Annotated in this window: 52 protein-coding genes and 2 pseudogenes (2 of these 54 running past the window's edge); 41 read left to right on the top strand and 13 right to left on the bottom strand. The window is 65.4% G+C overall.

The features are described from left to right. A protein-coding gene (locus tag HB681_RS25055; protein ID WP_213957579.1) for a dynamin family protein crosses the window boundary here: on the top strand, nt 1-1,590 show its 3' portion. It extends 1,287 nt beyond the left edge of the window; only the last 1,590 of its 2,877 coding nucleotides appear in the window; the start codon falls outside the window, past its left edge; its stop codon occupies nt 1,588-1,590. A 498-nt stretch (nt 1,591-2,088) separates the two neighbouring features. Then, nucleotides 2,089-2,501 (top strand): annotated as a pseudogene (locus tag HB681_RS38335) (IS21 family transposase); the annotation flags it as partial. A 123-nt stretch (nt 2,502-2,624) separates the two neighbouring features. Here HB681_RS38335 and HB681_RS25070 read toward each other — a convergent pair. The 4 genes from HB681_RS25070 to HB681_RS25085 are packed head-to-tail and all read right to left on the bottom strand — an operon-like array spanning nt 2,625 to nt 5,856. Then, on the bottom strand, nt 2,625-3,650 hold the full coding sequence (locus HB681_RS25070) for a hypothetical protein (protein ID WP_256735093.1): 1,026 nt from the start codon (nt 3,648-3,650) through the stop codon (nt 2,625-2,627). Next, nucleotides 3,644-4,225 carry a cyclin-dependent kinase inhibitor 3 family protein gene (locus tag HB681_RS25075; RefSeq protein WP_218628302.1) on the bottom strand — a complete coding sequence of 194 codons (582 nt, stop codon included), beginning with the start codon at nt 4,223-4,225 and terminating at the stop codon, nt 3,644-3,646. The genes HB681_RS25070 and HB681_RS25075 overlap by 7 nt, the downstream gene beginning before the upstream one ends. Before the next feature lie 51 nt (nt 4,226-4,276). Beyond that, nucleotides 4,277-4,891, bottom strand: a complete 615-nt coding sequence (locus HB681_RS25080) for a hypothetical protein (protein WP_213957582.1) — start codon at nt 4,889-4,891, stop codon at nt 4,277-4,279. Continuing rightward, complete coding sequence (locus HB681_RS25085) at nt 4,891-5,856, bottom strand: metallophosphoesterase (RefSeq protein WP_213957583.1); 966 nt, start codon at nt 5,854-5,856, stop codon at nt 4,891-4,893. Before HB681_RS25085 ends, HB681_RS25080 begins: the two co-directional genes overlap by 1 nt. 66 nt (nt 5,857-5,922) lie before the next feature. Between HB681_RS25085 and HB681_RS25090 the strand changes: the two genes are divergently transcribed. Then, the gene (locus HB681_RS25090; RefSeq protein ID WP_213957584.1) at nt 5,923-6,597 is read left to right on the top strand and encodes an NUDIX domain-containing protein; all 675 of its coding nucleotides are present in this window, start codon (nt 5,923-5,925) and stop codon (nt 6,595-6,597) included. Between the two features lie 322 nt (nt 6,598-6,919). Here the strand turns inward: HB681_RS25090 and HB681_RS38820 are convergent, their stop codons facing one another. Next, nucleotides 6,920-9,211, bottom strand: a complete 2,292-nt coding sequence (locus tag HB681_RS38820; RefSeq protein WP_213957585.1) for an ATP-binding protein — start codon at nt 9,209-9,211, stop codon at nt 6,920-6,922. 128 nt (nt 9,212-9,339) lie between these two features. Here HB681_RS38820 and HB681_RS25100 point away from each other — a divergent pair, with 128 nt between their 5' ends. After that, nucleotides 9,340-10,998 carry an ATP-binding domain-containing protein gene (locus tag HB681_RS25100; RefSeq protein ID WP_213957586.1) on the top strand — a complete coding sequence of 553 codons (1,659 nt, stop codon included), beginning with the start codon at nt 9,340-9,342 and terminating at the stop codon, nt 10,996-10,998. 9 nt (nt 10,999-11,007) lie between these two features. Then, nucleotides 11,008-11,976, top strand: a complete 969-nt coding sequence (locus tag HB681_RS25105) for a WYL domain-containing protein (protein WP_213957587.1) — start codon at nt 11,008-11,010, stop codon at nt 11,974-11,976. Nucleotides 11,977-11,982: 6 nt separating this feature from the next. Here HB681_RS25105 and HB681_RS25110 read toward each other — a convergent pair whose 3' ends face one another. After that, a complete protein-coding gene (locus HB681_RS25110) occupies nt 11,983-15,162 on the bottom strand; it encodes a UvrD-helicase domain-containing protein (RefSeq protein WP_213957588.1) in 3,180 nt (1,059 codons plus the stop codon). Then, on the bottom strand, nt 15,159-17,813 hold the full coding sequence (locus HB681_RS25115; RefSeq protein ID WP_213957589.1) for a PD-(D/E)XK nuclease family protein: 2,655 nt from the start codon (nt 17,811-17,813) through the stop codon (nt 15,159-15,161). The genes HB681_RS25110 and HB681_RS25115 overlap by 4 nt, the downstream gene beginning before the upstream one ends. Before the next feature lie 63 nt (nt 17,814-17,876). Here HB681_RS25115 and HB681_RS25120 point away from each other — a divergent pair, with 63 nt between their 5' ends. The 6 genes from HB681_RS25120 to HB681_RS25145 all read left to right on the top strand — a co-directional run bounded on the left by HB681_RS25120 (nt 17,877) and on the right by HB681_RS25145 (nt 24,881). Continuing rightward, the gene (locus HB681_RS25120; RefSeq protein ID WP_256735094.1) at nt 17,877-18,794 is read left to right on the top strand and encodes a WYL domain-containing protein; all 918 of its coding nucleotides are present in this window, start codon (nt 17,877-17,879) and stop codon (nt 18,792-18,794) included. A 33-nt stretch (nt 18,795-18,827) separates the two neighbouring features. Beyond that, nucleotides 18,828-20,801, top strand: a complete 1,974-nt coding sequence (gene rmuC, locus HB681_RS25125) for a DNA recombination protein RmuC (RefSeq protein ID WP_256735095.1) — start codon at nt 18,828-18,830, stop codon at nt 20,799-20,801. Between the two features lie 269 nt (nt 20,802-21,070). Continuing rightward, nucleotides 21,071-22,396: a DUF3375 domain-containing protein gene (locus HB681_RS25130; RefSeq protein ID WP_213957590.1), complete on the top strand. Its 1,326-nt coding sequence runs from the start codon at nt 21,071-21,073 to the stop codon at nt 22,394-22,396. A gap of 127 nt (nt 22,397-22,523) precedes the next feature. Continuing rightward, the gene (locus HB681_RS25135) at nt 22,524-23,489 is read left to right on the top strand and encodes an LLM class flavin-dependent oxidoreductase (protein ID WP_213957591.1); all 966 of its coding nucleotides are present in this window, start codon (nt 22,524-22,526) and stop codon (nt 23,487-23,489) included. Beyond that, entirely contained in the window at nt 23,486-24,040 is a 555-nt protein-coding gene (locus HB681_RS25140) for a flavin reductase family protein (protein WP_213957592.1), read from the top strand. The genes HB681_RS25135 and HB681_RS25140 overlap by 4 nt, the downstream gene beginning before the upstream one ends. A 58-nt stretch (nt 24,041-24,098) precedes the next feature. Beyond that, entirely contained in the window at nt 24,099-24,881 is a 783-nt protein-coding gene (locus HB681_RS25145; protein WP_213957593.1) for a cyclase family protein, read from the top strand. A gap of 174 nt (nt 24,882-25,055) precedes the next feature. Here the strand turns inward: HB681_RS25145 and HB681_RS25150 are convergent, their stop codons facing one another. Then, entirely contained in the window at nt 25,056-25,343 is a 288-nt protein-coding gene (locus tag HB681_RS25150) for a hypothetical protein (protein WP_213957594.1), read from the bottom strand. A gap of 356 nt (nt 25,344-25,699) precedes the next feature. On the opposite strand from HB681_RS25150, the gene HB681_RS25155 reads away from it, so the two are divergent. The 3 genes and pseudogenes from HB681_RS25155 to HB681_RS38345 all read left to right on the top strand — a co-directional run. Next, nucleotides 25,700-25,978, top strand: a complete 279-nt coding sequence (locus HB681_RS25155; RefSeq protein WP_213957595.1) for a hypothetical protein — start codon at nt 25,700-25,702, stop codon at nt 25,976-25,978. A gap of 341 nt (nt 25,979-26,319) precedes the next feature. Next, nucleotides 26,320-26,709 (top strand): hypothetical protein, encoded by a 390-nt coding sequence (locus HB681_RS25160; protein ID WP_213957596.1) that lies wholly within the window; start codon nt 26,320-26,322, stop codon nt 26,707-26,709. A gap of 231 nt (nt 26,710-26,940) precedes the next feature. Then, nucleotides 26,941-27,102, top strand: a pseudogene (locus tag HB681_RS38345) (phosphonoacetaldehyde dehydrogenase); the annotation flags it as partial. 149 nt (nt 27,103-27,251) lie between these two features. On the opposite strand, the gene HB681_RS25170 reads toward HB681_RS38345, so the two are convergent. After that, nucleotides 27,252-27,992, bottom strand: a complete 741-nt coding sequence (locus HB681_RS25170; RefSeq protein ID WP_256735096.1) for an autoinducer binding domain-containing protein — start codon at nt 27,990-27,992, stop codon at nt 27,252-27,254. 247 nt (nt 27,993-28,239) lie between these two features. Between HB681_RS25170 and HB681_RS25175 the strand changes: the two genes are divergently transcribed. After that, entirely contained in the window at nt 28,240-28,632 is a 393-nt protein-coding gene (locus tag HB681_RS25175; RefSeq protein ID WP_213957598.1) for a DUF4902 domain-containing protein, read from the top strand. A 75-nt stretch (nt 28,633-28,707) separates the two neighbouring features. Then, on the top strand, nt 28,708-29,298 hold the full coding sequence (locus tag HB681_RS25180; protein WP_213957599.1) for an acyl-homoserine-lactone synthase: 591 nt from the start codon (nt 28,708-28,710) through the stop codon (nt 29,296-29,298). A 34-nt stretch (nt 29,299-29,332) separates the two neighbouring features. Here HB681_RS25180 and HB681_RS25185 read toward each other — a convergent pair whose 3' ends face one another. Together HB681_RS25185 and HB681_RS25190 are read right to left on the bottom strand one after the other, a co-directional pair. Beyond that, nucleotides 29,333-29,521, bottom strand: a complete 189-nt coding sequence (locus HB681_RS25185) for a hypothetical protein (RefSeq protein ID WP_213957600.1) — start codon at nt 29,519-29,521, stop codon at nt 29,333-29,335. A gap of 9 nt (nt 29,522-29,530) precedes the next feature. Beyond that, entirely contained in the window at nt 29,531-30,373 is an 843-nt protein-coding gene (locus HB681_RS25190; protein ID WP_213957601.1) for a hypothetical protein, read from the bottom strand. Between the two features lie 277 nt (nt 30,374-30,650). On the opposite strand from HB681_RS25190, the gene HB681_RS25195 reads away from it, so the two are divergent. Then, nucleotides 30,651-31,001, top strand: coding sequence for a hypothetical protein (locus HB681_RS25195; protein ID WP_213957602.1), 351 nt, complete (start codon nt 30,651-30,653; stop codon nt 30,999-31,001). Nucleotides 31,002-31,353: 352 nt separating this feature from the next. Next, nucleotides 31,354-31,644 (top strand): hypothetical protein, encoded by a 291-nt coding sequence (locus tag HB681_RS25200; protein WP_213957603.1) that lies wholly within the window; start codon nt 31,354-31,356, stop codon nt 31,642-31,644. A 133-nt stretch (nt 31,645-31,777) separates the two neighbouring features. On the opposite strand, the gene HB681_RS25205 is transcribed toward HB681_RS25200, so the two are convergent. Then, nucleotides 31,778-33,169, bottom strand: a complete 1,392-nt coding sequence (locus HB681_RS25205) for a PLP-dependent aminotransferase family protein (RefSeq protein WP_213957604.1) — start codon at nt 33,167-33,169, stop codon at nt 31,778-31,780. 49 nt (nt 33,170-33,218) lie between these two features. Here HB681_RS25205 and HB681_RS25210 point away from each other — a divergent pair, with 49 nt between their 5' ends. The 22 genes from HB681_RS25210 to HB681_RS25315 all read left to right on the top strand — a co-directional run bounded on the left by HB681_RS25210 (nt 33,219) and on the right by HB681_RS25315 (nt 54,816). Next, complete coding sequence (locus HB681_RS25210) at nt 33,219-33,428, top strand: hypothetical protein (RefSeq protein WP_213957605.1); 210 nt, start codon at nt 33,219-33,221, stop codon at nt 33,426-33,428. Between the two features lie 84 nt (nt 33,429-33,512). Further along, the gene (locus HB681_RS25215) at nt 33,513-33,995 is read left to right on the top strand and encodes an MSMEG_0572/Sll0783 family nitrogen starvation response protein (protein ID WP_213957606.1); all 483 of its coding nucleotides are present in this window, start codon (nt 33,513-33,515) and stop codon (nt 33,993-33,995) included. Nucleotides 33,996-34,008: 13 nt separating this feature from the next. Next, nucleotides 34,009-35,067, top strand: a complete 1,059-nt coding sequence (locus HB681_RS25220) for a Nit6803 family nitrilase (protein WP_213957607.1) — start codon at nt 34,009-34,011, stop codon at nt 35,065-35,067. Next, complete coding sequence (locus tag HB681_RS25225) at nt 35,030-36,100, top strand: MSMEG_0568 family radical SAM protein (RefSeq protein ID WP_213957649.1); 1,071 nt, start codon at nt 35,030-35,032, stop codon at nt 36,098-36,100. Before HB681_RS25220 ends, HB681_RS25225 begins: the two co-directional genes overlap by 38 nt. A gap of 15 nt (nt 36,101-36,115) precedes the next feature. Further along, nucleotides 36,116-36,673 carry an MSMEG_0567/Sll0786 family nitrogen starvation N-acetyltransferase gene (locus HB681_RS25230; protein ID WP_213957608.1) on the top strand — a complete coding sequence of 186 codons (558 nt, stop codon included), beginning with the start codon at nt 36,116-36,118 and terminating at the stop codon, nt 36,671-36,673. Nucleotides 36,674-36,729: 56 nt separating this feature from the next. Beyond that, entirely contained in the window at nt 36,730-37,728 is a 999-nt protein-coding gene (locus tag HB681_RS25235) for a sll0787 family AIR synthase-like protein (RefSeq protein ID WP_213957650.1), read from the top strand. Further along, complete coding sequence (locus HB681_RS25240; RefSeq protein ID WP_213957609.1) at nt 37,721-38,929, top strand: MSMEG_0565 family glycosyltransferase; 1,209 nt, start codon at nt 37,721-37,723, stop codon at nt 38,927-38,929. Before HB681_RS25235 ends, HB681_RS25240 begins: the two co-directional genes overlap by 8 nt. A gap of 11 nt (nt 38,930-38,940) precedes the next feature. Then, entirely contained in the window at nt 38,941-39,225 is a 285-nt protein-coding gene (locus HB681_RS25245) for an MSMEG_0570 family nitrogen starvation response protein (protein WP_213957610.1), read from the top strand. 30 nt (nt 39,226-39,255) lie between these two features. Continuing rightward, nucleotides 39,256-40,575 (top strand): MSMEG_0569 family flavin-dependent oxidoreductase, encoded by a 1,320-nt coding sequence (locus HB681_RS25250; RefSeq protein WP_213957611.1) that lies wholly within the window; start codon nt 39,256-39,258, stop codon nt 40,573-40,575. 875 nt (nt 40,576-41,450) lie between these two features. Further along, complete coding sequence (locus HB681_RS25255; RefSeq protein WP_213957612.1) at nt 41,451-42,221, top strand: PAS domain-containing transcriptional regulator; 771 nt, start codon at nt 41,451-41,453, stop codon at nt 42,219-42,221. Nucleotides 42,222-42,419: 198 nt separating this feature from the next. After that, nucleotides 42,420-43,283, top strand: coding sequence for a xanthine dehydrogenase family protein subunit M (locus tag HB681_RS25260; protein ID WP_213957613.1), 864 nt, complete (start codon nt 42,420-42,422; stop codon nt 43,281-43,283). Nucleotides 43,284-43,309: 26 nt separating this feature from the next. Continuing rightward, complete coding sequence (locus tag HB681_RS25265; protein ID WP_213957614.1) at nt 43,310-43,801, top strand: (2Fe-2S)-binding protein; 492 nt, start codon at nt 43,310-43,312, stop codon at nt 43,799-43,801. Further along, nucleotides 43,798-46,212, top strand: a complete 2,415-nt coding sequence (locus HB681_RS25270) for an aerobic carbon-monoxide dehydrogenase large subunit (RefSeq protein ID WP_213957615.1) — start codon at nt 43,798-43,800, stop codon at nt 46,210-46,212. Before HB681_RS25265 ends, HB681_RS25270 begins: the two co-directional genes overlap by 4 nt. After that, on the top strand, nt 46,212-46,853 hold the full coding sequence (locus tag HB681_RS25275; protein WP_213957616.1) for an SRPBCC family protein: 642 nt from the start codon (nt 46,212-46,214) through the stop codon (nt 46,851-46,853). Before HB681_RS25270 ends, HB681_RS25275 begins: the two co-directional genes overlap by 1 nt. 7 nt (nt 46,854-46,860) lie before the next feature. Continuing rightward, nucleotides 46,861-47,763, top strand: coding sequence for a MoxR family ATPase (locus tag HB681_RS25280; RefSeq protein ID WP_213957617.1), 903 nt, complete (start codon nt 46,861-46,863; stop codon nt 47,761-47,763). Nucleotide 47,764: 1 nt separating this feature from the next. Next, nucleotides 47,765-48,937, top strand: a complete 1,173-nt coding sequence (locus HB681_RS25285) for a VWA domain-containing protein (RefSeq protein WP_213957618.1) — start codon at nt 47,765-47,767, stop codon at nt 48,935-48,937. Between the two features lie 23 nt (nt 48,938-48,960). Further along, nucleotides 48,961-49,905, top strand: a complete 945-nt coding sequence (locus tag HB681_RS25290) for an XdhC family protein (protein ID WP_213957619.1) — start codon at nt 48,961-48,963, stop codon at nt 49,903-49,905. Between the two features lie 2 nt (nt 49,906-49,907). Next, nucleotides 49,908-50,582: a nucleotidyltransferase family protein gene (locus tag HB681_RS25295; RefSeq protein WP_213957620.1), complete on the top strand. Its 675-nt coding sequence runs from the start codon at nt 49,908-49,910 to the stop codon at nt 50,580-50,582. 7 nt (nt 50,583-50,589) lie between these two features. After that, nucleotides 50,590-51,291: a putative 2OG-Fe(II) oxygenase gene (locus HB681_RS25300; protein WP_213957621.1), complete on the top strand. Its 702-nt coding sequence runs from the start codon at nt 50,590-50,592 to the stop codon at nt 51,289-51,291. 10 nt (nt 51,292-51,301) lie between these two features. Next, nucleotides 51,302-52,234 (top strand): hypothetical protein, encoded by a 933-nt coding sequence (locus tag HB681_RS25305; RefSeq protein WP_213957622.1) that lies wholly within the window; start codon nt 51,302-51,304, stop codon nt 52,232-52,234. Then, a complete protein-coding gene (locus HB681_RS25310) occupies nt 52,231-53,235 on the top strand; it encodes an XdhC family protein (RefSeq protein WP_213957623.1) in 1,005 nt (334 codons plus the stop codon). The genes HB681_RS25305 and HB681_RS25310 overlap by 4 nt, the downstream gene beginning before the upstream one ends. Before the next feature lie 147 nt (nt 53,236-53,382). After that, nucleotides 53,383-54,816: an MmgE/PrpD family protein gene (locus tag HB681_RS25315; RefSeq protein WP_213957624.1), complete on the top strand. Its 1,434-nt coding sequence runs from the start codon at nt 53,383-53,385 to the stop codon at nt 54,814-54,816. Here the strand turns inward: HB681_RS25315 and HB681_RS25320 are convergent. Further along, on the bottom strand, nt 54,804-55,727 hold the full coding sequence (locus HB681_RS25320; protein WP_213957625.1) for a LysR family transcriptional regulator: 924 nt from the start codon (nt 55,725-55,727) through the stop codon (nt 54,804-54,806). The genes HB681_RS25315 and HB681_RS25320 overlap by 13 nt on opposite strands. A 121-nt stretch (nt 55,728-55,848) precedes the next feature. Here HB681_RS25320 and HB681_RS25325 point away from each other — a divergent pair, with 121 nt between their 5' ends. After that, nucleotides 55,849-56,293 carry the 5' portion of an FAD-dependent oxidoreductase gene (locus HB681_RS25325; protein ID WP_213957626.1) on the top strand. The gene runs 1,571 nt beyond the window's last position, so 445 of the gene's 2,016 nt are visible here — the first part of the coding sequence; the start codon lies at nt 55,849-55,851; the stop codon falls past the right edge of the window.

Genomic DNA, 56,293 nt, shown 5'->3' on the forward strand with positions numbered 1-56,293 from the left:
GCCCGCCGCGCTGCGGTGCAGAGCGTGAACAACAGGGAGGTGGCCGAGCAGAAGCTCGGGGATTTTCGTCGTCTTTTTGGAGAAGCGGGCGATGCATTTTCGCGAACGGTCAAGGCAGATGCAGAGTTGCTAAAGCGGTCGGTGGATGGCGGTGTGAAGCTGGCCGAAGCGCGCATCGACGCAATCGTGATGTCTGCCGACAAGGTGCTTGGGGATTTCGAGTCCGACGACGCGGGGCGCCACTGGCGCACTCGGCGCAGCGGGACCTGGGGCTACATGCACGGTTTGCAGACCAAGGTAGCGAACTCGATCTTTCCGCGCGTGGCAGGGCTGCTTGGCGAACAACAGGCTGAGTTTGCGAACTTCGTCGAGAAGTTTGACGCTCATCTCGGGGGTCTCGCAGACTCCAGTGCGCGGATCAGCGAACAGCTCGACGTCGGGTCGGAAATCCGGGTCGATGTCGCCGCGCGGCTGCAAGACTTTCTGACTCGCTCGCTCGAAGCGCTGCAGGGGCTGATCGAGGCTGAGGAAGCAAAGATCATTCAATTGCTTGAGGACTTTGTGACCGACGATGTGTCGGAGCGCATCTCCTCCGCCCGCAGTGCCGTGGCAGGCGTCTGGGGTGCGGGAACCACCATCGGGCAGACGCGGGAGGTGAAGGCCTTCTACGCTCAGGTTCGTGCGATTCTGGCAACGGCTCTTGAAGGATATTTGCGTGCTAAGCACCACGAGCATGGGGAAATCCTGATTGGCCGTGCCAACGAGCTGCCGGACAAGGCGCTGAGCGAAGTTAAGGCCGAGCTTGAACGCATCGGCAAGGACATCACAGCCGCTGTCGAAGCGGCTTCAAGTGGCCAGAAGGTCTCATTTGAAAAGTTGGCTGCCGACTTGGCCAACGCGTTGAAGGAGGCATCGGAAAACATTGCGAGACTGTTTGGCGATGAGCCGGAAGTTGTCAGCCAACCCACGCAAATAGCGATGTCTGATTTGGTCACCATGACAACCTCACCTGTCCTCGTTACGGCGGAACGACCGCCAGCGCTTCAGCCCGCGCCAGTCACTACTGTCGGCGCACTGGCAGCGCCTGATTGGGACCGAATTCAGGAAGCTGCATCGCTCGTACTTCAGCAGTTTCGACTGCAGCCGGAGGAGAGCAACTGGGGATGGGGCAAGATCTTCGACGCGAAGCACCTTGGAGGTGCAACGCACGCGCTGTTGATTGACCCGTACATCGACCTCCCTCACCAGAGGCGGAATTTGCAAGAGGTGGTGCAGTGGCTTTGCGACACAGGGCCCGTCAAGACAATCCGGGTCATCACCGGACATCGCGATGAGCTGGAAACCGCCGAGGGCGACCAGCAATTGCGCCTGATCGCCGAACAGCTTTCGGGGCGAGGTGTCGATCTGAACTGGGAGCGTGATCGCAACGAGCACGATCGGTTCCTGATGCTCGACAACGGCATCGTCTTCAGGCTGGGCAAAGGGCTAGATATCTATCGCGCCACGCAAGGGCTCGCCGTTAACAACCCGATCTATCGACGCATCAAGAGCCGGACGACAATTGACGTAATGGGGCCGCGCCCAAGCTGATGCTGCGACTCGGGTCTGAAACAGCGCACTGCAATACTGCAATAGCACCGGGGTAGGTAACGAGATGGTCTGCTCGACCGCTCAGTTGGTTGAGGTGGGGAATCCCCACCTTGGTCAAAGGCGATGGAAATGTCGACAACCCCAGTCCGCCCAGCAGGGTCATTCGCTGCGGCTCAGGAGCGCGTGGAGCGCGCCTCTCTGCATTTGAGGCCGACCGAGTTTCGGCTGCGAGGGGCCACCTGCAGGTATATGCCGGAGAAGTCGACTCCTGCCAAGCCCATATCCCATACGCCCAATAGGTTCCGTCGAGCCGAAAATTTCTTCAATGAGTGCGTCAATCCGCTGACCATTGATGCCGCCGCGCTCATCGTCGTAGGTGACTACCAGGGTGGCGGCTTCTCCACTACCGTCCTCAAGCGGCAAGACACCATTCTCGCGGTACCAGGCAAGCTTTTTCCTCCAACGATTGGCGTAGCCTTTGTCCGCCATCATCCCGCAGTGCTCCCACAAGATGGTGCGCCCCATCAAGTGCAGAAGTACAAGCAACACCACCTGAAGCTCAGTCAGGTCGCCTCAGCCGCCAAGGCCGGCATCAGTGAACGCAGCGCGCGGCGCATCGAACACCGTTAGGCGTTGCCCTCTCAGCGCGAGGAGCGGACATGGCGCACCCGCGCAGATCCGCTGGCGCCGGTATGGGACAGCGAGATCGTCCTGTTCCTGTTGCTCGAGACCGACGGCGCACTCAACGCGGTGACGCTGCTGGAGGAACTGCAGCGCCGCTATCCCGGTGACTACGACACGTCGTCTTCTTCGCACAGGAGCATCCGCCGGGTCGTCTAGGGTTGTCGGACTTCACCGTGTGCGACGAGCTCGAGGTAGTCATCGCTGGGGTGGCTTTCCCGCATCGGATCAGCGACGACGCGCAGGTCGTGAATGGCCTGTGCTGAGAAGTGAAGTGGCCAGCACGTTCTTGATCGGTCCGCCGCAGTTTCCCAACCCTGCGTGTAGCGCGCATACCTGGGAAAGTTGCCCGCTTACTGATCGTCGTTCCATTCGTCAACGATGGCCAGCATGCCGGGATCCGGATCTCCATGACTCACGATTCGCACGTCCAGCCCCGCATCCCTGCACGAGTTCAGCGAGCGCCGGACCGCGGCCGAAATCCATCGTGGATCATTTCCGAAGACGCCTCCGCCCAATCTGGTCAGGAAGACAATGGGGTTCCCATTCATGGCGCGATTCAGCACCGCCGAGAGCAGGGTGGCTTCGTATGCCGCATCGAGCACCAGGCTGGCGAATCGAGCCCAACGCGCGGGATTTCGCACTCGGTTATATGCGACTGGAAGCGCAGAGCAGTACGCTTGCGAAACTCTGTGGCCCGCATCTCGGTCGGTGACCTCGACGTCCCGGTGCAACCCGATGCGCAGACGCAGCATGACCTCGTCGCGCTGCGTTTCACTAAGTAGTTCCAGTTTCGCGTCAACGGATGCTAGCCCTTGCTCGGTAGCGAAGCAGTACCCGTTCTGCATCTTCCACAAAGCGCCCTCGACATTGCCGAGCGCCGCACCGACATCGTGCAGGCAGTCAATCTGGCGGTTGGCGCGCTGCCCTGGATGTCCATGTACCGGAGCGAGATAGTTCCGGTAGATGGTGCCGGCACCAGCCGCGATGGCGCAAGCCGGCCCTTGCGTTGCATCGCCGGCGTAGCAGGTGACGCCGTCCTCCGGGATGACAGCGGGCCCGGTCATCTCCAGCAGGTTGAACTGCGACGCCACCTGAAACAGAGCGCCGGCATTTCGGCTGTCGCGATGTAGCTTGCGAGCATCGCCCTGGATGCACGAGACCCGCGTCGCTCCCTGTTCAGTTGTCCATTGCGCCGCACGTTGACGCAACTCGGAAAGTGTCGGCGTCTCCAGATGCCCCACAGCACAAGTGCGGTCGCTGTGCGTGGAATGCAGCAGGCCGTCCACAACGGAAAGCCTTGCCTGCGTGGTGTCGAAATCCCTTTCGACAAAGCCAGTGATCTGTTCGAACCAGTCCATCTGCATGCGCTTCAGCATTTCAGTTCTTGACGACCCACGGCCGGGCCATAGTCCATGACGTAGCGTGCCTGTGCCGGCGTCTCGATTGCGTGGGGTCGAACCCGTCGAATACGCTCGATGGCCTGGGTGGGCGCTACCCCGTGCTCCACCAGCAGGCAGGCTGCCACCGTCCCGGCCCGTCCCAACCCGCCTCGGCAATGGACCAGGACGCGCTGGCCGGCTGCCATTGTCTGGCGCAGCTGCGCAACTGCCGCAGGCCACTTGGCCTCGAAAACTTCATCGGGAACCTCGAGGTCGCGAATGGGCAAGTGATGCCACTGAATTCCCCGATCCCGAATGCGCGCGCCGAGCTCCGGCACACCCAATGAACGCAACTCGTGGACTTCGACCAGGGTGACGACGGCGGCGGCGCCCCAGTGGACGATCTTGTCGAGGTCTGCTTTCAGATCCCGCTGCCATGGCGCGCCAAACTCACTGGCCCCTTGTTTTCCGGGACACAAGGTCAAGCCTATCGCCCCGCACTCGAGGGGCACGGTGGCGATGTGAAGGGGATGGCTGATGCTCGTTCTGACGGTCGGGATGGTCTGGGTCATTGCGTATGAAATCCTGGTGAGTGTCGAGGACGGATACCAAAGGGCAAGGTCTCATTCGTCCGGGTGGTCGCAGATCGTGACGGTGAGTGCCCCCTCGAAGGAGTCCGGATCGAAGTCGACAGAGACCTCGTCATCGCCATAGTCGAAGGCGATGTCGTTGCTCACCTGCTGGTCCAATGCTTCGATTTCCGCCGCGTCGAGGGCCTGACCATCGATCCGATACACCCAGAAGCTGCTGTAGCCGACCAGTTCCAGGCGCTCCCAGGGCCACCCATAGAGGTCCGCCAGGTCAATGAACCTCAAGTCGGGGGCCGTGAGCAGGCATGCCGCGCCGTGCTGGCAGACGTCGAACACCAGCGAGTAGGTGGTTGCGGTGCATTGCGGGGCGTAGCGCTGCTCTGCCAGAAATGCCACGACGTCGAGATTGTCCAACTCCCTGAGCGCAGCCGTCGCGCGGACGAATTCGATGGTCCCTTCGAGCATGGCCGGCGCGTCAACGTCGAGCCCGAAGCGCTGCAGAATGGTCGCGAACACAGCGCCGTTGTCCTTCTCGAAATCCTGGCGATACGCCTGTTCCCATGCGTGAAGGAGGGCTGCGGGCGATTGCGGCTCGGTGGCGGTTTCTGTTTGCATATCGTGTGTGTCCGGTTCGGTCGTCTGGCCCATCAGTCGCTCGTCACAAAGCTGCAGGCGTCAAGCGGTTTGCCTTCCTCCCAGCGGTAGGCAACCAGCGGCCCTCCCTTGCCGGCGCTGTAGTCCACGCAGACTGCGTGGTCCGATTGCAGGCGCGGCGTCCCCGTCATCCAGTAATGACCAAAGAAGATGGGCTTGCGGCCGAGGTCGGGCAAACGCACCTGCGGCGGTACCGGCAGGTCGGGCAACGCCAATCTTTCGGGCTCGGGCAGCATGGCGATGTCGCGATAGCGCGTCGCGCCTTCGTTCCACCACTGGACCCGCACGCGGTGCCGGCCGATCCCATCCTTGTCCAGAAAGTCGTTGGCTGCAGGCAAAGGGATCTCAAGGCCTTTGATGAGCGCCTCGACCGCCTTGAAGACACTGGGAGTCGATGTGTCCTTCTCCTCGGGATCCACGGGCTCGGTGGTGGCATCGATGAGCAGGTCGCGTGTCAGCAGGTTTCCCCGCGCGAGTCGCGGAGCAAGCCACTCGATGAACGGCGCGTGCCAACAGGCGTGGACCACGCGCAGCCCGTCCAGGTCGAGCCACAAGGGCAGGGTGAGGAACCAGTCGACGAGCTCCGCGTGCAAGGTCGGGTTGTGTTCTACCTGAGCAAGGAACGCCTGGTGCTGGTGGCGGTTTTTCTGGCCCCAGCGTTCACTCAGGTGCGGGCGGAGGTATTCGCCGGGTTGGCGCAAGTCCGGCGTGTGCCAGGCGATTGCGTTCAATTCGTGATTGCCCATCACTGCCAACGCGCTGCCGGCTTCGACCATTGCGCGCACTGCCTGGACAGTTTCTACACCCTGAGGGCCGCGGTCGATGAAGTCGCCGACGAAGATGGCCGCGCGCAGTGGGTGGCGCCAGGCGCCGGAACGCTGCTCGTAGCCCAGCCGACGCAGCAGGCATTCCAGCTTGTCGTATTGGCCGTGGATGTCTCCAATGATGTCAAAGTCCATTCGATCTCCTATTATTGACATAATGTCACTATCATAACCTGTTATTGGCATGTTGTCACTAAGTAAATGGCCAAACTCCTCTTTCCGCTGGTATCCGCCGATGTGGCTATCTTCAGCATCGGTGATGGCGCTCTTCAGGTGCTGCTGGTGCAGCGTGCGCGAGCGCCGGCGGCGGGCGCATGGGCACTGCCGGGCGCGGTACTGAACCCTGAAATCGATAGAGACCTGGAAGCAACTGCTCGCCGTGCATTGCGCGACAAGATCAGCGTCGAGGTGCCTTACTTGTCCCAGCTGCACACCTTTGCCGGCGCCGACCGTGATCCGCGCGGCTGGTCGCTCGGCGTGCTGCACTATGCATTGCTGCCGAGGAACCGGGTGCAGGCCGTGGTCCGCTCCAACGTGGAGGTGGTGCAGTGGGCGGATGCCGACGCTGCCCTGCCGCCACTGGCGTTCGACCATGCCGAGCAGTTGGCCGCTGCACGCTCCGCCCTTCGCGAACGCGTCCGCGAACACGCATTGCCGCTGCACCTGATGCCCGAGCAATTCACGCTCACCCAGTTGCAGAAGGCCTGCGAAATCATCCTGGCGCATGGCCCTGACGACGTCGCAGTGTTGGACAAGGGGGCGTTCCGTCGGCGCTTTGCAAAGAGCGCGGACATCGTCGAGATTCCGGGCGCATTCGAGCGCGGGGCGCAACGGCCAGCGCAGCTTTTTAAGGTGGCGCCGGGCTTCCGCTTCTGATCCTCCAGCCGCCGGACCGCCCGGCGGAGCGCGAGATCCGTACTTTGCCGCGCTGAGAAACAACATACAGGACGGCGCCAATCGTTGACAAAGGCCTCAGCGCCGCCCGAGCGGCTACGCACGCGAACGATGTCATACGTGTGAGGGGAAAGGCATTGCGACCGCCGCGCGCTTTGCCGTGTGTAACGGCCACTGGTGTAGCGACGGTGCGGGCAACATCTGGTCCCAGCGCCAGCGTTGATCGCCCGATTCTCCTGCCCGGATTAATGGCAGCAATAGGCGGTCTAAAGTTGCATCACGGGGGCGCGCAATGGATTTGCACTTACACAAAACCCATGGCTCCACGTGACGACTGGGGCTTCGCATGGTGCTCTGCTTCCAATTCGTCCAGCCAGTTGCTCACGTCCGCACTGACGCCAAGGGCTTCAAAGCGCCTGAACACATTCGCGAAATCGCCCGGCGTGAGTTGATCCAGGCGGCGCAAACGCGCCAGCTGAGTTGCAAGCGGCGGATTCGCTACAACATCTTGTTGGCTGCTTGATCCCCGAAGGCACTCAATGAAAAGTGCTTCGCGCTGATGATGTGCCAAAGGAAGTAGTTCGAGACGGAAGACAAATCGGCGCATCAATGCCGGATCGAATGCGTTGGCATGATTGGTGGCACAGATGAAAACTCCCTCGAAGGCCTCGACCCGCCGCAGGAATTCGGCGGTGACTGCCTGGTCTGCTCGATGTCCAGTCGAGGAACGATCTCCCAGTAGGGTGTCTGCCTCGTCGAGGAAGAGCACCTCACCCTGCGGATCGCATTGCGTGAACAAATCGGCAACGTTGCGCTCGCTCTCGCCATACCATTTCGAGTTGATGTCGGCTGCCGTGCGGTAGATCAAGTCTCTCCCCAGGGCACGCGCGATCTCCGACGCCAGCTGGGTCTTGCCGGTTCCGGGTGCCCCGCACAACAGCACGCTTCCGCGCCCCAGTTTTGCGAGGCCTGCGATCAATGGTGCGGGTTGCGTTTTCCCGTTCACGTTGAGATAGGCCAGGTCAAAGCGCGTCGCCGAGTCGACCACGGCCGCCTTGAATGGCTGTCCCATAGCTTGAAGGTGGTCGGCGAGCATCTGCCCGATTGCGTTGTCGACCTGTGCCGGTGCGGCACCGCTGAGGGTCGCAAACCGGGCGGCCGAGGCGAGCACGGCGGCTGGAAGCGTGGGATGGCCTGCGGCCCGGTCGATGAGCCGGTCGGACGCGCCGACATGCGAAAGATGTTCACGCGCAATCTCGCGCCGCTGCGCGCGCGGAGGCACGAGAAATTCAAGGCAATAGGTAAAGCGTCGCAGATAGGCCGGGTCGATGTGGTCAATCTGGTTGCTGATCCAGATCACGGGAATCCGGTTGGACTCCAGACGCTGGTTCATCCAGGATTTGCTCTCCTCCCGGTGGCCCATGAGGCGTCGCAGTGGGCTCGTGTAGTCGCTCTGAAAGATGTCCTCGGCTTCGTCAAGAACCAGAACGCTGTGGCCCTGCGGCGCGAAGATCTCGCTGAGGCGCAGGCTTCCGAGCCGCTCGTCGCGAGACGCCGGGCGCTGCTGGCTGTCAGTGTCGTCGATGCCAAAGCCTTGCGCCTCGGCCTCTTGAACAAGCTGCCGAGCGTATTCAGTTTTGCCAGTCCCGGGTGCCCCGTAGATCAAGATGTTCACCCCTGGCTCACCGTGGCGCAGTGCGCTGCGCAAGACGCCTTGCAGAAGGGAGGTGCGCTGCCCCAAGTGCGGCCAGGCCAGCTTGCCCCCAGGCATTGGCAAAGGCCTCAATACGCGAGCGGCCATCGCCTCCACCGATTCAAACTCGACCGTGAGCAGCATCGAGCCGAGGCGCGACAGCTGCAAAAGGTCTTCGAGGTCACTGTCGGCACGGTCGGTCATCCGCAGCAGGCCGCTTCGCTGCAGAACGCCCTGACGCCCCACCAACTCTGCGAGAGCGTGCTGATCATTCGATGGGAGTGCGACGCCCAAGGCCCGGGTGCGTCGCACCGAGCTGCCGATATGACTGAAGCTCTCTCGCTCGATGGATCCGAGTTCCAACGCCGCACACAGCGTGAGGAATTGACTTTCCAGCGCGCTCAGGCCAAGCAATTTGGCGAGCCACTGGATGTTTCGGTCGACCGACAGGACCTGCGCAGCCCGACGCTCCAGCCTTTTCTCCACGGCGTCGAAGAGAGGTCGATAGGGCGCCCTGTCATAGACCAGCGCAGAGCCGAGAACTCGCAGGGGCGCGTCATCCGGGGTTTCCATCGGCAACCGCGCGCGGGGCCCAGCCATGCGGGCCAGCCACAAGGGCGGTTCCGCATCTGGTTCATCGAGCAGTGTTGTACGCAGTTCCGAAGACCTCGTTCCCCGGGGGCCAGCGAGTTCGGTCAGTGACGACTTCAAAGCCGCCTGCAACGCGGCAGGCTCGAGCCGGATCGCCGGCCACAACGGCCGGATGATGTCGTCGTGACTGTGCATATTGAGGCCAAGACGCACCTCCCGAAAGATTCGCAGCAACGCCAGACAGACGCGGCTGTTGGCGACGCTTGTGAGGTCGCGCTGGCTCGGTGACCAGACAATGGGCTGACGTGACACAGGATCTCCTTGAAGAGAGACCAGTGTCCCGAAAGAGGCGACAAAATGTGTCGCAGCAAGGGCCGTTTTTGCACGATTTTTTGCCTTCAAAGCCGCCCTGAAGCACTTGGCATCGCATAGAGTGCCGCATGGCCGAATTGCATCCTGAGATTCCACGCACGCTCAGCGCTGGGCAGTATCGTGAACGCGAGATGTTGGAGCTCTTGGCGAAGGCATTGCCAGCCGCCTGCACGATCTATCATGGATTGCAGATCTCGCACATGCACGAATCGTCGCAGCGTTATGGTGAACTCGACGCTGTGGTAGTGTTCCCGGCCGGCCACGTGGCAGTGCTCGAGGTCAAGGCCGGCGAGGTGGAGTTGTCGGAGCGCGGAGCTTTCAAGCGCTACGGCAGCGTTGAAAAGAATCTGGCGCATCAGGCCCACGCACAATGGCAGGGATTGATCGGCCGCCTGCGTGAGGTTCACCTCGGGGCAGTACGAATCGCTCATTTCCTTTTGCTGCCGGACTTTCGGGTCGTGCAGGGGACCATTGGCTATCCGCGCGAGCGGATCATCGATGCGAGCCAGTTGGATCACATCGGTGCGCTGCTCAGCGAGGCCTGCCGGCATGCTCCCATCGGCGACGAGGCGGTCGCGCGCTTGCACGACTTCTTCGCGGACCGGTTCTCCGTCGTGCCGGATGCAGCTTGCCGCCAAGGTCAGCGCCAGGCCGCAACACGCCGGCTTGCCGAGGGGCTCGCGACCTGGGTGCCGCGCGTCCAATCGCGGTCAGGCGTCTATGTAGTGGAGGCCACCGCAGGTTCCGGCAAGACACAGCTCGCACTGGCGCTGCTGCACGACGCCGATCGTCGCCGGGAACGAGCGCACTATGTCTGTTTCAATCGTCCACTGGCCGATCACATTGCGAGGTTGGCTCCGGTGCGGGCCGAGGTCAGCACGGCCGATGAACTTGGCATTGCGGCGCTGCGCGCTACGGGCGCCAAGCCGGATTTCAAGAACGACGGGGCAGTCTTCCGCCGGGGCTTCCAAGCCTTGTGCGCGATGAATGCGGAAGTCGTGCCGACGCTCGACCTTCTGATCATCGACGAATCGCAGGATTTCGACGGCGAGTGGCTCGAAGCATTGGTGCCGCGGCTGAAGCCTGAGGGTCGGCTCTACGTTTTGGGAGATTCGAGCCAGGCGATCTACCGCAAGGAGGCGTTCGACCTTTCCGACGCCACGCGCATCGTCTGCCCGGACAATTTCCGCAGCCCGCGGCGCATTGTGGAGACCCTCAACTTGTTGAGGCTCACCCCGGAACCGGTAGTCGCGCGCGGGCCCGATCTGGGAGAGGTACCTGCATTGCATGTATATGAGCCCTCTGACGTCGGTGGGCTCGGCGCCTCCGAAGCGGTCGTCGCGGGGCTGCTCCGCGACGGACATTCGCTCGGGGACATTGCGCTGATCAGTTTTCGAGGGCGACAGCACTCGGCACTACTAAATTGCGAGCGGCTCGGTCCCTGGATCCTTCGACGCTTCACTGGAGAGTTCGATGCCGCCGATAACCCGCTCTGGACAGACGGCGAATTGCTCGTGGAATCCGTCTACCGTTTCAAAGGACAGTCAGCGCCGATCGTGATCGTCTGCGAGATCGACTTCGAGGTACTGGACGACCAGCGAGCCCGCATGCTGTTCGTTGCGATGACGCGCGCGCAGATGCAGTTGCACCTTGTGATGTCTTCGGCGGCAGAGAAGGCCCTCGCGGCGCGATTGGAACCAGTTACTGACTTGGTTGTCGCCGGCTGAGGAGGTCTGATGTCACTGCGGTCCACCAACCTTGAAACGCTGCTTATGTCGCTGGAGATGCTCAAGCGCATCCCGCGGGTCGGCAGAATCTCCGCACCTGAATTGCAGGAGCAGCTCAGACAGATCGGCTTCTCGCGCGATGTGCGCACCATACAGCGCCAGCTCGAAGCGCTCAGCGCGCACTTCGACATCGACCGAGACGATAGCGACAAGCCCTATGGCTATTCCTGGAAGTCACATTCCCAGGGGTTTGCGGTGGGGCAACTGAATGAACAAGAGTCTGTCTTGTTGTCGTTGGCCGAGCAGCATCTGCGCCACCTGCTGCCTGCGGGGCTGATGCGCTCCATGCAGGGCTTCTTCGATCAGGCGCGAATCAAGCTGGGTCCGCACCAGGAGGGCACCCGGGGCCGCGACTGGCTTCAGAAAGTCCGGGTTGTGGGCACAACGCAACCCTTGCTCCCGCCCAAGGTACTGCCGGAGGTTTTCGAAGCCGTCAGCAACGCGCTCTACGCGAACCATTGGCTGGACGTGAGCTATGGCAATGCGGCAGGTCGACACGTCAAAGGGCGCGTGATGCCTCTCGGGCTGGCGCAACAAGGCCCGCGCCTGTTCCTGGTCTGTCGCTTCGAAGGCTATGACGATGATCGCACTCTGGCCTTACACCGACTGCGCAAGGCGACAGACAGCGGGTTGCCGTTTCAGCGCCCCCCTGAATTCGACATACAACGATTCGACGACGAGGGGCGATTCGGCTTCGGCGACGGCAAGCAGATCGAACTGGTGATCCGTTTGCCGGCGGGAATAGCGCTGCATCTGACTGAAACGCCGCTTTCTCGCGACCAGCAAGTCCGGGTGCTACCCGATGGCCGCAGCGAGTTCACAGCAACGGTCGTGGAGTCGCAGCAATTGCGCTGGTGGTTGCGTGGTTTCGGTTCCGCCCTCGAACTGCGAAAACCACGACGCTTGTTGAGCGCGTAGCCAAGTCTAGGCCTTGGCCTGCACCTGCACCGCCCTTGCAGCCACGGGCAGGAAGAGCCACTGTTCGCGGACGGGCCGACCGGTTGCCGTTGTCAATGCATCGGCGTAGGAGGCGAGTTGCGGGGCGTGATCCCGAACAAGGTCGTCGTCGTGCGCGGCGCCTCGCGGATTGGATTTGTGGTCCACCAGGATCCAGCCTTCTGGCGTGTCTACCAGGAAGTCGATTCTGCCGCGTAGTCGCTGGCCGTCGGCACGGTTCGCCTCGATGGGCACCTCGACATGCATTGGGCAGCCGGGCCAGCGCTTGGCAATCCAGGCCAGCAATGCCTCCACCTGGGCGAGTACGGCGTCCGTCGTGACGGCATGTGCCACCTGCCACCGGGTCAGGAGTCGTTGCACGTCTGCCGCGGCAATGCTGCCGGCCACCCCCGCGTAGGCGATGCAATGGTGGAGAGCACTGCCAAGGTTCGCCATGTCGACGGCCGCGGTGATGGCGATGCGCGTGCCGACGCGTTCGGACTCCTTGATTTGGTGCGCGCCGCCTTCGGCACTGCTGGGCCTGAACCAAAGCGGTTGCGTTTCAATGGAGTTGCCTGGACTGAACCAGTAGCGCGGTGCAACTTTCTCGGCTGGCGGCTGGGTCGCACATTCGTTGGCATTCAGTTCTTTGGTCGCGCGCGAGATGGTTGAACCGTTCGGCAGCGCAACGGGGCCGCTCGCGCCAAACAACAGTGCAGATGCGCCGATTTCGTCCACCCACGCGCGGGCGGGGCTTTTCTTCTTGGCGGACATCAGGATCACTGCATCGCGAGCGCGAGTCATCGCGACGTAGAAGAGTCGCTTGTTCTCCTCGAAGCCTGCTTCGGCGAGCCTCTTGCCGATGGGCGAACTCTCCGCATTCAACGCCGCCTGCGGCGCCTTGCGTCGTCCGTAGGTTTTGGGCCAACAATGCACAAACCGGTTGAGGAGCGGCTGCTTCGCATCGAACGCGCCATTGGTGCGAGCACGCACCCCCCAAATGTCGCTCCGCGCGCCTTTGTCGAGGCCGGACAGGACCACGACGGGCCATTCAAGCCCCTTGGCGCGGTGATGCGTGGTGACAGTGACCGCGTCTTCGGCTGCTTCGGCTCGTGCGTCATCGCCGCCGTCGGCGAGGTCCCCCAGCCACCGCAGCAGGCCACCGACGGTCGCTGGCCGTTTCGACGATGTGCAGTCTTCTTCGTAGGTCGTTGCAAGCGCCTGCAGTGCTTCCACGTTGGCAATTCGCATTCGAGCTTGCTGGGGCGTGCTTGACCATTGACTGCAGACTCGGGCCACATGCGATTCGGCCTTGGCGAGGCGCAGCGCCTCGGTAGGCGTCAGCGAAAGCAAGGCGGGGCGCAGCGCTTCGAGTCGCGCGACCAAAGGGTGCGTTTCCTCGCCAGTGGCCTTCCATTCGTGAGACGGCTTTTTGGCCGCCAGGTGGTCTAGGCGATCGGAGAGCCACTCGTTCGCCGGCATGCCTTCGGCCAATGCCAGGATGAGAGCTGTTGCTGCGGTATCCGATGCATCGTGCAAGCGTCGCAGACAAGCCAGGACCAGCAACGCTTCGGGGGTCGTCAGCAGCCCCGATCGGCCGCTGGAGGTCGGGATGCCCCAGCGTGCCAGGGCGGCCACGGCGTAGCCGACCTGTTCGTTTGTGCGGCATAGCACGGCCATGTCTCCGACCTGGAGCGGCCTCAGTTGGTTGGTGGCCTTGTCCAGCACCTGGGTCCCGGCGGCCAGGAGATCTGTCAATGCCGGGCCCAGCCCCAAGTAGTCAAGCTCGCCGCGCGGGCTCTCGAAGGTCCAGTCGTAAAGCGCCGGCTGGTTGGGGATGTCTTGGCGCGACGGCTGCAATTCGACGGCCGACGGGTTGAGCGTATTCGAGAAGGCCGGAACGAAGACCGCATTCGCCAGTTGCACGAGTGCTGGCGCCGAGCGACGGGAAATGGTGAGCGGTGCGCCAATCTCGCCGCCCCAGTCCTTGATGGCGTCGATGACGCCGGTGATGAGCGAGGCGTCGGTTCCTCGGAAGCCGTAGATGGCCTGCTTCGGGTCTCCGACCCAGACCGATTTCTTGGCGAGTTTCGCCAGCTCCACGAACAGCGCCAGCTGCAGCGGCGAGGTGTCCTGGAATTCATCGACCAGCACCAGGTCGAGTTCGTCCGCGAGCGCCGCGCGCACCGCCTCGCTGTTGCGAAGCGCGTGCAGCAGCAGAACTTCCTGGTCGTTGAAGTCGACCACACCCGCCTCACGCTTGGCCCGCGCGTAGGTATTCAGAGCATCGGCTGCCAAGTTGAAAACGAGATCCAGATAGCGACGAACGTCCTCATGGAACTGGGGGTGGTATTCGTGTGCCTGCCCTGCATCGGCGACCGGCTGCACCAGGGCGCGCATGGGCGCACCCGCATCGATCTTGCAAGCAGCGAGCCAGTCGGGCCAGGACCACCAGGTCCCCTGGAATCCGCGCAGAAGCTTCTGCAGTTCCGTAAGGCCGGCCTGCATGTTCTTGGCGACGGCGGCCCCTGCGGCTTCACGGGCCTCGATGGCCAGGCGTACATCGCTCTCTGCCTGGGCCAGGGCAGAGACCAGCCTGGAGGTGTAGTCGACATCAGCCTGTGGCGCTGGCCAGTTGGCCAGCATGAGGTCGGCGTTGGCTGGGCCCATGGGGCGCAGATCTGCTTCCGAGATGTCGTTCGAACGGGCGGTCTGAACCACATTGCTGATGATCTCCGCCCAGTTGGCGTCCTCGATGCCGAAGCGACGTGTCAGGGATGCGAGTTCGGCTCGGCTCTCGGCATCGAGCGTGTCGTCGAGGGCCGTCGCAAGCATCTTGCGGGTCTGGCCGTCGCTCAAGACCGTCTGGTCGGGCGAGATCCCGACTTCGAAGCAGAAGCGCTGCAGAAGCTGGCCGCAAATCGCGTTGACCGTGCCGATCCGGGCTTGCCCGGCAGCGGTGACCAGGTCCATCCGGCCAAGGGACAGGAGGCGGTCGCGGACCCGCTCGCGAAGCTCGGTGGCGGCCTTGACGGTGAAGGTGGTCGCGAGCACCGCGTGCGGCCGTGCCGGGTTCGTCGCGTCGCGCAGGGCATCGGACAGGACGCTGGTGAGGCGGTAAGTCTTGCCGCTGCCGGCGCCGGCGCTGATGAATCCGATGGGGTTCATTGGTCCCAGCCTCCCAGCAGGGTGAAGTGTTCTTGATGCCAAGGGCCAAGACTTCCGACGGGCAGCATGCCTTCACCAAGCTGAAAATCCGTCAGGTCGTCCAACGGGGGCACCAGCTCCACGATGCCCGCCCTCCATTGCTCCATCCGGTATTCCCAGGTCTTCCTTGCCTGCGCCAGCAAGTCGTGCACGGTGATGCCATTGCGAGGGCTGCGAACCTGTGCCTTTGGAAAGATGTCGGGCGCCGTGACGTAGAGATCGGCCTTGTCGATGATGAAGTAGCCCAGCGCGATCGGCGTCAAGCCATCCACCTGCTGGATCAGGCTGGCGTATAGGGCGAGCTGCAGGTGCCTGCCCTCGACGAGTGTCTCCGCATAGCGCTTGGAGCCCGTCCACTTCATGTCCAGGGCGACGGTGCGGTTCCCGGGAAGCTCGATCAGCAAGTCAATGTTGCCGGTGAGCGGTACGTTGCCGAGCTGGCCGTCGATGGAGACTTCCGTACGGACCCGCACGGCCTGGGCACTTCGAAGGTGGTCCAGCAGCTCGCAAATGGCGATGGCGCAGATCCGCTTGAACCGGTGCGCAGTCACGCCGGCGCCCTGCATGAGGAGCGGCACGCCTTCGGCTGTGAGCAGGGCGTCGAGCATGCAGTCGAACCATGCGAGCGCTTGCTTGTTGGTCCAGTTCAGTGATCCGTCTTGCTGGAACAAGAGTTCGACAACGCGGTGCGCGAGCGTGCCCAGCAACTGATTCTCCCGGCCTTGGAAGAGCGTGGCGCCGGCTTCCAGCGCTGCCGCGTCCTGTAGGGCGGCGACGGCAGGGTTGTTGAACAGCAGATCCAGCGAGGTGAATGACTGCTTCTGCTTGCGCGACGCCACAGGCCGGTCCAAGTTGATATAGCGCTCGGCCTGCTGGAAGGGAACGTCCGGCACCCGATGGGCAATCACGTCCCGGTGCACGCCATAGAGGGCGTCGTCGATTCGCTCGACCTGGAGGGACGGCGCCAGCTTCTTTAGGAGCTGCCAGATGGGATGCTCTTCGGCGCCCGGAGGGGGCAGCACCAGAAGGAAGTGTTCCTTGGCCGCAAAGAGCGGCCTCAGCCACTGCGCGGCCAGGAGTTCAAGCTCCTGCTTCGGGTTCCTGAGGACGACGCCGAGGGACTTCAGCGCAGCCACTTCTCCCTCGGACCAGGGCAAGGGCCTGGGTAGGGTGGGAGTCGAAGGCATCCACCAGATGACTTCGGAGGCCGGCTCGATGCACGCAGCGGCTGTGCTGGCGGACTTGAGGCAGCCGACTTGAGAGGCCGCCGCGGGATTGGTGGCACCGCCCGGGGTCGATTGCGCAATGAGCTGCTCGACCTGGCGCGGGACGAGGTGCGTGACGCCTTGCCGCTTGAACTCCGCCAAGCCATCGCGCACGGCAGAGCACTGGTGCAATGCGCTAGAGATGGCGGCGGCAACACCGTCGCCCAGGGTGGCGCGTCGCTGCAGGGCTTTGTGAATCTTTTCCGTCCTGACGCTCAGGTCGTCGAGCGGAGCGCCGTCCGCGCGAGACCACCGTTCGCCCTCGAGCCAGAATGCAATTTCCTCGAGGATTGCCTGCCCATCTTCCTGCTCGGCGATGGCTGCCTTGGCGGCGTCCCACGCTTGGCCGCCCAAGCCGGGTTGCTTGGCAAAGGCGCGAGCGAGCTTGCCGCGGGCGCTGCGACTGAAGGGGCCAAAGGGATGGGCAAGGAACTCGAACAGGCGGTCGACGTCCAGGGGCGCCCAGCACATCTCCAGCGCCAGGCCCAAGGTTTGCAGGGCAGGGCGCAGGTCGCTTGCACTGTCGAATCCGCAGGCGGGTGATCCGGTTGCCACCAAGGTGGCATCGAGTGAATCGCCGCCGCGTTCGCACAGGACCAGACGGTTGGCAGGGTTGGCCCGGCACCAGGCGCTGAGCCAGTGCTCTGCGGTCTCGGCAGACTGCGCCTGCAGGACATGTACCTGGCCGTCGTCGATGACGAGAGGGTCGTTCTTCAACTCGCCTCCGGATAGGGTGTCGCGCGCCAGTGCCTGCAGGGCGCCAAGCTTGCCCGCGCCCGTCGCTTGTGCGATCTGCGGCTCGACGTTCGGTAGGCGCGCCAGCACCTCTTGCCAGGCCCAGGGGAAGCATTCCAGGGGATCGACCAACTCCACCGACGTGATGGGGACCTTGCGACCACCGAGGGCGGCAATGACTTCGGCCAGGCGCTCGCCCTCGCCCGGGGCAATGTCGCCAGACGCGGACTCTTCGACGGCGGCCAGGTCCAGGATACGCGGGGGAGAGGTGGGTGCGGCCTTGCCGTCCCAGCCGCCGAGGCGCCATTCATCCCGCCAGCCGAGCAGCTGCGCGGCGACGCCGATGTCGTCCACCTCCAGCGAGCGGCTGTAGAAGCGCTTTGCGTTGTCGCAACGACGCAGGTGGCCGAGGTACGCGGCAACACGCTGGGCTGCGGAGACTTCCGGCCGCGCGAGACCGAGGTAGGTCTCCAGCAGCCCCAGAAAGCCCAGGCGCCCGACGATGGGCGACATGAAGTAGGCCTTGTCAGAAGGGCCCTGCCGCTCATCCAGTCGCAATCCAAAGGTGACCTGCATTCTCATTTCCTTCGTTTTGTGCGCGAAGGCGAACATCGCGTACAGAAATTATACGTATAAAAACAATACGGACGCTTGGCTTTCCCGTATCATCGGCACATGCCCGCGCGAATGCCCGTCCAACCCGACCCCGAGACGGCCGACAAGCCGACCGCGCGCTGGAGTCAGGGACGGCGGCTCGAATTCCTTGATTTCCGTCTCCGCTGGGAGGGGCGTATCAACCGAAGCGACCTGACGAGCTTCTTCGGCATCTCCGTGCCCCAGGCCTCGTTGGACATCTCCAAGTACCTGGAGCTCGCCCCCGAGAACGCGATCTATGACCGCAGTTCGAAGGTCTACCTGGCCACGGACCGGTTCAACCCGCTCTTTCCCTCGAACGAGCCTTCACGCTACCTGAACGAACTGCTCGCGCGCGAAACCGGCGTGCTCCCTGCGGAGTTGAGCTTTTTGGGGTGGACACCGCCAATGGCCGCCGTGGTGGCGCCATCGAGACAGCTCGATGCGAACACCGTGGTCGCCGTGCTCGCAGCCATCCGGTTGAAGGTCTGCTTGCGCGTCACATACCAGTCGATGTCATCGACAGAGGCGAAGCCTCGAATCATCGCACCACATGGGGTCGCCTTCGATGGTTACAGATGGCACGTCCGTGCGTTTTGCCACACCAGGAAGGAATTTCGGGACTTCGTGATGGCGCGCATGCTCGGAGTGGATCTGATCGAGGAGCCGGGAAGCGATGGTGTCTCCGATGACGCCTGGCATTGCCAGGTTCCTCTGGTCATTGCGCCCAATCCGGCGCTGTCGAAGGCCAATCGGAAGGTGATCGAACTGGACTACGGCATGGTCGACGGAGAAGTCGCCCTGGAATGTCGCCAGGCGCTTCTCTTCTATTCACTCAATCGGCTGGGGCTGCTCGATGCGGCCGCCTCAGAGCCGCATAAACAGCAAATCGTCCTGAAGAACCGGGCAGCAGTACTGAAGTTTCTGCCGGTGGTGTCGACGGATGAGGGCAGGGCGTAGGGCCCTGCGAACAAGAACACACGAGGAGACTTAATGAATGAATTGTTGACACCGGGATTGATATTGGTGGGCATGCTGATCGGCGCGGTCGTGATGCATCTGGTGGCGCGGGGTCGCCTGGCGGTGCAGCTCGAGGCTGCGGTCGGTAAGGCGCAGGCGGCGCTTCAGGGTGAGTTGATCCAGCTGCGCGAGCGTCTTCGCATTGGCGAGGAGGCGCGCCAGGCCGACCGGCAGTCCTCCGAAAGCCTTCGGCGCCAAGCCGAGGCTTGGCGCGAGGATCTCGATGATGCCCGCGATGACGTCGCCAAGCTGGAAGAGCGCGCAAGCCGGGTACCGCTGCTGGAGTCGGAGATGAATGCCTTGGCCGGGCAGTTGCGTTCGAGCCAGGAGGATGCCCGGCACGTATCGGCGTCTGCAGCCCAGCACGCCGAGAGCGCGAAGCAGCTCGGCGAGCAGCTTCAAGACATCAAGGCGCAGGTGGACGACCTCAACCGACGGCTGACCATCGCCTCGAACGCGTTGAACGAGTCCAACGAGGGCAGGACCAAGGCCGAGAGCCAGGCTGAGCGGCTGCCGGCATTGGAGCGCAAGCTGGCGGACTCGGAGGAAGAGTTCAGGCGAGTCAACGCTCTCCTGGCCGAGTTGCGCGAATCCTCTGGTACGGAGGCGGGCCGACTGAGTGCCGAACTCACTGCAGAACGCAATGCCCACGACCTGGCCAGACAGCAGCTTGCGAATGAGGTGGCGGCGCGCGGCACGGCCGACGCCGAGGTCGCCCGCCTGAGCGGTGAGCTGACCGAGACCAAAACACAACTGGCCAACGAACGCGAGAATGGCGCTCAGAAGCTGCAACTGCTGACGGAGGCCAAAGAGGCCTTGACGGACCAGTTCAAGGCCCTGGCCAATGACATCCTGGAGGAGAAGTCCAAGCGCTTCGCCGAACAAAATCAGACTTCCCTCGGGCAGTTGCTGGATCCGCTGAAGACGCAGATCACGGAGTTCAAGGGCAAGGTGGAAGACTTCTACGTGAAAGAGGGCCGGGACCGCTCGGCATTGGCGGAGCAGGTACGCCAACTCGCCGACTTGAACCGGACGCTCAGCGACGACGCCAACCGTCTGACGACGGCGCTCAAGGGCGAGAACAAGACACAGGGCAATTGGGGGGAACTGGTGCTCGAACGCGTGCTAGAGGCCTCGGGCTTGCGCAAGGGCCATGAGTACGTGGTTCAGGATAGCCAGACGCGTGAGGACGGCACACGAGCGCAGCCCGACGTCGTCATTCATCTTCCGGAGGAGCGCCGTCTCGTCATTGACGCCAAGGTCTCGCTGGTCGCCTACGAGGAGTTGACGCGAGCAGGTACCGACGAGGCGCGGGTGCTCGCGGCCAAGCGGCATTTGGACTCCTTGCGCGGCCACATCAAGGTTCTCTCGGACAAGAAGTACCAGGCGCTGTACGGCCTGCAATCGCTTGACTTCGTGCTGCTCTTCGTGCCCATCGAACCGGCTTTCATGGCGGCGGTGTCGCATGACAACGCGCTCTTCATGGACGCGTGGGATCGCAACGTCCTGCTAGTAAGCCCCTCGACCCTGCTCTTTGTGGTCCGCACGGTCGCTCACTTGTGGCGCCAGGAGGCCCAGAGCCGCAATGCGCAGGACATCGCCAAGCGTGGCGCCGACCTCTACGAGAAGTTGCACGACTTCGTGAAGGATCTGGAGGCGGTGGGCAATCGGCTGCGCCAGGCACAAGACGCTTTTGAGTCAGCCCAGAAACGACTGTCGACTGGTCGCGGCAACGTGATTCGGCAGGCTGAAATGCTTCGCGATTTGGGAGTCAAGCCGTCCAAGGTGCTGGCGGGTGCCTGGGTGGAAGCGGCGATGCAGGTAGACGAGATTTTCGTGCCCGAGTCTTCTGCGCAAGCGATTGCGTTAGGCACGCACGGAGCGCTTCAGGGCGGCGAGTTCCGCTCGCCTTCGCCATCTTCGGTTGCGGACGCTCCAATGAGCTGACAGGGACACTTCAAGATGTCAGTGCGTTCTTCCCTCAAGCGGCGAGGTCGGCCTCACAACTACGAACAAGAAAATCAGGTGCCAATGAAATCGTCCGACCGGGCGTTCGACTTGGTAGACAACTTGATGCAGCATTGGAGATGCGCGAGTGGCCATGCGCATTGGTTGAGGCCCAATGGGGTCGCGGCCTGCACTATCTTGGCGATCCGCGCTGACGCGCTCTCGTGCGCGCGGCCCATTTTGGCCGTCACGGACCGCAAGGGCGCGGCATGAAGGCCCTTCGCGGCGCGGCGTCCCTGCGCAACCTGCGCGAGCAGGGGCTGTGGAAGCTCCTGGCGGCAGACAAGGCGCCCGTCGTCGTCGCGCTTCTTCGCTCGCTGCTCTATGACAGCGACAAGGCACTGACGTCATCGGTGCTGCACGAGCGTCTGGGGCGAGAGCTCGATGAGTTGCGTGCCAGCGGAGAAGACATGCCGCAGAGCGCCTCGGCCTATGTGGCTGAGTGGGTCCGGCAGGGCTGGCTCTCGCGTCGGCGCCTCGCAGCGGGGGCTTCTGAGGAGGAATACGAGCTCTCGGTAGAGTCGGCCGATGCCATACGATTCCTTGAAACCATTTTGAAGCCACGCAGCACCGCCACCGAGAGCCGACTCGCGCTGGTGATGCAACAGATTTCCCGCCTGGCGGCCGAGACCGACGCCAATCCGCAAACGCGTGTTGCTGCTCTCCTGGAAGAGCGCAAGCGACTCGACCGCGAAATCGCAGCGGTCGAGTCCGGCGCCGTGGGCACGCTCACCGACAACCGCGCGCTCGAGCGCGCACGCGAAATCATCTCTCTTGCCGACGAACTCACCGGCGACTTCCGCCGCGTTCGGGACGACTTCGACAAGCTCAACCGTGGGCTGCGCCAAAGTCTGCTGGAAAACGAAGGCAACCGCGGTGAGGTGCTCGATGCACTGTTCGCCGGTGTGGACGTCATTGGTGAAAGCGACGCTGGCCGGACCTTTTCTGCGTTCTGGCGGCTGCTGACCGATCCGGAGCAGTCCGAGTCGCTCTTCGAGGCGCTTGATGCGGTGACCAATCGCCCGTTTGCGCGCCACCTCGATGCGCGCGAACGGAAGTTCCTGCTCAACCTGACAGCGGTCCTGATGGACGAGGGCAGCGGAGTACACGACGTCCTGCAAAACTTTGCGCGCAGCCTGAAGAGCTTTGTGCAAAGCCGGGAATTCCAGGAGCATCGTCGTCTCCACAGCCTGCTGAAGGATGCAACGCAGCAAGCCCTTGTCGCCAAGGAGCAGGTTCGGGCCAATCAGTCGCTCGGATTCGAATTGCTGCTCACGAGCAGCCGGATCCGTTCGGTCTCCCAGTGGGTGATGGAAGACCCGGCCGAGCGTGTTGCCGACACCTCCATGCCTGAGGCTGCACCTTCGGAAATGCTTGCAGCGGCTGACGGCGACGATGAAGTTCAGCGAGGGCGTGCCCCCAGACCTCGTCGAGCAGATGATCACGAAGTTCTGCGTCGACCATCCCGAGCGCTACCTGTTGGCGTTTGTGTATGGCCACCTTGGCCAGCACGATCTGCTGCGCGTGAGAACTGACGCCGAGAAGTTCTTGCTGCTGGCCGCCCTCAACCTCGTGGAGTGCATTGCCTACGTCGGAGCACAGCCGCAGTCGAGGTGACCCGCCTACGGCCGGTCAAGATGGGATGACTGGACGCTCACCTTCATGCTGCCCATCGCCCGATGGATCGGCTACGGCGGCGAGACCGACTTCCATGGCAACGTGATGGAGACCGTCACCTGGGCCGCCGCGCTGCTGGCCCATACCCGGCGCCTGACCGTGTTCGCGACGGTCCATACCGCGGCGAACCATCCGATGGTGGTGGCCAAGCAGATCGCCACGCTCGACCAGGTGGGCGGCGGACGCGCGGGGCTCAACATCGTTGCCGGCTGGAACCGGCCGGAATACGAAGCTCTCGGCCTGACGCTCGCCGACGATCACAAGACCCGCTACGGCTACGCACAGGAGTGGTTCGACATCGTGCAGAAGCTCTGGACGCATCCGCGGCCGTTCGACTGGCAGGGCGAGTATTTCAAACTCAGCAAGGCCTATGGACTGCCTGCGCCGCGCGGCGGCCGGCCGCCCATCCTGAATGCCGCAGGCTCGGCCGAAGGGCGCGAATTTGCCTTGAACAATGCGGACTTCCTGTTCACGCCGGCCATCGATCTCGATCGTTCCCGCGAAGAGGTCGCGGAGTTGAAGGCAAAGGCCGTCGTGCAAGGGCGCAAGGTCGACATCCTGACCTTCTCGCACGTTGTCTGCCGGCCGACCGAGCGCGAGGCGAAGAACTACCTCAAGCACTTCGGCAACGAGCACGCCGATTGGGCCGCGGTCGACAACCTGATCGCCCTGCAGTTTGCCAATGCCAAGTCCTTTCCCCATGACCTGCTGGCACTGATCCGCGATCGAATGGCGGCGGGTCATGGTGGCTATCCGTTGACCGGAACGCCCGAGCAGGTGGCAGACGGCATCTGCGCGCTGGCCGCGGCCGGCTTCAAGGGAACGACCCTCTCCTTCGTCGACTACGTCGAGGAATTCCCCTACTTCCGCGACCAGGTCCTGCCCATCCTCGAATCCCGCGGGCTGCGCGCGCCGGCGGTGGCTCCAGAACCCGTGCGGTTGGCAGCATGAACACTGCGCCAGCCAGCTTCATGCCGGGCGCGGCGTGTGCGCTTGACATGGCAGCCGAACCGACGGCCTTCAAGTCGGCGATGCGCGAACTCGCCCGGGGCGTCAGCATCGTCACCGTACAGGTCGGGGTCGAGCGCTCCGGCTTCACCGCCACCTCGGTGACCTCGCTCTCGACCGATCCGCCCACCGTGATCGCCTGCGTCAACCGGATGAGTTCATCGGCATCCCTGTTGTCCAGAACCGATCGCTTCGGCGTCAGCATGCTCACGCAGGCGCAGCAGCGGGTGGCGGACAGTTTCGTCGGAATGAATGGCGTGAGCGGCAGCCAGCGCTACGCCGCCGAGCGCTGGATCCAGCTGACCGCGGATGGCGCACCCGTCATGCTCGACAGTGCGATCTCGCTCGACTGCCGCATCGAGGACAGGATCGAAAAGCACTCGCACTGGATTCTGGTCGGACGCGTCTTGGCCATTCATCGCGGCGAAGTCGAGGACGTCCCATTGGTCTACTGGCGCGGCGGCTATCACCAGCTCGCCGATTGCCGAAGCTAGCCAGCGCGTCGCCCGCGCCACGCATCGCGCCCACCCACATCACTAACAGACGAGCTCCATGAACACGAACTCCTTGACGCCCCTCCAAAGTGCCCTGGCCGCCGAGTCGGTGCGCATCGTCGACTTGACCCAGACCTTGTCGCCCTCATTTCCCGCATTGCAGCTCCCGCCCCAGTTCGGCCAGGTGTGGTCGTTCAAGATGGAGAAAATCTCGCAGTACGACGATGCCGGCCCGGGCTGGTACTGGAACAACTTCTCCTGCGGCGAACACACCGGCACCCACTTCGATGCGCCGGTGCACTGGGTGACCGGCAAGGACCAGCTCAACAGCACCGTCGACACGATCGACCCCTCTCGCTTCATCGGCCCGGCGGTCGTGGTGGATGCGAGCGCGCAGGTCGCGCTCGACCCCGATTGGCTGTTGACCGTCGACTTCCTCCAGGATTGGGAAGTGCGGCACGGACGCATTCCGGCCGGTGCCTGGGTGCTGTTTCGCACCGACTGGTCTAGGCGCATCGATGACCCGGCAGCCTTCGTCAACATGCAGGAGGACGGTGCGCATACGCCAGGCCCCACACAGGAGGCGGTGCAATGGCTGATCGAGGAGCGCGAGGTTCGCGGATTCGGTGTCGAGACGATCAACACCGATGCGGGCCAGTCCCACGCGTGGCCGGTGGCCTATCCATGCCACACGCTGATGCACGGGTCGAACAGGTACGGACTGCAGTGCCTGACCAACCTGGACCAGTTGCCGCCGACGGGCGTCGTGATCTTTGCCGCACCGCTGAAGATCGAGGGTGGATCCGGCAGTCCGCTGCGCGTGCTTGCGCTGGTGGGATGACGCGAGCCGCTCGCGGAACATGCCGCCAGCCCTCGGGATGACCGGCGGGTTCGAAGTGCTGAGGGCAGGGTCGGGCCCAGCGTGGCGGTCGCGATAGCGCGCTGGAGGGCAGTTGAGCAGCGAGTCCGGTCTTTCGTCATCAGAAGCCGAACTGACGCTCTTACCTCATTCCGGTCACACTGCCGGCTGCCGCGCAGATAAATGACTGATGAGGCCGCGATCGAGAAGGACAGCGGCCCGATGCCGATCGAGCAGAAGGTGGTGCTGCATCGGCCAGCCAGCGCGAATGACCGTTGCGGCAGCGCTGACGGCACCGACCTGAGCATGCTGCAGTGCACTGGCGCAGCCGACGGTTCCACGCGCATGGCGGCCGGCGAGGGCATCACGGGCGACGTGCTCGAATGCAGCCTCGCCCCAATGGATCGAACCAGTTACGGGCCGGTGGTCTTCACCGACGATCAATGGGCACGCATGCAGGCCATCTTTCCCGCTGGCGTGTGCGACTTATCTGGATGCGCTGGGCAAGGTCATCGTGGGCGGGACGCCGCTTGCATCGGCTCCCTGACGCCCGAGTGGCCATCAAGGTCCCTTTGGCGAGAGACCGAAGCAGGACGTATTCGAGGAGGGCCCTCACCTGCATCGCCCTCAGCGTGCCGGGGCCGGCCCTGCAACCGGCCCCCCGACACGTCACACCAGCTCCAGTTGACCCCGCGCTCAATCCCCTGAAACCGAATTCCCCGCGGCATCGAACGCCATTGTCTTCCCCGACAGCGCCGGCAATGCCCGCGTCCTTCATGGCCTTGCCCAGGTCACCGTCGATGAAGTCCGGGTCCACGCCGTTGCTGTGCAGCGCGGCCACCGTCGCGATGCGCACGCCGCCCACCACCACGCTGCCGCCGAAGCGAGCCAGCATCGCGTTGGAAAGCTGGATGCGGCGGAGCGTCGAGAGCCTTTGCCAGCAAATGGACGGCAACCCTGTCGTGGTGATTGAAGGCGTGGACACGACGAGCTGGGACGCCTGGCGTGTCTTCCTGAAGGAGTTCGAGGTGGCAAGCCGGCACGCCCTCGGTACCTCTCGGGAGCGGCACTTGAGGTGAGGCAAAGGAGCGACGTGCTCGGCGAGTGCGACACCCCATTTATGTGGACCAGCTTCTGCGCAGTAGCCGCAAGCCGCCCAGGTACCACAAGCTCATGCTTCGCCAAATTTCAGCGTTGCGCATCTGCAGGTTCTGCATCCTTGCGGCGCTGCGTGAGGGCCGCTCCATACACGCCGATCAGCGCTCGTGCGCTGGCGAAGAGGTGCGGACCCTGGTGGCGATTAGCGGCGGCATCCTCGGCCCCGATCCCATGCAATTGAGGGTGGTATGCACGCGCTGCCTATCAACCTTGGTAGTCGCCAAACGCATGCCGCGGCGATACGGTGCGTACTGCGAACAAGTTGCGCGAGATCGCGCATGAACCCAAGCCAACGGACCTGGCCAAACTGCATGAGGAAATCGTGATGCAAGAGAAACCTGCCACCGCGGCGAAGAACAGTGTGCGGGACAGCGGCAAGCCTCGGACGGCAGCGGCAGCGCAACTGCTGACCATGATCGAGCGCATCGTGGCCGACGATGATCTTCACGACCTCGAACTCGAGTTTCTGAGGGCTTGGCTCGCCGAGCACGCAGACATCAGGTACACGGAACCCGCCGCCACACTCGCGCGCGCCCTCGAGACCATGATGGCCGACGGTCATGTGGGCGAATTGGAACGGACCTTCCTGATGGCCTTGCTGCGACAGCTGTCGTCCGCCGATTTCGAGGCCATGGGCCTGCGGTCGAACTGATGCCGAGTGCCTCTGGAAGCCCCGCCCGTTCGTAGCCACATTGCGCTACTCGCGGCGGCGCAGGCAGCCGCACAGCGGCTACGCCGCCCGGCCCAGCGCTCATCGGCAGTCGCGTTCCGGTGCGCGTGTTGGAGCATCCGGATCGAAGTGCGCGATCTCGTGGCACAGGCGCTGTTGCGCACGCGGGTCGACCTGCGGCCCCACGATGGGAGGTCCGCAATCGCGCGTGGCTACAAGTCCACACTCATCCGCTACGAGCGTTCCGGCATCCCGCAGCGCGCATGGGCCTCGCCCAGGGCGCGGGCGGAGGAAGCAACGACGCTCATCGTGCTGGAGTCGGGCCTGTGCGGGAAGGACTCGCTCTACGAGATCGGCCGCGCGGCGGGCGTACTGGTGTCCGGCGCGACGAGGCCTTTCGCGACGACAGCCCGGCGCCTGCGCGAATTCCTTGAGCCGCAACTCGATGCGGCTCCAGAACGTGAAGGCACGCAGGAGCTTGTCGGTCATCAGCTCTTTAGCAGTCGGTCCGTCCGCCGCTGCGCTCAGTGCAGCAATCCGGAGATCAGCGCCTGGACCACGGCCGCAGTCTTGTTGGCCGCCTTCATCTTGTGCACGACGTTCTTGATGTGAAAGTTCACCGTCGGCACGGAGATCGAAAGGATGTCGCCGATCTCGCTGGCCGTCTTCCCGTCGGCGCTCCATTTCAGAACCTCGATCTCGCGGGGGGTCAGCGGGACATCGGGCTGCGGCGCGTATTTCCGCTTCATCAAGCGCGACAGCGAGATGTGCGCGGCCTGGACCAGCCAGCGCATTTCGCTGTCCTTCTCTCGCAGTTCCAGTGCCGTCAGCGCCTCGCTGGAGCGCGACAGCGTCAGCATGCCACCCACCCCAAACCCGTCGAGACTGGACTGCGCCCAGCCGTGTCGCAAACCCTGGTCCTTTGCTTCGGACCACAGCGTCTCGGCGGAGGCAAAGAGGGCGTCGTCCCAGAGGATCGGGGACTGGTTGGACTGCCCGTGGCGCACGCTCGGATCGATCGACATGTAGCCTGCTTCCATGTAGCGCATTTGCCAGGCGAGCGGATAGTTGTTGAGCGTGATGACCTTCGGGTTGGAGATCGGGACGGCCAGGCGCAGGCCGTAGGCGCAATGCTCGAAACCGAGCTGCCGGGCTGCTGCCTGCAGCGCCTGAAACACCTCTTTCTCGTCGACCGCGCGGTCGAGCGCGGTCAGGAGATTTTCGTGAAACGGCTGCATGGAATGTAGGTGCGAAGCGGCGGACAAAATAGGCAAAAAAATGTGGTCAACGGGGACGACTCTCGCCGGGTGTCACTACGATGCGCCCAATCCAATACCCGCGCAATCGCATAGTTCACAGGGCAGCCGCCAGGTTCCCTAAATCGTTACTGATTGTGAACTCTGCCTCGGTTGTGTGGTGCCTCTCAAAAGTGAGGGTTGCTCAATGCGTCGCGCACACGCAAGCTCCCACCTGGGCGCGGCGCATCGCCGTTCTCATCACCACATACCGCCTATGAGCACATTTACAACGGATGGGTTGCTACGCCTTCGACCCCAGGACCTTGGGCGCATGACGCTCACCCACCTCATCTCGGGGATCGACGAGGCGGAGGAGGGCGCAGCAACAACCCGATGCGGCGCGGGTACGAGCCTGTCTGGCTACACTGAATGGGTCAGCGCGCAGGAGCCCGGCCTGACGTTGGGCTGGGACTGGCAACTGGAGACCCGACAGGCTTCGTTGCAAGTCGTCCGCCAAGGCCTTCCGCGCACCAACGTGCTCGTGGTGCGGGCCGAACACGACCCGCTGCCGTGGGACGAAAGTCTTGAAGTGCTGGCAAATTTCATCGACACCTTCGACTGGAACACCCAGGCATTCGATGCCGTGTGCCAGCGTTATTCCGTCTGACCTACCAGATTTGATAGTTACGCGACTGCCGAGCCGACGCTGAAATGCACCCGATACCTCTCGGGAAAGACACAAATGGAAATAATTGCCGGCCGGCCCGCTCATCTCGCACCGCATGTCCTGGAGGACGTTGGGCGCTATCGCTACAAGGTTTTCGTGGAGACCCTGGGGTGGGATCTCGTGACGGAACAGGGGCTCGAACGGGACCAGTTCGACCACGACGAGACGCTCTATCTGGCGGCGCGCGACGCCAATGCCCAGGTGGTGGGGACGGCGCGGCTGTTGCCGACGACGAGCCCCTACCTTCTGGGCGAGGTGTTTCCGCAATTGCTCGGCGGTGCCGCGCCGCCCTGTGACCCGCGCGTGTGGGAGTTGTCGCGCTTCGCGGCCGTCGATTTCAATGCGCCGCAAGGCAGTGCGCTGAGCCAGTTCTCATCGGAGGTTGCCGTCGCACTGCTGGAGGAATCGATCGCGGTGGCCGCCGCGCACGGTGCGGAGCGGATCATCACGGTGTCACCGCTGGGCATCGAACGCCTGTTGCGCCGTGAAGGATTTCGCGCACACCGAGCAGGGCGACCGATGATCGTCGGCGGGCACCCGATTTTCGCGTGCTGGATCGAAGTGGAAGCCCGGCAGCGCAAGATGACCACCAAACCCACGCACTGATCGTGTTCAACGTGCGACGCCGGCCGACTCGTTGTTACACGCCAAGGGCAGCGCGCCGGGTCTCGGTTTGCGGGGCGACTTCGTCTCCTTCGATGCCGGTGCAAGAAACCACCATCGTCAGCAAGCAGAGCCCAAAGCACACTGCGAGCGTCGCAAAGCCGAACGCGACGACCAGGCCCGTCGACAGAACCAAAGACATGAGGAAGATGGTTGGTTTGAGCATGGGAGGCATTCAGAGGAGACCGCAGAGAGCAAACGAATAGGCCGAATCGTGCGATGCGACAAATCCGCGATTGGTCGGCAGGTTGAGCTCGGCATAGTCCTTGGCGACCGGCATGCGCGTGCTTCTGTTCGAAAACAGCCGCACCGTGCCGTGGCGCGCGGTGGGCAGTGTCTTGACGTCCTTGCCGATCTTCACCGTGATCTGCTCGATGTGAGTGCCGTCGTTGCGAACGATCGTCTGCTGGTCCCCCTCGATCACGCACAGGGTGCCCTGTTCGCCTTCGAGGATGTCGCGGAAGCGGTTCCAAACCGTCGAAAGCGTTGGCTTGATGCCCGCGAGCTCGCACCGGGCGCGTTCGGCGTGCGCCACCAGTTCAGCATGGAGTTCTTCGGAGATGCAGGACACCAGTTGTCCCGTTCCGGCGGTCTGCTTGGAGAACCAGAACTTGCACTGCAGCGCGTCACGCTCGAAGAGTTCCTCGAAGCGCTCTCGCGCATAGGCGTCACGCAGCGCCCGGTCGATGCAGGCGGGCGACCACGGCAGCAAGAAGTAATTCGCGTCGGCGGGACCGACCACCCAGACGATGGAGCGGCGTGCCGGGGCGGTCGCGATCCAGCGCGCCAGAGCCTCCATGGCGCCCGCGCGTCCCGCGGGCTTGAATTCGAAAGTCGCCTTGCGCGACACCCTCGATGCACCCATGGTTCGTCGAATGTCGCAAGCAATCAGTGCGTCTTCGGCAAGGTGAACGCGGATCTCGGCGCGGCTTAGAAGATGTGTGATGTCCATGACACGATTGGGCATGGAGCGCAAACAAAAGATAACTAACAATACTGGTAGGTCGCCGCCACGCATGGGTCCGCGAACGTGACATTTCTCGCGGTTCGTGGGTCGGCTTCGCTGGAGACGAACGTCCTTTGAGGGGAGCCGCGCCGACGCGCCCGACGACCGCCGTTCCACCCGCGCAGAAGCAATTTTGCGGTGAGACGGGGCGCGGGACAAGTTCTGCTCCGCGGGGGGGCAGGTTGACACTTGTTATGAAAAGTAACCAAATCGTGCAGTTGTTCTGCGCGAGCCCATGCCGCCGGTCGGAACGCAGAAGGCGTGGCTGCGATGGCCTTTAGACTGGGTCATGCTCGAAATTGTCTCGAAAGCCGAACGTGTGATGCAGCCAGTTGTCGAGTTGCGGAAGTTCGCGTCGACCTACACCTACGGCGTTCGGGCGCCGCGTGCCCATGGTGTGGTGCCACCGGTCTCCTATGTCGACGAGGGCTTTGCCACCCTGGCGGATTGCCTGCTTGATGTGGCACGCGGTCTCGGGGGCAATTTCCCGCGGATCTATGTGCGCCTGGAAGGACACTGCGTAGGGGAACGCGACGTGGCTGAACTTCTCCGTGAGCCGGCGGCCGCTGCCGCGGAACTGGAGGAGGCATGCTGCGCTCTGGAAGATCGCGTGGCGGTGCGACCGCGCAAGGCGGCGTAGCCGAGGCCCGCGTCGCGCGGCAGGGTCTGCGTCAACCGATGACCAGGCGCAGCCCGAGCGCCGAGCGCCGCGCAAAACGGGGAAAAGCCTGGCATTGGAGCGGATCGCGGAGCCTCCCGCTCCGGGGCGTGACAGCGACGGATACGCCGCTTTGGCGGATCCCGACGCAACGGCGCGACGGCCCGTCGAGGATCAGCGGGCGTGATGAGACTTTCCACACGCCGGGATCGGGTTCCTGAGATCCGCAGGGCTCATGGCAAAGCAACTTCAGCGACGCTTAAGGACTGGGGCAGAGACTGCTCCACAACCCCGGGAACAGTCCTCGGCCACGTCCCTCAAGGATTCATTTGCCATGAAGAAGTCATCCGCGATCCCCAAGCCCCTCACGCCCTCGCAAGTCAAGCACGTGCTCGAACTGCTCGATCTGTGCGAACTGGCGCCCATCGCAGCGGCCGACAAGTTCCAGCGCCTGGCCCGTACCGGTACCTTCTCCGTGGCCCAGCAGGAGGCCATCGAGATCCTGCTCTCGCTGGAACAGGACGCGATCCCCGATGCGCTCTTCGAATGCGTCGACGACGACGCCCGGGAACTGGTCCGGGACGAATTGCCGCACAGGGCGCAGCTGCGTTTCGTGCGGGCCTGAGGCTTGCCGCGCGAGCGTCTTGCCGCAGAAATACGTTTCGCGATTCGTCGAGCCTTCGGAGGGAGGTAACCCATCACGGGCGCCCGGCCCGGCTGGCCGCGCAAGAGCGTGGCGACCCACGGGGTTGCTCTCTTCACCTCACCGTTGCGTGCGGATGCGTCGGATGTGCCAGCGTGTCGGCGATCAGGCGCAGGGCGTCTTCGCATTCGTCGCGCGACATCGGTCCCCCCAGGCAGATGCGCACCGCCTCGGGCGGCATGCCGTCGGTCGAGAACGCAACGCTGGCGACCACGCCGACGTTGCGGGTGCGCAGGAAGGAGGCGAGCTCGACCATGCTCCAGGCCGACGACAGCGGCAGCCAGAGATGAAAGCAGTCGTTCGGCGCAATCACGCCGTGCTCGCCAAGGTGCTTGATGGCCAGTACCTGCCGTGCATTCGATTCGTTGCGAACGGCCTGCAGCATCGCTTCGGCGGTGCCGTCCTCGACCCAGAGCGTGGACAGTGCGTTGGTGATCGGCGAGGCCATCACGGTGGTGGCGCGCAATGCGCCGGCCAGGCGCTGTGACTGCCGCGCGCTCGGAGAACGCACGTAGGCGTTGCGAAGCCCGGCGCCCAGCGTCTTGGAGAAACCGGTGATGTAGTAAGTCAGGTCCGGCGCCATCGTCGCGATGGCCGGCGGCGGCTGGCGCGGCAGCAGGCCGTAGGCGTCGTCCTCGATGATCGGGATGGCGAAGCGCAGCGCGATGTCGGCCAGCGCCTCGCGACGCGCGCGCGGGATCGTGGCGGTGGTCGGGTTGTTGAGCGTCGGGTTGATGTAGAGCGCCTTCGGCCTGAGGGTCCTGCAGGCGTGCTCGAAGGACTCGCCCATCGGGCCCTCGTCGTCGAGCGGCAGGGCATGCAGCTGGATCCCGAGCTGCGTGGCAATCGCCTTGACACCGGGATAGGTGAGCGACTCGACGCAGATCAGCTCGCCCGGCCGCGCGAGCTGCGAGAACAGCGCGGCGAGCACGCTGTGGATGCCCGGACACACCAGCACCTGGTCGATGCGGCAGTCGGGGATGCGCGGGCGCAGCCACTGCATCGCGGCTTCGCGGTCTCGCGCGGAGCCGCCGAAGTCCTGGTAACGCAGCAGGTCGTACAGGTCGGTGTCGGCCATCACGCGCGTCGCGCTTTCCTTCATGCGCTCAAGCAGCGCCGTATCGCGCGGCTCGGGCGGAAGGTTCATCGTCATCTCGGCCGTGCTGCCGCCGCGCAGCGGCACGGAAGGGCTGGTGCCGCGGATGAAGGTGCCAGTGCCTGCGCGCGAATCGATCAGGCCGCGCTTGCGGGCTTCGGCATAGCCGCGGGCGACCGTCGTGTAGTTCAGGCGCAGGTCGGCGGCGAGGTCGCGCAGGGTCGGCAGCTTGTCGCGCGCCGTCAGCCGCCCGGTGCGGATGTCTTCGGCGAGCAGGTCGGCCAGCAACAGGTAGGCCGGACGATTGCTCGTGTCGAGCCGCTTCTGCCAGCGCTGGGCGTTCTTGTCCATGGTGAGTTGATTGCATCCATTGATTGCATTGATGGCCATGGATGGACGCATGAAGCATGCCGGGCCGCAAACGGCCTCGTGCATGGAACACGTGCGCGAACAGCCATTGATCGGGTGCATTGATCGCATGGATGTCGCGCCATTCGAGTGCGCAAAGGCGCCGCAGCGCAGCCCGGCAGGCCCCCTGGAAGCACGCCGAAAAATTCTGGAGCGACCGCAGGCCACGCGCATGCGCATTGATCGCGCATTGATCGCATGAAGGGCCTTCGCGGCTGGCACATCACATGCGAAAGAGAAGGGCGCGCAACCCCATCCAATCAACTTTTCACCCGGAGTCTTTTCCATGCCCACCGTCACCCAACCCAAGAATGCCCCCGGCGACTTCCTCGTCGACTACGAAGAAAAAGTCTTCGAGGACGTGAAGGCCGAGCCCGGCGAGAAGGCGCTGGTCACCTTCCACACCGTCGCCTTCGAAGGCTCGATCGGCTTCGTCAACCTGCTGCAGGCCACGCGGCTGAAGCGCAAGGGCTTCGACACCACGATCCTGCTCTATGGCCCCGGGGTCACGCTCGGTGTCCAGCGCGGCTTCCCGACGCTTGGCGACGAGGCCTTCCCGGGCCACCAGAACTTCAACAAGCAGATCGTCAAGTTCATGGAGGAGGGCGGCAAGGTCTACGCCTGCCGCTTCGCGCTGCAGGCGCTGTACGGCCATGGCGAAGGCGCGCTGATCCCGGGCATCCGGCCGATCAGCCCGCTCGACGTGCTGGACATCGTGCTGCTGCACCGCAAGGCCGGCGCCTTCATCCTCGACACCTGGACGCTGTGAGGCGGGGGCGGCCATGACTTCCCTTCGCATCGTGCGCGCCGCCGCGGTCCAGATCGCGCCGGATTTCGACGCGCCCGAGGGCACGCTGAACCGCGTCTGCGAGGCCATCGACGAGGCCGCCGGCAAGGGCGCGCAGATCGTGGTCTTTCCCGAGACCTTCGTGCCCTACTACCCGTACTTCTCCTTCGTGCAGCCGCCGGTGCTGCAGGGGCCGGCCCACCTCCGGCTGATGGAGCGGGCCGTGGTGGTGCCGGGGCCGGTGACGCTGGCGGTGGCCGAGCGGGCGCGTTCGCGCGGCGTCGTCGTGGTGCTGGGCGTCAACGAGCGTGACCATGGCAGCCTCTACAACACGCAACTGGTGTTCGACGCCGACGGCACCCTGGTACTCAAGCGCCGCAAGATCACGCCCACCTATCACGAGCGCATGGTCTGGGGCCAGGGCGACGGCGCCGGCCTCAAGGTGGTCGAGACGCAGGTCGGCCGTGTCGGCGCGCTGGCCTGCTGGGAGCACTACAACCCCTTGGCGCGCTACAGCCTGATGGCCCAGCACGAGGAGATCCACTGCGCGCAATTCCCAGGCTCGCTGGTGGGTCCGATCTTCGCGGAACAGATGGAGGTGACGATCCGCCATCACGCGCTGGAGTCGGGCTGCTTCGTCATCAATGCCACCGGCTGGCTGACCGATGCGCAGATCAGTGCCATCACGCCCGATGCGGCGCTGCAGAAGGCGCTGCGCGGCGGCTGCCACACGGCCATCGTCTCGCCCGAAGGCAAGCACCTTGCACCACCACTGACCGAAGGCGAAGGCATGGTCATCGCTGACCTCGACATGGCGCTCATCACCAAGCGCAAGCGAATGATGGATTCGGTCGGCCACTACGCGCGGCCCGAACTGCTGAGCCTGGCCATCAACGACCGGCCTGCCACCACCACGCTGCGGATGCCGCCAGCGCAGGGCGCCTTCGCTTCTTCCACCCCCGATCCCCGGAGCCTTCACCATGAACACCACGGAAATCCCATCGAGCCGGCAACTGATGACCGAGTTGCAGTCCTTCGGGTTGCGGCTGGTTGATCCGACAGCCGGTGTGTCGAGCCGCCGCGGCGGTGCCGGTCCGTCGGACCACAAGGCCGTCACGGTCGACGGCCACACGATCATGGTGCCTGTCCACACCTCCACGGCGTGGCACTCGCCCTTCACCGCCGAGGCGCCGAACGCGCTTGGCGTGAGCCGGGTGATGCGCGGCAGCATTCCGATCGCGAACATCAGCTTTCCGAAGCAGCCGCGCTTCTACAGGATGCAGACCTTTGACGGCGTGCCCTATTCGCACATCGCGACGCTGCACGGTTCCGACGTCCTCGCGACCACCGTGCTGCAGACCTGCATCCGCTACGAGAGCCGGCGCAAGAGCTGCAAGTTCTGCGCGATCGGTCAGTCGCTCGCGGCCGGCCGCACCATCGCGCGCAAGACGCCGGAACAGCTGGCCGAGGTGGCGCGCGCCGCGGTGCTGCTCGACGGCGTGAAGCACATGGTGATGACCACCGGCACGCCCAACGCGACCGACCGCGGCGCCGCGATCCTCTGCGAGAGCGCCTTCGCGATCAAGGCCGCGGTCGACATCCCGATCCAGGGCCAGTGCGAACCGCCCGACGACGACCAGTGGTTCCATCGCATGCGTGCAGCCGGCATCGATACGCTGGGCATGCACCTCGAAGTGGTGACGCCGGCGCTGCGCGAACGCATCATGCCGGGCAAGGCCGCGGTGCCGGTCTCGCGCTACATGAGCGCCTTCGAGGCGGCGGTCGGCGTGTTCGGCCGCGGACAGGTCAGCACCTACATCCTGGCGGGCCTGGGCGACACGCGCGAGGCGATCCTCGAGATCTGCGACCGGCTGCTCGCGATCGGCGTCTACCCCTTCGTCGTGCCATTCGTACCGATCGGTGGCACGCCGCTGGAAGACCATCCCGCGCCGTCGCCCGAGTTCATGCGGTCGATCCTGCAGCCGCTCGGGCAGAGCGTGTCTGCGGCGAACCTGCGCTCGAGCGACATCAAGGCCGGCTGCGGAAAGTGCGGCGCCTGCTCGTCGCTGTCCGTCTACGAATCCTGAAGAAAGGGGCCCGACATGAGCTGCATCGATGATGTCGTCGAGCCGGTGCTTGAATACGCGCCGGTCGAGTTCCTGGTGCGTGAAGCGGCCCAGCAATGGGAACGCGACGAGGCTTTCGCGCTGCGGCGTGCGGTGTTCTGCATCGAGCAGGGCATCTTCGCGGGGGATGACCGCGACGGCATCGACGAGCGCTCGCAACTGCTGGTCGCGATGTCCTGCATCGCCGGCATGCCGGACCAGGTGGTCGGCACGGTGCGCATCCACGAACCCGAACCCGGCCTGTGGTGGGGCTCGCGGCTGGCGGTGCACCCGGCCTTTCGCAGCCAGGGGCACCTGGGCGCGACGCTGATACGCCTGGCCGTGACGCGCGCGCATGCGCAGGACTGCCGGACCTTCCTGGCGCATGTGCAGTCGCAGAACGTGCCGCTGTTCCACAAGCTGCACTGGCGCAGCCTTGCCGAGTTGTCGATCCATGGCCGCCCGCACACCGAGATGCAGGCGGACCTGGCCTTCTATCCGCCGTGCCACGACGCTGCCAGCGGCTTCGTCTCGCGGGCGAGGAGCCGGACATGAGCACGCCTTGCCGCCCCAAGGGCGAATACCGCAGTGCGCAGCACGGAGGTTGCGCAATGACCTTGTCCGACATCGCGACCGCGCTGCGCGAGAGCCGCGGCTTCGCGCACAAGCGCGACATTAGCGGCGTGGTGGCTGCGCTGGGCCATTCGCTTCCCGGCGGCACGGCAGCGCTGGCGCAGGCGGTGCCGGTCGGCGACGACTGTGCCGCCATCCCGGACGGGCAGGGCGGCTACCTGCTGTTCGCGATCGAGGGGCTGGTGGAGGACTTCATCGAGCGCATGCCGCGCTTCGCCGGCTACTCGGGCGTGATGGTCAACGTCAGCGACATCTATGCGATGGGCGGTCGCCCGACGGCGGTGGTCGACGCGATCTGGAGCGACGGCATGCAGCACGCCGACCAGATGCTCGCCGGCATGGCCGATGCCGCCGCCCGGTACGGCGTGCCGATCGTCGGCGGCCACAGCAACCAGCGCAGCCTGCGGCCCCAACTGGCGGTGGCGATCCTCGGGCGCGCACGCAAGCTGCTGACGAGTTTCTCGGCGAGGCCGGGCGATCTGCTCCTGATGGCGGTGGATCTGCGTGGCGCTTACCAAGACCCGTTTCCGTTCTGGGATGCATCGAGCTCGGCGCCGGGCGCACGGCTGCGTGCCGACCTGGAAGTGTTGCCGGCGCTGGCCGAAGCAGGCCTGTGCGACGCGGCCAAGGACATCAGCATGGCCGGCGCGATCGGCACGGCATTGATGCTGCTGGAGTGTTCGCAGGTCGGCGCCACCATCGATCTCGACAAGATTCCCCGGCCCGATGGCGCACCCCTGCTGCGGTGGCTCGGTGCCTTCCCCAGCTTCGGTTTCATCCTCAGCGTGCGCCCCGACAAGCTGGGCGAGGTGCTCACGCGTTTCGCGGCGCGCGACATCGCCTGCCAGGTGATCGGCGAGGTCGACGACACGCGCACGCTCACTCTGCGGCAGGGCGACGAACGCGAGATGCTGTGGGACCTGCGCCGCGATGCCTTCATCTGCGAGGCTGCCGATGCGCAGGCGTCCCATGCATGAGGTCGAGGCCCGGCCGCTGCGCATCGGCCTCCTGACCCATTCGGTGAACCCGCGCGGTGGCGTGGTCCACACGCTGGAGCTCGCGCAGGCGCTGCACGATGCCGGCCATGAGGTCACGGTGATGGCACCCGCAGCGCCGGGCCAGCGCTTCTTCCGGCCGGTGCGCTGCGATACGCACCTGGTGCCGGTGCAGGCCGCGCCTCGCGACATGGTTGAGATGGTCGCCTCGCGCATCGCCGCCTTTCGTGCGTCGATCGGCGAGTTGCTGCAACGCGAGTGTTTCGACGTATGGCACGCGCAGGATCCGATTGGCGCCAACGCCCTGGCAGACCTGCGGGCGGCCGGGCTGATCGACGGTTTCGTGCGCACCGTGCACCACCTGGAGGTCTTCGAGGCTGCACAGCTCATGCAGTGGCAGTCGCGCGGCTTTCTCCGAGCGCGGCAGGTCTTCTGCGTCAGTCGACTGTGGCAGACACGCCTTCGGGCCGGACACGGGATCGAGGCCGCCGAAGTGGCCAATGGCATCGATGGCGAACGCTTCAGCCCGGTGCCCACCGCCGGCGATGCGGCGCTGGCGCAGCGCCTTGGCTTGCTCGCCGGAGCGCCGATCGTGCTGGCGCTCGGCGGCGTCGAGGCGCGCAAGAACACGCTGCGACTGCTGGAGGCGTTCCTGCAACTCCGAAGGGACTTACCGACGGCACAACTGGTCATCGCCGGCGGCGCCAGCCTGCTCGACCATGCGCAATACCACCGGGCCTTCGCCGCGCTCGCGCAGGCCGGTGGCCTCCCCGTCGGAGCCGGCCAACCCATCGTGCTGGCGGGACCGCTGCCCGACGCCGACATCCCTTCGCTGTACCGCCTTGCCGACGTGGTCGCGATGCCTTCGCTCAATGAAGGCTTCGGCCTGGTCGTGCTGGAGGCGCTGGCCAGCGGCGTGCCGGTCGTGGTGTCGCGCATCGCACCGTTCACGGAGTACCTGCAGACGGACGAGTTGCAGTGGGCCGATCCGTTGGACGCGTGCGCCATTGCCAGCGCCTTGCGAGTCGCCATCGAGCAGCGCGAGCCTGAGCGCATCGCTGCATCGGCGGCCCGCCTTGGCGCGCGCTTCAGCTGGCCGGCCAGCGCGGCGCGCCATGTCCAGCTCTACCGCGAGGGACTGCGCGACGCTGCCACGCGCGCCGATTCCCTTGCGACCTTTTGAGGATCGATCCCATGCCCGTCATGCATTTCCAGGTCCGCTGGCCGGACGACAGCGAGACCCGCTGCTATTCCCCTTCGCTGGTCGTCCGGGACTTCCTCGTTCCCGGCGAGCGCTATCCGCTGGCCGACTTCCTCGGGCGTGCGCGCGAGGCACTCGGCATCGCGTCCGAGCGCGTGCGCGCCAAGTATGGCTTTGCCTGCTCGCAGGCCATGGACCAGCTCGCGGAGATCGAGCAGGTCGCCCGCCGATTCGATGCCCATCCCGATGCGCAGGTCGTGATCCTGCGCTTCGACTGACCCACCCGACTGTTGAGAGAGATTTCCATCATGAACACCCGCCCCACCCACTACAGCGTCGTCATCATCGGCGGCGGCCAGTCCGGCCTGTCGTTGAGCCATTGTCTTCAGCAGCGAGGCATCGACCACCTGGTGATCGAGAAGCGCACGCTGGTCCATAGCTGGCGCACCCAGCGCTGGGATTCCTTCTGCCTGGTCACGCCCAACTGGCAATGCAACCTGCCCGGCTGGTCGTACACCGGCAGCGATCCGCACGGCTTCATGGTGAAGGACGAGATCAACGCCTGGCTGGCCGGCTTCGTCGAACAGGTGCAGGCACCTGCCATCGAGGGCGTGAGTGTCGAGAAGGTCTCGCGTGACGGCGAGGCGGATCGCTATGCCATCGACACCAGCGCAGGACGCTACACCGCGGACCAGGTCGTCGTGGCCTCGGGCGGCTATCACAAGCCTGTGGTCCCGCGCATGGCCGAGCGGCTGCCGGCGGGCATCGTGCAATACCACTCGGCGCAGTACCGCAATCCAGCGCAGCTCCCGGAGGGCGCGGTGCTGGTCGTGGGCTGCGGCCAGTCCGGTGCCCAGATCGCGGAGGATCTGCACCTGGCCGGGCGGAAGGTGTATCTCGCCACGGGCAATGCCCCGCGCTGTGCCCGCTTCTACCGCGGCAAGGACGTGGTCGACTGGCTCGCCGACATGAACTACTACGACATGCCGGTGACCGCGCACCCGCTGCGCGAGGGTGTGCGCGACAACACGAACCACTACGTCACCGGACGCGACGGCGGCCGCGACATCGACCTGCGCCGATTCGCCACCGAGGGCATGGAACTCTTCGGTCTGATGACCGGGCTGGACGGCGACACCCTGCAGTTCAAGCCCAACCTGCGCGCGAATCTCGATCACGCGGACCAGATCTACAACGGCATAAACGCCTCCATCGACAAGTTCATTGCGGCCAACGGCATCGACGCACCGGCCGGCGGCGTCTACGAGCCGGTGTGGCAGCCGGAAGGGGAACGCAGCACGCTGAGCCTGCGCGCCTCGGGTATCACCAGCGTCGTGTGGTGCATCGGATTCCTGCCCGACTTCGCCTGGATCGACGCGCCGGTCTTCAATGGCCGCGGCGACCCGGTGCACTTGCGCGGCGTGACGGGCGTGGCCGGGCTCTATTTCCTTGGGCTTCCGTGGCTGCATACCTGGGGCTCCGGGCGCTTCTCGGGCGTGGCGCGCGATGCGGAGTTTCTGGCTGAACGGATCGACGAGATGCGCGGCCGCCTGCAACAAGGAGGCGAACAAGCGGTCGGCAGCTTGGCGGTTGACGTCTCCTCTGAATCCCGGACTTTTCAAGACTAGAGGCACGGTTGCTTCCGGTAGCGCCCGAATGGGCGCAAGGAGAAGCAACGAAGAGGTCGAGATTCAGCGAGGCGCAGATCGCGTATGCGTTGAGGCTGGCCCTACCGAGTCGCCAGTGGTCACGATGTGCGCGCCGCGCCTACATCAGCTGCGCTTCAAATGCACGATAGAAGTCTTCAAGTTCGGTTGTCAGCATTGCTGTCTTCCGCGACGTACCGCTCTTGCGGCGCGAGCCGGCCGGAGAACTGTCCCGAGACTCGATCGGCCTGTCAAGACGAATTGGCCGGACGCCTGCGCCGCTACGGTGCCATTGCCGGCGGAACGGTCCCCGTGCACTCCGCAATCCCGATCCGGCGCGAGCCCGCGCCTTCGCAGTGTCCTATGCCGAGTAGTCCCTGCACGATCTGGCGACGCCGCGCTTTGAGCCGCCGAGGCCGTAGCGCAATCGCTGGTCAAGATCCTGCCCACAGCCATGGGCTGGTCGTGCTTTCTTCGGATGAGCTTTCCAGAATCGTCGCCGCGGGCATTGCTGAAAAGTAGGCGAGAGGATCGCGAGACGGAGTTGCCAACGTCCCTGAACCAATGGCGGGCTCAGGGTAAGTTCGCTAGTGGCTTTCCCTAATGCCCCCGGGGCGTCGAAATCGGCGTCCTTGCAGTCCGCGCATCCCACATGCGGTTCGTGCGGCATCACTTGCATCTCGTGCTTTTTCGTGCGGTGTGAAGGGTCTGCGACGCAGAGTGCCGCGTTCGAGCGGGCACTGCGGCCGGCGCTACGATGCCATTCGGCTCGACCGAGGCATTCAAGAGTGACCACCCCCACCGTTTCAGATCCAACAGCCGCCTCCGATGTCGCAGGACCTCGCACCCCGTCGCGGATGTCTCCTCTCTACGCGCTAGAGCGCTTCGACATCGGGATCGTGTATCTCGACGTCGAGCGCCGAGTGGTCGGCATGAACGACCTCGCTCGGCGCACGCTGCCCGTGGAAGAGTTGCGACCGTTCGATCGCCATGTGCTGGGGCTGCATCCCGAGCGGTCGCGACCCAAGGTAGCCTTCCTGCTCGACCAGGCGGCCGTCTGCCCCGTGGCCAATCCGCCACCGATGACGATGATCATCAACATCCCCGAGCGGGTGCTGCTGATCAAGGTGTCGCGCCTCTCGGATGGGCAGGCCGGTCCGTCGGGCTACGTGCTGGTCTTTCACGACATCACCGAGATCGTCAGCGGCGAGTTGCCTGTGAAGAGCGAGGAAGCGAATCAACCGCGTCGCCTGATGAAGATACCGACGGCTTCCGGCAACCAGGTGGTGCTCGTCGATGTCGGCGACGTGCTGCACCTGCATTCGGACGGCCACTACACGAGGGTCGTCACCGCCGAGGAAAACCGGTTCTGCAACCTCAGCATCAGCGACATCGAGACACGGCTGGATCCGCAACGCTTCATGCGGGTGCATCGAAGCCACATCGTCAACCTGGGCGCCATCCAGGCCCTCGTGCGCGAGGGCGGCCGCCTGGTCATCCAGCTCGACGACGGGACGCGCACGGTGCCGGTCTCGCGCACCAGCGCCGCGGACCTCCTGGCGCGCCTGGGCATGACGCCGACGGAAGGCTCCGCCAGGCGCCAGGGGTCCTTGGCCGACGATACCTAGGGATAACACCAGGATCGCTTTCCCTAGGGCTCTGCGCGCACGAAATGGCCCGATCTGCAGTTCGTGCAATCGCACGCCAGTTCGCACCCCCGCCGCCGCAGTTGATGCCAACAGCCGCTATTTGACGGCAAGTTGAGCCCCGGCGCGATCGGAACGAGACTTCTTGCATGCCATTTGCGGCATGTTCTGGAGCCCTCGATGATCCCGCCTGCATTCGACTATCACGCGCCCACTTCGGTGGGCGAGGCATTGAACCTGATGGGGCGGCTCGGCTCCGACGCCAAGCTTCTGGCGGGCGGACACAGCCTGCTGCCGATGATGAAGCTGCGCTTCGCGCAACCCGAGCACCTCATCGACCTGAACCGCATCGACTCGCTTCGCGGCATCCGCGAGGAGGGCTCGACAGTGGTGATCGGCGCCATGACGGTCGAGAATGACCTGATCAGCTCGCCGATCCTCCAGGCGAAGGTCCCGCTGCTGCCCGAGGCGGCCCGGCTGATTGCCGACCCGCAGGTGCGCAACCGCGGCACGATCGGCGGCGACATCGCGCACGGCGACCCCGGCAACGACCACCCAGCCCTGTCCATCGCGCTGGACGCCACGTTCGTGCAGCAAGGCCCCAAGGGTCAGCGCCAGGTCAAGGCCGACGCCTTCTTCCACGGCACCTACATGACGGAACTCGCGGACGACGAGATCCTCGTCGAGATACGAATCCCCGCGTTCGGACCCAGGACGGGCTACGCCTACGAAAAGCTCAAGCGAAAAACCGGGGACTGGGCCACCGCGGGCGCCGCCGTGGTCATGCGGATGAATGGCGAGCAGGTCAGCCAGGTGCGCATCGCGCTGACGAATGTCGCGGCCACCGCCCTGCGCGCCGAAGCCGCAGAAGCGGTGCTGCTCGGCAACCCGCTGACGGAAGCGCTGATCTCCCAGGCGGCTGCAAAGGTCATGGAGATCTGCGATCCGGCCGAAGACCTGCGGGGCGATCGCGAATACAAGACGGCGATGGCCGGCGAGATGTTCAAGCGCGCGATCCGCAAGGCGGCGGCGCGTTGCCACTGACAACCAACCCAGGAGACCCGAAGGTCATGACAAAGAAGCTTCTCACGGTCAAGGTGAACGGCCGCACGATCGAAAAAGCGGTCGAGCCGCGCATCCTGCTCATCCACTTCCTGCGCGAAGACTGCCAGCTCACCGGCGCGCACATCGGCTGCGACACCAGTCACTGCGGCGCCTGCACGGTCGACCTGGATGGACGCTCGGTGAAGAGCTGCACCCACCTCGCGGTGCAGTGCGAGGGTTCCGACGTGCTCACCGTCGAAGGGCTTGCGAAAGGACCTGTCCTGCATGCTGTCCAGGAGGGCTTCTACAGGGAACACGGTCTGCAGTGCGGCTTCTGTACCCCCGGCATGCTGATGCGTGCCTATCGCTTCCTGCAGGAAAACCCGGACCCGACGGAAACCGAAGTCCGCGTCGGCATGAGCGGCAATCTCTGCCGCTGCACGGGCTACCAGAACATCGTCAAGGCGGTGTTGCATGCGGCCGCCAAGCTGCAGCAGACCGCCAGGGAGGCCGCATGAACGCGCCCGTCGATCCGAAGCTGCTCGAGCGCAGCGCCGCACTGCAGGGCATGGGCGACAGCCGCCTGCGAAAGGAAGACGCACGCTTCATCCAGGGCAAGGGCAACTACGTCGACGACATCAAGATGCCCGGCATGGTGCACATGGACATCGTGCGCTCGCCGTACGCCCACGCGCGCATCAAGAGCATCGACAAGTCCGAGGCGCTGAAGGTGCCTGGCGTCATCGCCGTCCTCACGGCCGAAGACCTCAAGCCGCTCAAGCTGCACTGGATGCCCACGCTGGCCGGAGACGTCGCGGCGGTGCTGGCCGACGAGAAGGTGCACTTCCAGATGCAGGAAGTCGCCGTCGTGCTCGCCGAAGACCACTACGCCGCGGCAGACGGCGTGGAGGCCGTGATCGTCGAGTACGAAGAGCTTCCGGTCGTGATCGACCCGCACATGGCGCTGGCCCCCGACGCGCCGGTGCTGCGCGAAGACCTGGCCGGAAAGACCGAAGGTGCGCACGGCAAGCGCGACCACCACAACCACATCTTCACCTGGGACGCCGGCGACAGGGAACTGGTGGACGCGGCCTTCGCCAAGGCGCCGGTCACGGTGAAGGAGCACGTCATCTACCCGCGCGTGCACCCTTGCCCGCTGGAGACCTGCGGCTGCGTCGCCTCCTTCGATCCGATCCGCGGCGAGCTGACCACCTTCATCACCTCGCAGGCGCCCCATGTGGTGCGCACGGTGGTCTCGCTGCTGTCCGGTATCCCGGAATCGAAGGTGCGCATCGTTTCGCCCGACATCGGCGGCGGCTTCGGCAACAAGGTCGGTATCTATCCGGGCTACGTGTGCGCGATCGTCTCGTCGATCGTGCTCGGCAAGCCGGTCAAGTGGGTCGAGGATCGCATCGAGAACATCTCCACCACCGCGTTTGCCCGCGACTACCACATGGACGGAGAACTCGCCGCCACCGCGGACGGCCGCATCCTGGGCCTGCGCGTCAACGTTCTGGCCGACCACGGTGCATTCGACGCCTGCGCCGACCCGACCAAGTTCCCGGCCGGCATGTTCCACATCTGCTCGGGCTCCTACGACATCCCGGCGGCCTTCTGCAGCGTGAAGGGGGTCTACACCAACAAGGCGCCGGGCGGCGTGTCCTACCGTTGCTCATTCCGCGTCACGGAAGCGGTGTACGTCATCGAGCGCATGGTCGACGTGCTGGCGCAGAAGCTGGGCATGGACAAGGCCGAGATCCGCGCGAAGAACTTCATCCGCAAGGAGCAGTTTCCCTACAGGAGCCCGTTCGGCTTCGAGTACGACTCGGGCGACTACCACACCGCGCTTCAGAAGGTGCTGGATGCCGTGGACTACAAGGGGCTGCGCGCCCAGCAGGCGGCCAGGCGGGCCGACCCGGACGCGCGAACCTTGATGGGCATCGGCCTGGTGACGTTCACGGAGGTCGTGGGCGCGGGGCCCAGCAAGATCTGCGACATCCTCGGTGTCGGCATGTTCGACAGCTGCGAGATCCGCATCCACCCGACCGGCAGCGCCATCGCCCGCATGGGGACCATCACGCAGGGCCAGGGCCACCAGACGACCTACGCGCAGATCATCGCGACGGAACTGGGCATTCCCTCGGAAGTGATCCAGGTCGAAGAGGGCGACACCAACACCGCTCCCTACGGACTGGGCACCTACGGCTCCCGCTCGACGCCGGTCGCGGGTGCGGCCATTGCGCTGGCGGCACGCAAGATCCACGCGAAGGCCCGCAAGATCGCCGCGCACCTGCTCGAGGTCGGCGAGAACGACCTCGACTGGGAAATCGACCGCTTCAAGGTCAAGGGCGACGACGCGCGGTTCAAGAGCATGAAGGACATCTCGTGGGCCGCCTACCACCAGCCGCCCGAAGGCATGGAGCCGGGCCTGGAGGCGGTGCACTACTACGACCCGCCGAATTTCACCTACCCCTTCGGCATCTACCTGTGCGTGGTCGACATCGACCGAGCCACCGGCGAGACCAAGGTGCGCCGCTTCTATGCGCTCGACGACTGCGGCACGCGCATCAACCCGATGATCATCGAGGGCCAGATCCACGGCGGCCTGACGGAGGGCTACGCGGTGGCCATGGGCCAGCAGATGCCTTTCGACGCGCAGGGTAACCTGCTCGGCAACACGCTGATGGACTACTTCCTGCCGACCGCCGTCGAAACCCCGCATTGGGAGACCGACCACACCGTCACGCCGTCTCCGCACCATCCGCTCGGTGCCAAGGGTGTCGCGGAGTCGCCGCACGTCGGCTCGATCCCGACCTTCACGTCGGCGGTGGTCGACGCCTTCGCCCACCTTGGCGTCACGCAGATGACCATGCCGCACAACAGCTACCGCGTGTGGCAGCAACTGAAGCAATCCGGAGCGGCCCTGTAATGGAAGTCCAACTCGACAAGCGCTATCCGCTCGAGGTGTCCGGCGAGCGGGCGTGGGTGGTCCTGTCCGACATCCGCGCGGTGGCGGGCTGCATGCCGGGCGCGCAGATCACCGACCAGCTGGACGACACGCACTACAAGGGGACCGTCAAGAGCAAGGTCGGACCCGCGGTGATGACGTTCAACGGCGACATCGAGGTGCTGGGCCTCGATGTGCAGAAGCGCCGGCTGGAAATGCTCGGCAAGGGCACGGACAAGGGCGGCTCGTCGGCGTCGATGAACCTCGTCGCGCACATCGAGCCCGGAGCGACGCAGGGCACGTCCGTGCTCACCGGCCTGGCGACCGTCACCGTCAGCGGCAAGCTGGCACAGTTCGGCGGCCGGCTGCTGGTGCCGATTGCCGACGCGATGCTGGCGCAGTTCGCTGACAACTTCCGCGCTGCGGCCGCCATCGTTGAAGCCCCCGTCACAGCCCCGGCGAATGAAACTTCCGTCGGGCCTGCAATGGTCGAGGCCGCCCCGCCGCCGACTCCGAGTCCCGAACCCGCCAGGGAGCGGGGGAACGAGCTCAATGCCTTGCGGCTGGTGTGGATCATCGTCAAGGGCTGGTTCGCCAACCTGTTCGGCAAGAAGACGGCGTGAACCGATCATGGACGACTTCCTGCGCGAGTCCCTGCACCGCAGTGGGTACATCGCCGACGAGGCGCTCGCGACCACGCTGTGGCTGGCCGGAGAACTCCAGCGCCCGCTGATGATCGAAGGCGACGCGGGCGTCGGCAAGACCGCGCTGGCGGCCGCGCTCGCGCGTGCGCAGGACCGTCGCCTGGTGCGGCTGCAGTGCCACGAAGGCCTCGACATGTCGCAGGCCGCCTACGAGTGGAACTATGGCCGGCAACTCCTGGCCATCCGACTGCGCGAGACCTCGGGGCAGCGCGCCGCCGAAGCGGACCTGTTCTCGCGCGAGTACCTGCTGGAGCGTCCCTTGCTTCAGGCGATCTCCAGCGATGCGCCCTGTGTGCTGCTGATCGACGAGATCGATCGTGCGGACGAGGCCTTCGAGGCCTTCCTGCTCGAGGTGCTGGCCGAATACCAGATCACCGTGCCCGAACTGGGCACCGTGCGCGCCAAGCACGTGCCGCAGGTGGTGCTGACCAGCAACGGCACGCGCGAGCTCTCGGATGCCTTGCGCCGGCGCTGCCTGTATCACTACCTCGGCTATCCCACGCTGGCACGCGAGATCGCGATCGTGCGCGCCACGCTCCCCGGCGCAGAGAGCGCGCTTGTCGAGCAGGCCGTGACTTTCGTGCAGGCCTTGCGCCGAGAAGATCTCGCGAAGAAGCCGGGAATCGCCGAGACACTGGACTGGGTCCGTGCATTGCATCGTCTCGAGTTCAAGGCGCTGCCGGAGGATCCCCACGCGCTCGAGGCATCCCTCTCGTGCCTGCTGAAGACGCGGGAAGATCGCTTCCAGTTCGATGCCGGCCGTGTTCGGCAGGTGCTGGAAGGGCGGCGCAGCGTGGGCGTTGCCGAGAAGGCAGCGCAGGCGGTGTGACATGGGCACCGAAGCGAATCCTCTGGAGCGCATCGCAGGATTTGCCGCGATGCTGCGTGAGCATGGCCTCACGGTCGGGGTGGCGGAGCAGCAGGCCATGGTGCGTGCCGCACTGGCCCTGCCGCTGGCGCATTGCGCCAGGATCGACCCGGCCTGGCGCGCCATCGCCTGCCACGATGCGCGCGACTGGCAGCGCTGGCCCGACCTGTTCGAACGCTTCTGGTATCCGCACAAGGTGAAGGGCGGCACGCGCGTCAGCGGCCAGACACGCCCGAGGCGCAGCCTGGAGCAACTCGTGCAGAGCCTGCAACAGCGCGCGGCTTCGGAGACATCGCCGCAGGCGAACGGCCCCGCCTTGCCCGATGCCGCGATGCAAGCCGGCCTGGCCGCCTCGGACGATCCCGGCATCGCCCGGGCCCAGGGCGGCGCGAGCCGCACCGAAGCGCTTCACGACCGCTCGCTGTCCCAATGGCTGCCCCAGGATCTGGCGCAGCTCGAGCGCCTGGCGGAACAGATCGCCCAGGCGCTGCGCCGGCGCCTCACGCGCCGCTGGCACGACAACCCTGTCGGGCGCCGCCTCGATCTGCGGCGCACCCTTCGCGCCAGCCTGGCCACCGGCGGCCTGCCGGTGCACCCGGTCTGGCGCTCGCCGCGGCGGGAGCGGCCACGCCTGTTCATCCTCGTCGACGTCAGCCGCTCGATGGAGACCCACGCCCAGCTGTTCCTGCGCATTGCACGCGCGTTCGTGCTGGCGATGAATGCGCGGGTCTTCGTCTTCCATACGCGCCTGGCGGAAGTCACGCCCCTGCTGCGCAGCAGTTCGACGGCAGTGCAGGAAAAGGTCAATGCCGTGACCGCCGGCTTTGGCGGCGGCACCCGGATCGCCACGAGTCTGGCCGATTTCCACGCGGTGCACGCACGCGCCCAGCTTGGACGCCACGCGCGGGTCTGGGTGCTCTCCGACGGTTTCGACGCCGACGAGCCGCATCGCCTCGCGGAGGAACTGGCGCGGGTGCGTGGGTACGGCGCGCGCATTTCCTGGTTCCACCCCTCGGCCGAGCCGCCGGCCTCGCAAGGCATGCAGGCGGCGAGGGCGCAGCGCGGGCTGATCGAGCGCTTTCACCGCCTGAACAGCTTGCGCGACCTGACGCAACTCGCCGCTCATGTCCATTGAGTGACGCGAAAAAGGAGCATTGCATGACCACTGCCGAAAACGTCTTCGAAGCCGCCCAGCGCCTGCAGCACGACGGCACGCCTTACGCCCTGGTGAGCGTGATCCGCGCGCGCGCGCCGGCATCGGCGCATCCCGGCGACAAAGCCGTGGTGACCGTGGATGGGCAACTGCACGGCTGGATCGGCGGCGGCTGCGCCCAGCCCGCGGTCATCCGCACCGTGCGCCAGGTGCTCAGCGACGGAAAGGCCAAGCTGATCCGGATCACGCCCGCGGAGGAGGGCATGGAGCGGGAACTGGGCGATGTCCTGGAGTTCGGCATGAGCTGCCATTCCGGGGGGACGCTGGAACTGTTCGTGGATCCGGTGCTGCCACGCGCCCGCCTCGTGGTCATCGGTGCGTCACCGGTTGCGCACAGCCTGGTGCAGTTGGCGCCACGGGTCGGCTTCGCGGTCACGCTCGTCGCGCACGAAGCCGAGGACGCCGACTATCCGGATGCGGAGCGCGTGATCGCGTGCGACGACCCGGGCACGGCGGGGCCCCGGATTCCCGCGAACGCATGGGTGGTCGTCGCCACGCAGGGCAGGCGCGATGTGCAGGGGCTGCGGCTCGCGCTTTCGGTGTCGGCGCGCCAGGTGTCCTTCGTCGCCAGTGCGAAGAAGGCCGGCGTGTTGAAGGACTCGCTGATTGCCAGCGGCAGCGCCCCGGCGGCCGTGGCTGCCATCGTGGCGCCTGCGGGCTATCCGATAGCCGCGACGACGCCGGAAGAGATCGCGCTGTCCGTGCTCGCAGCCGTGGTCTCGCATCGGCGCGGTGCGCTCGTCTCCGATGACATCGGTCTCGAGCCTGCGCTTGGGCCCCCTGCGGTTGCGTCGGCCCTGGTTGCGGCTACAACGGCGGCCCATTCGTGCTGCGCAACGGCGACGGAGCCGGTGCTGGCGGTTCCTGCCAAGTCTTGCTGCGGAGGTTGACCATGGGCTGCATCATGAAGGGTGGCCGAGGCCTCTATTCGCGGGTGACGGTCGCTGCCGTGTTGCTGGCCGCGGGCGCGGGCGAGCGCATCGGCAGGCGGCCCAAATGCCTGCTCGAACTGGGCGGCGTTCCGCTGATTCGACGGATGCTGATCGCGCTGTCGGGCGCCGGCGTCGACGAACTGGCCGTCGTCCTGGGGCACCACGCCGAGCAGATCGGGCCGGCGGTCGAGACCTTTCCGGTCACGGTGGTTCACAACCCGCGTCCCGACGAGGGCCAGGTGTCTTCGCAGCGCCTGGGCCTGGCCGCGCTGACGGGCCGATGCGATGCGGTCGTCGTGGCGCTGGCCGACCAGCCGCTCATCAATGCACAGGACATCTCGGCCTTGATCGGCGCCTGGAAGAAGCGCCCGCCGGGCACCGACGTGGTCTACCCGCAAGTGCAGGGCGAGCGCGGCAATCCCGTCATGTTCAGTGCCGACGTGCGCGAACGGATCCTCGCCGGCGAGGCCAACGTCGGCTGTCGCCAGTGGCAGGCGCGGCACCCCGAGATGGTGGCGCCCTTTGCGACCGACAACCGGCGCTACCGCGTCGACATCGACACCCTCGAAGACCTCGAGCGCTTCGAGCGCGAGACCGGGCACGCGCTGCGCTGGCCGCGCGCGGTGGCAGTCTGACCCGGCGATGAGCATCGACGCAGGCTTCCATTCACTGTGGCCCACGCCGCTGGGCGTGCACCGCCATGCCGACGCAGCTGCGCTCAACCCGCTGCTGGCGCGCGTGTTCGGTGCCATGCGCGTCACGCAGCTGCATGAGAAGGCGCAACCGCAGGGCGCCTTCTTCGCCAGCGACGACGACCTGCTGCGCCGCGTGCAGTTGCCGGAATGGGAGGGATTCCTGAATTTCCTGCTCCAAAGCCTGCGCGACACGGCCACGCACGCCAACCGCGGGGCCTGGCCGCAGCGGGGCCTCGATCTGCGCATCGCGCTCGAAGGCCTCTGGTTCCAATGCGCCAACCACGGCGCCTTCCACGACGTGCACACGCATGGCAACTGCTCCTGGTCGGGCGTGTACGTGGTGCAGGTGGACGCGCCGGCGCGACGCAGGGAGCACCCCGTCTACGGCGTGGCCAACGGCGTGACGCGCTTCTACGGCCCGTCGTTCCTGGCCCTCGCGGGTGGACATGTCGATCTCGGCAACGCGTACCTGCAGCCGCCGCACCTGGACATCGAGCCGGTGCCGGGGCAACTCGTGCTGTTCCCCTCGTGGCTGGCGCACCAGGCCTTGCCCTACGACGGCGAGTCGGAGCGGATCGTGGTCTCGTTCAATGCCAGCGTTCACGCGGCGCGTGGGAGCGATCGGCTGCATGACTACAGCGCTCACTAGTGGAAGCTCCATGCGCCTGCTGGCGGCGCGCAGCCTGGCCTGGGCGCTGCTGATCGGAGGCTGGCTCGTGCTGGGCACGCTCGGCCAGCTGCGGCTGCCCCTTTGGGCGGGTGGACTGGCGCCGGTCGCACTGTGGCTCGGCACCATCGGGCTGGGGCTTCGCTTCGGGTCTTCGCGGGTGCCATCGGCCGCGCAGCTGCGCGCGATCCTTGTTCTGGCGGGCCTGGCCACGGTCGCGGCGCTGGCCTGGGCCAGCGACAACGGCGGCGCGGTGGCGATCGCATTGGCCTCGATCGGCTGGGGTGTGTTGGTGGTGGCCGCATCGCGCGCGGCGCGCAGGAGGCCCGCCTGTCCGACAGGGCTCATCCACTGCGCGCTGCCGGCAGCCAACTGGACGTCGTGGTCCGATCCTGCGATGTGGCCCGTGCAGTCCGCGCGCTGGGCCATGCTGCCGATGATGGCGTCGCTCGCCATCACGGCGCAATGGTGCGGGGGCGCCTGGGGTTCGGCGCCCTGGCTATCGAGCGGCTTGCATCTTTCCGCCATGCTGCTGCCTTCCGTGGCTTTGCATCTGGCGCGTGTCAGGCTGCACACCAACGCGGGCGTCGCGCTCGCCATGGCGGCAGGCCTGGCCATGCTGTGCGTCCTGCCGGTGCTGCAGGGGCTGATGGCCGCGTCGATGTGCCATTCGCTGGCGTGGGGGCTGGCCTGGTCCTCGCGGCCCGGCCCGGCGCCCGTGCATCGCGGCAGTCCACGTCTCGCACCGGGTGTGTTGGGCGCGCTGGCACCGGCGGCTTGCGTCTGGGGGCTCGGCCTCGCGATCGACGGCCGCGGGCCCTGGGCGTTGTGGTGGGTGCACTTCGGGCTGGGAACGCTCGCCACCGTCGGCGCGGCGGTCGCCCTGTGCCGGCCCGCATTCTTCAGGATGGAGAGGAAACCATGAACAGCATGGACGTGGAAGTGTTGCGCACCGCGATCGAGTGGTTGGGTCGCGAGCACCGCGTGGTGCTGGGGACGGTGGTGCGAACCTGGGGCTCGTCGCCGAGGCCGCCAGGTTCCTGGATGGTCATCCGCGACGACGGCCAGGTGGCGGGCTCCTTGTCCGGCGGCTGCATCGAGGACGACCTGATCAGCCGCGTGCGCCGTGCCGAACTGGCACCTGCTCTGCCACAGTCCACCATCTACGGCGCGAACGCCCAGGAGGCGCGACGTTTCGGCCTGCCGTGCGGCGGCACGGTGCAGATCGTGCTGGAACCGCTGAGTGGCCGATCTCGGCTGGACGAACTGCTGGTGGAGGTCGAACGGCACCACGTGGTGCAGCGGCAACTCGACATGGATTCGGGCGCCGTCTCGCTGGAACCCGTCCATGCCGGGGACGCCGTCAGCTTCGACGGCAAGACGCTGATCACCGTCCACGGGCCACGCCTGCGGCTGCTGATCGTCGGCGGCGGCCAACTGTCGCGCTACCTCGCGGCCATGGCGGTGATGCTGGACTACCAGGTGACCGTCTGCGATCCGCGCGTGGAGTACCACGAAGGCTGGCAAGCCCTGGAAGGCGTCGCGCTGTCGCGCGAGATGCCGGACGACCTGGTCGTCGAGATGAAGCTGGACGCGAACAGCGCGGTGGTGGCCGTCACGCACGATCCGAAGCTGGACGACCTGGCCTTGATGGAAGCCCTGAAGACGCCGGCCTTCTACGTCGGCGCACTGGGCTCGCGCCGCAACAACGAGGCACGTCGCCTGCGTCTGCGCGAGTTCGCCCTGACGCAGGAAGAGGTCCGCCAGCTCCGAGGGCCGGTGGGCCTGAACCTGGGAGGCAGGACGCCGCCGGAGATCTCGTTGGCCATCCTGGCCGAGATGACCGGCGTCCGCCGCGGCACGCACTTGGAGTCCTCGCTGGTGGACTGGAGCGCTTCGAGCACCGAGTGCAGGGTTGCTGCATGAGCTCAGTCAGAACGCCGAAGTGCAGTGCCGACGCGCGCGGGGCCTCATTTGGCAATGGTTGTCGGCGCTGAAGTTGTGCCTGCGGTTCATGTCTGTTTGGCCCGCGCATGGCTTTTTCAGCGGGCACCCCATCCCTACGATGCCGGGATGGACAACCTGGACGCATGGAAGGTGCTGTCGGCGCAGCATGATGGCATCACGCGCGAGTTGGCGCGCTTCGTCGCCGGACTTCGGGCGGAGGCACTGCCGGCGAAGACGCGCGCTGTTCTGCAGCAGGCGCTGATCGACGCGCTTGGCTGCGGCCTGTACGGGCTGACGACCGCGTGGGGCCGCACGATGGCGGGCTTTGCGGCCGAGCAGGGCGGTCCTCCGGAAGCCGCGCTGTGGTGCGGTGGCGTCCGCGTCAGCGCCGGCCATGCGGCGTTGGCGGCGGCGACGGCGGTGCACAGCTTCGACTTCGACGACCACAGCCGGGCGAAGATCCATCCCGGCGCGGTGGTGGTGCCCACGGCGCTGGCATTGGCCGAACGGGTCGGTGCCAGCGGAGCGCAGATCCTCGCGGCGATGGCCGCGGGCTACGAGACGATGAACCGGGTCAGCCAGGCAGCGAACCCGTCGCGCGCCCGGATGCGCGGATGGCATTTGACAGGGACGTGCGGCACCTTCGCGGCAGCCGCCACGGCGGCCGTCCTGCTGGGGCTCGACGCCGAGACGACGGCCAGCGCGCTCGGCCTGGCCGGCACGCAGTCGGCCGGCACCTGGGCCTTCACCAGCGACGGCTCGATGAGCAAGCGCATGCACCCTGGCCGCGCGGCACAGGACGGCATCACCGCGGCGCTGCTGGCGCAACGCGGCTTCGTCGGGCCGCGCAAGATCCTGGAGGCCGTCGACGGCGGCTTCCTGTTCTGCATGAGCGACACGCCGCGCCCCTGGAAGATCACCGAAGAACTCGGCGCGCGCTGGCACACCGAGGAGACCTGCTTCAAGCCCTACGCCTGCTGCGGCAGCAACCACGCCTGTGTCGATGCGGCGATGGCGCTGATGAGCGAGCACGGGTTGCACGTCGACGACATCGAGCAGGTGATCGCCGGCGTGGCCGCGGTCGTCGACACGCAGACCGGCTTCGAGTACCGTGCCGACTCGGTGCTCAACGCGCAGATGAGCCTGCGCTACAACGTGGCGGTGGCGATCTGCGACGGCGGCGCGTACCTGCCGCAGTTCACGCCCGAGCGCATCGTCGAGGCCCGGGTCTGCGCGCTGGCCCGCCGGGTCAATATCGAGATCGACGATGAGGTGGACCGCGCCTATCCCGAGGTCTACGGCGGCCGCCTGACGGTGCTTGCGCGGGACGGGCGGCGCTTCTCGAAGAAGGTCGATTACTCGAGTGGCATGCCGGAGAACCCGATGTCGGCCGCGCAGGTCGAGCGCAAATACGCGTCACTCGCGTCGGCCGCGGTGGGGGACGATGCCGCTGACGGAATCCTCGAAAGCGCGCGCTGCCTGTTCGAGGGCCCCTCGGTCACGCCGCTGGCCGAGCGGCTGAGCGAGGCACGGATCTCAGGGGACGTTCACAACCCGTGAAGGTCCGCATACGCAGGCATCAGCTCATCGAGGAAATCGACGAACGCGCGCACCCGGGCCGAGAGGTTGCGGTTCGGCGGATAGGCGACGAACACCTCGGGCCCCACGCCAACGTAGTCGCGCAGCACCGACTGCAGTTGTCCGGCCCGCACTGACGCTGCCGCGATGAAGGTGCTCACCATCACGATGCCCACACCCGCGATCGCCGCCTCCAGCAGCGACTCGGCATTGTTGACGTTCAGACGTCCGGCCGGCGACCTGACGTAGCTCTTGCCGTCGCGCATGAACACCCAGTCGCGGTAGCGGCCCGTCTGCGGCAGCACGTAGGCGAGGCAGTGATGGGCGTCGAGATCATCCGGCGTCACAGGCTCGCCGTGCTCGGCCAGGTAGGCCGGCGAGGCGAAGGCATGAAAGCTCAGCCGGCACAGCCGCCGCGCGATCAGCCGCGTGTCGGCCGGCGGCCCGATCGTCACCGCAGCGTCCAGGCCCTCGTGGATCACGTCCGTGATCCGGTCGCTCAGTTCGACGTCGACCACGATGCCGGGATAGTCGCGGCTGAAGTCGTGCAGCGCCGGCATGACGACGCGCCGCCCGAAACCGACCGGCATCTGCACGCGCAGCCGGCCCTGCGCCAGCGTGCGGGTGCGCGTCAGCGCGGCTTCGGCATCGGCAATCTCGGTCAGCACCGATCGACAGCGCTCGTGAAAGCTGGTGCCGTCGGCCGTGAGGTTCAGCGACCGCGTCGTGCGGTGGAGCAGGCGAACGCCCAGTTCGTTTTCCAGCCGCGTCATTGCCTTGCTGACGGCCGAGGGCGTCAGCCCCAGCGAATCGGCCGCGCGCGTGAAGCTCAGCGTTTCAGCGACACGCTCGAAGACTCGCAAGCCGTTCAGGTCCCACACCGGAGCCTCCATTGCGGAAAATTATTCATCAGTGTATGTCACGGAGACCCGTTTATCTTCTTGGACGACATCAATAGGATGGGTCTTGTGTCGTCGGCCCTTGGCCCGGCGCCCTTTGATGGAGACAAGAAGAATGCTTTTGGCGCAACCCGGCCGCATCGGTCGCTTCACCCTGAAAAACCGGGTGCTGATGGCCCCGATGGGCTCCAACTACAGCACCACGGACGGCCTGTCGACCGAGCGCGACCGCGCCTACTACGCCGAACGGGCGCGTGGCGGCGTCGCGATGATCATGACCGAGGCGATGGTCGTGACCGAGCACGCCCGGCCGCACAACAACTCGCTGTGCTGCTACCACGACCGATTCATTCCGGGGTTGGCCAGCATCGTCGATGCGATCAAGGCGCACGACTGCCTGGTGTTCGGCCAGCTCAACCATCGCGGCGGCCTGCTGCGCCGCTTCGTGCTGAACATGGAGCCGGTCGGCCCCTCGCCTTGGGTCAATCCGAATACCGGCGATGCGGTGCGACCGCTCGGCAAGAGCGAGATCGTCGACATCCAGAAGCTCTTCGTCGCGG

This window comes from Variovorax sp. dw_954 (assembly GCF_018449755.1).
In the GTDB taxonomy this organism is placed as follows: Bacteria; Pseudomonadota; Gammaproteobacteria; order Burkholderiales; family Burkholderiaceae_C; genus Variovorax.

What these genes read in the sequence shown, in the direction of transcription:
- HB681_RS25070 (WP_256735093.1), bottom strand. Translation starts at nt 3,650, where the DNA reads ATGCTGAAGCGCATGCAGATGGACTGGTTCGAACAGATCACTGGCTTT.
- HB681_RS25075 (WP_218628302.1), bottom strand. Translation starts at nt 4,225, where the DNA reads ATGACCCAGACCATCCCGACCGTCAGAACGAGCATCAGCCATCCCCTT.
- HB681_RS25080 (WP_213957582.1), bottom strand. Translation starts at nt 4,891, where the DNA reads ATGGGCCAGACGACCGAACCGGACACACACGATATGCAAACAGAAACC.
- HB681_RS25085 (WP_213957583.1), bottom strand. Translation starts at nt 5,856, where the DNA reads ATGGACTTTGACATCATTGGAGACATCCACGGCCAATACGACAAGCTG.
- HB681_RS25090 (WP_213957584.1), top strand. Translation starts at nt 5,923, where the DNA reads ATGGCCAAACTCCTCTTTCCGCTGGTATCCGCCGATGTGGCTATCTTC.
- HB681_RS25100 (WP_213957586.1), top strand. Translation starts at nt 9,340, where the DNA reads ATGGCCGAATTGCATCCTGAGATTCCACGCACGCTCAGCGCTGGGCAG.
- HB681_RS25105 (WP_213957587.1), top strand. Translation starts at nt 11,008, where the DNA reads ATGTCACTGCGGTCCACCAACCTTGAAACGCTGCTTATGTCGCTGGAG.
- HB681_RS25110 (WP_213957588.1), bottom strand. Translation starts at nt 15,162, where the DNA reads ATGAACCCCATCGGATTCATCAGCGCCGGCGCCGGCAGCGGCAAGACT.
- HB681_RS25115 (WP_213957589.1), bottom strand. Translation starts at nt 17,813, where the DNA reads ATGTTCGCCTTCGCGCACAAAACGAAGGAAATGAGAATGCAGGTCACC.
- HB681_RS25120 (WP_256735094.1), top strand. Translation starts at nt 17,877, where the DNA reads ATGCCCGCGCGAATGCCCGTCCAACCCGACCCCGAGACGGCCGACAAG.
- rmuC (WP_256735095.1), top strand. Translation starts at nt 18,828, where the DNA reads ATGAATGAATTGTTGACACCGGGATTGATATTGGTGGGCATGCTGATC.
- HB681_RS25130 (WP_213957590.1), top strand. Translation starts at nt 21,071, where the DNA reads ATGAAGGCCCTTCGCGGCGCGGCGTCCCTGCGCAACCTGCGCGAGCAG.
- HB681_RS25135 (WP_213957591.1), top strand. Translation starts at nt 22,524, where the DNA reads ATGCTGCCCATCGCCCGATGGATCGGCTACGGCGGCGAGACCGACTTC.
- HB681_RS25140 (WP_213957592.1), top strand. Translation starts at nt 23,486, where the DNA reads ATGAACACTGCGCCAGCCAGCTTCATGCCGGGCGCGGCGTGTGCGCTT.
- HB681_RS25145 (WP_213957593.1), top strand. Translation starts at nt 24,099, where the DNA reads ATGAACACGAACTCCTTGACGCCCCTCCAAAGTGCCCTGGCCGCCGAG.
- HB681_RS25155 (WP_213957595.1), top strand. Translation starts at nt 25,700, where the DNA reads ATGAAGTCCGGGTCCACGCCGTTGCTGTGCAGCGCGGCCACCGTCGCG.
- HB681_RS25175 (WP_213957598.1), top strand. Translation starts at nt 28,240, where the DNA reads ATGAGCACATTTACAACGGATGGGTTGCTACGCCTTCGACCCCAGGAC.
- HB681_RS25180 (WP_213957599.1), top strand. Translation starts at nt 28,708, where the DNA reads ATGGAAATAATTGCCGGCCGGCCCGCTCATCTCGCACCGCATGTCCTG.
- HB681_RS25185 (WP_213957600.1), bottom strand. Translation starts at nt 29,521, where the DNA reads ATGCTCAAACCAACCATCTTCCTCATGTCTTTGGTTCTGTCGACGGGC.
- HB681_RS25190 (WP_213957601.1), bottom strand. Translation starts at nt 30,373, where the DNA reads ATGCGTGGCGGCGACCTACCAGTATTGTTAGTTATCTTTTGTTTGCGC.
- HB681_RS25195 (WP_213957602.1), top strand. Translation starts at nt 30,651, where the DNA reads ATGCTCGAAATTGTCTCGAAAGCCGAACGTGTGATGCAGCCAGTTGTC.
- HB681_RS25200 (WP_213957603.1), top strand. Translation starts at nt 31,354, where the DNA reads ATGAAGAAGTCATCCGCGATCCCCAAGCCCCTCACGCCCTCGCAAGTC.
- HB681_RS25205 (WP_213957604.1), bottom strand. Translation starts at nt 33,169, where the DNA reads ATGGACAAGAACGCCCAGCGCTGGCAGAAGCGGCTCGACACGAGCAAT.
- HB681_RS25210 (WP_213957605.1), top strand. Translation starts at nt 33,219, where the DNA reads ATGAAGCATGCCGGGCCGCAAACGGCCTCGTGCATGGAACACGTGCGC.
- HB681_RS25215 (WP_213957606.1), top strand. Translation starts at nt 33,513, where the DNA reads ATGCCCACCGTCACCCAACCCAAGAATGCCCCCGGCGACTTCCTCGTC.
- HB681_RS25220 (WP_213957607.1), top strand. Translation starts at nt 34,009, where the DNA reads ATGACTTCCCTTCGCATCGTGCGCGCCGCCGCGGTCCAGATCGCGCCG.
- HB681_RS25225 (WP_213957649.1), top strand. Translation starts at nt 35,030, where the DNA reads ATGACCGAGTTGCAGTCCTTCGGGTTGCGGCTGGTTGATCCGACAGCC.
- HB681_RS25230 (WP_213957608.1), top strand. Translation starts at nt 36,116, where the DNA reads ATGAGCTGCATCGATGATGTCGTCGAGCCGGTGCTTGAATACGCGCCG.
- HB681_RS25235 (WP_213957650.1), top strand. Translation starts at nt 36,730, where the DNA reads ATGACCTTGTCCGACATCGCGACCGCGCTGCGCGAGAGCCGCGGCTTC.
- HB681_RS25240 (WP_213957609.1), top strand. Translation starts at nt 37,721, where the DNA reads ATGCATGAGGTCGAGGCCCGGCCGCTGCGCATCGGCCTCCTGACCCAT.
- HB681_RS25245 (WP_213957610.1), top strand. Translation starts at nt 38,941, where the DNA reads ATGCCCGTCATGCATTTCCAGGTCCGCTGGCCGGACGACAGCGAGACC.
- HB681_RS25250 (WP_213957611.1), top strand. Translation starts at nt 39,256, where the DNA reads ATGAACACCCGCCCCACCCACTACAGCGTCGTCATCATCGGCGGCGGC.
- HB681_RS25255 (WP_213957612.1), top strand. Translation starts at nt 41,451, where the DNA reads ATGTCTCCTCTCTACGCGCTAGAGCGCTTCGACATCGGGATCGTGTAT.
- HB681_RS25260 (WP_213957613.1), top strand. Translation starts at nt 42,420, where the DNA reads ATGATCCCGCCTGCATTCGACTATCACGCGCCCACTTCGGTGGGCGAG.
- HB681_RS25265 (WP_213957614.1), top strand. Translation starts at nt 43,310, where the DNA reads ATGACAAAGAAGCTTCTCACGGTCAAGGTGAACGGCCGCACGATCGAA.
- HB681_RS25270 (WP_213957615.1), top strand. Translation starts at nt 43,798, where the DNA reads ATGAACGCGCCCGTCGATCCGAAGCTGCTCGAGCGCAGCGCCGCACTG.
- HB681_RS25275 (WP_213957616.1), top strand. Translation starts at nt 46,212, where the DNA reads ATGGAAGTCCAACTCGACAAGCGCTATCCGCTCGAGGTGTCCGGCGAG.
- HB681_RS25280 (WP_213957617.1), top strand. Translation starts at nt 46,861, where the DNA reads ATGGACGACTTCCTGCGCGAGTCCCTGCACCGCAGTGGGTACATCGCC.
- HB681_RS25285 (WP_213957618.1), top strand. Translation starts at nt 47,765, where the DNA reads ATGGGCACCGAAGCGAATCCTCTGGAGCGCATCGCAGGATTTGCCGCG.
- HB681_RS25290 (WP_213957619.1), top strand. Translation starts at nt 48,961, where the DNA reads ATGACCACTGCCGAAAACGTCTTCGAAGCCGCCCAGCGCCTGCAGCAC.
- HB681_RS25295 (WP_213957620.1), top strand. Translation starts at nt 49,908, where the DNA reads ATGGGCTGCATCATGAAGGGTGGCCGAGGCCTCTATTCGCGGGTGACG.
- HB681_RS25300 (WP_213957621.1), top strand. Translation starts at nt 50,590, where the DNA reads ATGAGCATCGACGCAGGCTTCCATTCACTGTGGCCCACGCCGCTGGGC.
- HB681_RS25305 (WP_213957622.1), top strand. Translation starts at nt 51,302, where the DNA reads ATGCGCCTGCTGGCGGCGCGCAGCCTGGCCTGGGCGCTGCTGATCGGA.
- HB681_RS25310 (WP_213957623.1), top strand. Translation starts at nt 52,231, where the DNA reads ATGAACAGCATGGACGTGGAAGTGTTGCGCACCGCGATCGAGTGGTTG.
- HB681_RS25315 (WP_213957624.1), top strand. Translation starts at nt 53,383, where the DNA reads ATGGACAACCTGGACGCATGGAAGGTGCTGTCGGCGCAGCATGATGGC.
- HB681_RS25320 (WP_213957625.1), bottom strand. Translation starts at nt 55,727, where the DNA reads ATGGAGGCTCCGGTGTGGGACCTGAACGGCTTGCGAGTCTTCGAGCGT.